57 protein-coding genes and 12 pseudogenes (1 of these 69 running past the window's edge) are annotated in these 54,284 nt (G+C 62.1%); 25 read left to right on the top strand and 44 right to left on the bottom strand.

Translation table 11 applies throughout. The annotated features are described in order from the left end of the window. Positions 1-21, bottom strand: partial view of a type 1 periplasmic-binding domain-containing protein gene (locus tag SO140_RS34950; protein WP_474803740.1) — the beginning only. The gene continues 324 nt to the left of window position 1, outside the view; only the first 21 of its 345 coding nucleotides appear in the window; it begins with the start codon at positions 19-21; its stop codon lies off the left edge, out of view. A gap of 307 nt (positions 22-328) precedes the next feature. Between SO140_RS34950 and SO140_RS34945 the strand changes: the two genes are divergently transcribed. Continuing rightward, a complete protein-coding gene (locus tag SO140_RS34945) occupies positions 329-1,264 on the top strand; it encodes an ankyrin repeat domain-containing protein (RefSeq protein WP_498543743.1) in 936 nt (311 codons plus the stop codon). A gap of 137 nt (positions 1,265-1,401) precedes the next feature. On the opposite strand, the gene SO140_RS34940 is transcribed toward SO140_RS34945, so the two are convergent. From SO140_RS34940 to SO140_RS34930, 3 genes are all read right to left on the bottom strand, one after another. Beyond that, the gene (locus tag SO140_RS34940) at positions 1,402-1,929 is read right to left on the bottom strand and encodes a c-type cytochrome (protein ID WP_498541855.1); all 528 of its coding nucleotides are present in this window, start codon (positions 1,927-1,929) and stop codon (positions 1,402-1,404) included. Between the two features lie 120 nt (positions 1,930-2,049). Next, a complete protein-coding gene (locus SO140_RS34935; RefSeq protein ID WP_474803749.1) occupies positions 2,050-3,762 on the bottom strand; it encodes a pyrroloquinoline quinone-dependent dehydrogenase in 1,713 nt (570 codons plus the stop codon). A gap of 1,248 nt (positions 3,763-5,010) precedes the next feature. Continuing rightward, positions 5,011-5,469 carry a hypothetical protein gene (locus SO140_RS34930; protein WP_498543742.1) on the bottom strand — a complete coding sequence of 153 codons (459 nt, stop codon included), beginning with the start codon at positions 5,467-5,469 and terminating at the stop codon, positions 5,011-5,013. 276 nt (positions 5,470-5,745) lie between these two features. Between SO140_RS34930 and SO140_RS34925 the strand changes: the two genes are divergently transcribed. Beyond that, on the top strand, positions 5,746-6,645 hold the full coding sequence (locus tag SO140_RS34925; protein WP_498543741.1) for a sulfite exporter TauE/SafE family protein: 900 nt from the start codon (positions 5,746-5,748) through the stop codon (positions 6,643-6,645). A gap of 365 nt (positions 6,646-7,010) precedes the next feature. Here the strand turns inward: SO140_RS34925 and SO140_RS34920 are convergent. From SO140_RS34920 to SO140_RS34875, 10 genes and pseudogenes are all read right to left on the bottom strand, one after another. Further along, positions 7,011-7,755 (bottom strand): annotated as a pseudogene (locus SO140_RS34920) (TauD/TfdA dioxygenase family protein). Between the two features lie 113 nt (positions 7,756-7,868). Next, entirely contained in the window at positions 7,869-8,135 is a 267-nt protein-coding gene (locus SO140_RS34915; RefSeq protein ID WP_474803757.1) for a hypothetical protein, read from the bottom strand. A gap of 11 nt (positions 8,136-8,146) precedes the next feature. Beyond that, positions 8,147-8,992: pseudogene (locus SO140_RS34910) on the bottom strand (sigma-54-dependent transcriptional regulator); the annotation flags it as partial. Further along, positions 8,977-9,636, bottom strand: a complete 660-nt coding sequence (locus SO140_RS34905) for a sensor histidine kinase (RefSeq protein ID WP_498541854.1) — start codon at positions 9,634-9,636, stop codon at positions 8,977-8,979. The gene SO140_RS34905 and the pseudogene SO140_RS34910, both read right to left, overlap by 16 nt. An 84-nt stretch (positions 9,637-9,720) precedes the next feature. Next, entirely contained in the window at positions 9,721-9,927 is a 207-nt protein-coding gene (locus SO140_RS34900; RefSeq protein WP_498541853.1) for a hypothetical protein, read from the bottom strand. Positions 9,928-10,746: 819 nt separating this feature from the next. Beyond that, positions 10,747-11,956, bottom strand: a pseudogene (locus SO140_RS34895) (MFS transporter). Between the two features lie 58 nt (positions 11,957-12,014). Next, positions 12,015-12,476, bottom strand: a complete 462-nt coding sequence (locus SO140_RS34890; RefSeq protein ID WP_474803762.1) for a hypothetical protein — start codon at positions 12,474-12,476, stop codon at positions 12,015-12,017. Next, positions 12,473-13,153, bottom strand: coding sequence for a metallophosphoesterase family protein (locus SO140_RS34885; RefSeq protein ID WP_498541852.1), 681 nt, complete (start codon positions 13,151-13,153; stop codon positions 12,473-12,475). The genes SO140_RS34890 and SO140_RS34885 overlap by 4 nt, the downstream gene beginning before the upstream one ends. A gap of 467 nt (positions 13,154-13,620) precedes the next feature. Then, positions 13,621-14,409: a nucleotidyl transferase AbiEii/AbiGii toxin family protein gene (locus SO140_RS34880; RefSeq protein ID WP_498543744.1), complete on the bottom strand. Its 789-nt coding sequence runs from the start codon at positions 14,407-14,409 to the stop codon at positions 13,621-13,623. Positions 14,410-14,443: 34 nt separating this feature from the next. Then, positions 14,444-15,241 carry a type IV toxin-antitoxin system AbiEi family antitoxin domain-containing protein gene (locus tag SO140_RS34875; protein ID WP_474803768.1) on the bottom strand — a complete coding sequence of 266 codons (798 nt, stop codon included), beginning with the start codon at positions 15,239-15,241 and terminating at the stop codon, positions 14,444-14,446. Between the two features lie 310 nt (positions 15,242-15,551). Between SO140_RS34875 and SO140_RS34870 the strand changes: the two are divergent. Next, positions 15,552-16,857 (top strand): annotated as a pseudogene (locus tag SO140_RS34870) (DUF2130 domain-containing protein). A gap of 732 nt (positions 16,858-17,589) precedes the next feature. On the opposite strand, the gene SO140_RS34865 reads toward SO140_RS34870, so the two are convergent. From SO140_RS34865 to ku, 4 genes and pseudogenes are all read right to left on the bottom strand, one after another. Further along, on the bottom strand, positions 17,590-17,817 hold the full coding sequence (locus SO140_RS34865; protein ID WP_474803771.1) for a hypothetical protein: 228 nt from the start codon (positions 17,815-17,817) through the stop codon (positions 17,590-17,592). Between the two features lie 193 nt (positions 17,818-18,010). Continuing rightward, positions 18,011-18,802 (bottom strand): histidine kinase dimerization/phosphoacceptor domain -containing protein, encoded by a 792-nt coding sequence (locus SO140_RS34860; RefSeq protein WP_498541850.1) that lies wholly within the window; start codon positions 18,800-18,802, stop codon positions 18,011-18,013. A 129-nt stretch (positions 18,803-18,931) separates the two neighbouring features. Next, the gene (locus tag SO140_RS34855) at positions 18,932-19,129 is read right to left on the bottom strand and encodes a hypothetical protein (protein WP_498541849.1); all 198 of its coding nucleotides are present in this window, start codon (positions 19,127-19,129) and stop codon (positions 18,932-18,934) included. A gap of 161 nt (positions 19,130-19,290) precedes the next feature. Further along, a pseudogene (gene ku, locus SO140_RS34850) lies at positions 19,291-20,203 on the bottom strand (non-homologous end joining protein Ku). A 378-nt stretch (positions 20,204-20,581) separates the two neighbouring features. Here ku and SO140_RS34845 point away from each other — a divergent pair. Beyond that, positions 20,582-20,830, top strand: coding sequence for a hypothetical protein (locus SO140_RS34845; protein WP_474804784.1), 249 nt, complete (start codon positions 20,582-20,584; stop codon positions 20,828-20,830). 14 nt (positions 20,831-20,844) lie between these two features. Here SO140_RS34845 and SO140_RS34840 read toward each other — a convergent pair whose 3' ends face one another. Continuing rightward, positions 20,845-21,012 carry a hypothetical protein gene (locus SO140_RS34840; protein WP_474804763.1) on the bottom strand — a complete coding sequence of 56 codons (168 nt, stop codon included), beginning with the start codon at positions 21,010-21,012 and terminating at the stop codon, positions 20,845-20,847. Between the two features lie 159 nt (positions 21,013-21,171). Here SO140_RS34840 and SO140_RS34835 point away from each other — a divergent pair, with 159 nt between their 5' ends. The 4 genes and pseudogenes from SO140_RS34835 (at position 21,172) to SO140_RS34820 (ending at position 23,551) form a co-directional block, all read left to right on the top strand. Further along, positions 21,172-21,306 (top strand): hypothetical protein, encoded by a 135-nt coding sequence (locus SO140_RS34835; protein ID WP_474804766.1) that lies wholly within the window; start codon positions 21,172-21,174, stop codon positions 21,304-21,306. A 133-nt stretch (positions 21,307-21,439) separates the two neighbouring features. Continuing rightward, the gene (locus SO140_RS34830) at positions 21,440-21,646 is read left to right on the top strand and encodes a hypothetical protein (RefSeq protein WP_474804769.1); all 207 of its coding nucleotides are present in this window, start codon (positions 21,440-21,442) and stop codon (positions 21,644-21,646) included. Between the two features lie 152 nt (positions 21,647-21,798). After that, positions 21,799-22,931: pseudogene (locus SO140_RS34825) on the top strand (YihY/virulence factor BrkB family protein). Between the two features lie 254 nt (positions 22,932-23,185). After that, positions 23,186-23,551: a response regulator gene (locus tag SO140_RS34820; protein ID WP_474804772.1), complete on the top strand. Its 366-nt coding sequence runs from the start codon at positions 23,186-23,188 to the stop codon at positions 23,549-23,551. 517 nt (positions 23,552-24,068) lie between these two features. On the opposite strand, the gene SO140_RS34815 is transcribed toward SO140_RS34820, so the two are convergent. Continuing rightward, positions 24,069-24,386, bottom strand: coding sequence for a hypothetical protein (locus SO140_RS34815; RefSeq protein WP_474804777.1), 318 nt, complete (start codon positions 24,384-24,386; stop codon positions 24,069-24,071). Between the two features lie 24 nt (positions 24,387-24,410). Next, positions 24,411-25,529, bottom strand: coding sequence for a DUF1236 domain-containing protein (locus SO140_RS34810; protein WP_474804780.1), 1,119 nt, complete (start codon positions 25,527-25,529; stop codon positions 24,411-24,413). Positions 25,530-25,747: 218 nt separating this feature from the next. On the opposite strand from SO140_RS34810, the gene SO140_RS34805 reads away from it, so the two are divergent. Continuing rightward, complete coding sequence (locus SO140_RS34805) at positions 25,748-25,975, top strand: hypothetical protein (RefSeq protein WP_038383553.1); 228 nt, start codon at positions 25,748-25,750, stop codon at positions 25,973-25,975. Between the two features lie 295 nt (positions 25,976-26,270). Here SO140_RS34805 and SO140_RS34800 read toward each other — a convergent pair whose 3' ends face one another. From SO140_RS34800 to SO140_RS34785, 4 genes are all read right to left on the bottom strand, one after another. Continuing rightward, complete coding sequence (locus SO140_RS34800; RefSeq protein ID WP_498541469.1) at positions 26,271-27,311, bottom strand: glycosyltransferase family 4 protein; 1,041 nt, start codon at positions 27,309-27,311, stop codon at positions 26,271-26,273. Between the two features lie 131 nt (positions 27,312-27,442). After that, positions 27,443-27,652 carry a hypothetical protein gene (locus tag SO140_RS34795; RefSeq protein ID WP_474803106.1) on the bottom strand — a complete coding sequence of 70 codons (210 nt, stop codon included), beginning with the start codon at positions 27,650-27,652 and terminating at the stop codon, positions 27,443-27,445. A 111-nt stretch (positions 27,653-27,763) separates the two neighbouring features. After that, a complete protein-coding gene (locus SO140_RS34790) occupies positions 27,764-28,156 on the bottom strand; it encodes a hypothetical protein (RefSeq protein ID WP_474803109.1) in 393 nt (130 codons plus the stop codon). Between the two features lie 16 nt (positions 28,157-28,172). Then, on the bottom strand, positions 28,173-28,373 hold the full coding sequence (locus SO140_RS34785) for a hypothetical protein (RefSeq protein WP_474803112.1): 201 nt from the start codon (positions 28,371-28,373) through the stop codon (positions 28,173-28,175). 307 nt (positions 28,374-28,680) lie between these two features. Between SO140_RS34785 and SO140_RS34780 the strand changes: the two genes are divergently transcribed. Continuing rightward, positions 28,681-29,085, top strand: a complete 405-nt coding sequence (locus tag SO140_RS34780; protein WP_474803115.1) for a hypothetical protein — start codon at positions 28,681-28,683, stop codon at positions 29,083-29,085. 77 nt (positions 29,086-29,162) lie between these two features. On the opposite strand, the gene SO140_RS34775 is transcribed toward SO140_RS34780, so the two are convergent. The 3 genes from SO140_RS34775 to SO140_RS34765 all read right to left on the bottom strand — a co-directional run bounded on the left by SO140_RS34775 (position 29,163) and on the right by SO140_RS34765 (position 30,553). After that, the gene (locus tag SO140_RS34775; protein ID WP_474803118.1) at positions 29,163-29,573 is read right to left on the bottom strand and encodes a hypothetical protein; all 411 of its coding nucleotides are present in this window, start codon (positions 29,571-29,573) and stop codon (positions 29,163-29,165) included. Positions 29,574-29,668: 95 nt separating this feature from the next. After that, positions 29,669-30,010 (bottom strand): DUF1236 domain-containing protein, encoded by a 342-nt coding sequence (locus SO140_RS34770; RefSeq protein ID WP_474803120.1) that lies wholly within the window; start codon positions 30,008-30,010, stop codon positions 29,669-29,671. 180 nt (positions 30,011-30,190) lie between these two features. Next, the gene (locus SO140_RS34765) at positions 30,191-30,553 is read right to left on the bottom strand and encodes a PRC-barrel domain-containing protein (protein ID WP_498541471.1); all 363 of its coding nucleotides are present in this window, start codon (positions 30,551-30,553) and stop codon (positions 30,191-30,193) included. Positions 30,554-30,868: 315 nt separating this feature from the next. Here SO140_RS34765 and SO140_RS34760 point away from each other — a divergent pair, with 315 nt between their 5' ends. After that, positions 30,869-31,564, top strand: a complete 696-nt coding sequence (locus SO140_RS34760; protein ID WP_474803126.1) for a DNA topoisomerase IB — start codon at positions 30,869-30,871, stop codon at positions 31,562-31,564. Positions 31,565-31,731: 167 nt separating this feature from the next. Here the strand turns inward: SO140_RS34760 and SO140_RS34755 are convergent. Continuing rightward, positions 31,732-32,590 (bottom strand): annotated as a pseudogene (locus SO140_RS34755) (SDR family oxidoreductase). Between the two features lie 473 nt (positions 32,591-33,063). Here SO140_RS34755 and SO140_RS34750 point away from each other — a divergent pair. After that, positions 33,064-33,268 (top strand): annotated as a pseudogene (locus SO140_RS34750) (CsbD family protein). Between the two features lie 294 nt (positions 33,269-33,562). On the opposite strand, the gene SO140_RS34745 reads toward SO140_RS34750, so the two are convergent. Continuing rightward, on the bottom strand, positions 33,563-34,099 hold the full coding sequence (locus SO140_RS34745) for an inorganic diphosphatase (RefSeq protein ID WP_235543756.1): 537 nt from the start codon (positions 34,097-34,099) through the stop codon (positions 33,563-33,565). Positions 34,100-34,263: 164 nt separating this feature from the next. After that, entirely contained in the window at positions 34,264-34,761 is a 498-nt protein-coding gene (locus SO140_RS34740) for a YciE/YciF ferroxidase family protein (RefSeq protein WP_498543740.1), read from the bottom strand. Between the two features lie 310 nt (positions 34,762-35,071). Here SO140_RS34740 and SO140_RS34735 point away from each other — a divergent pair, with 310 nt between their 5' ends. After that, the gene (locus SO140_RS34735) at positions 35,072-35,407 is read left to right on the top strand and encodes a hypothetical protein (protein ID WP_474803133.1); all 336 of its coding nucleotides are present in this window, start codon (positions 35,072-35,074) and stop codon (positions 35,405-35,407) included. 262 nt (positions 35,408-35,669) lie between these two features. Here the strand turns inward: SO140_RS34735 and SO140_RS34730 are convergent, their stop codons facing one another. Genes SO140_RS34730 through ligD (SO140_RS34720) form a run of 3 tightly spaced genes read right to left on the bottom strand, consistent with a single transcriptional unit; the run spans position 35,670 to position 36,778 of the window. Beyond that, a complete protein-coding gene (locus SO140_RS34730; RefSeq protein WP_498543739.1) occupies positions 35,670-35,861 on the bottom strand; it encodes a DUF3606 domain-containing protein in 192 nt (63 codons plus the stop codon). A 33-nt stretch (positions 35,862-35,894) separates the two neighbouring features. After that, positions 35,895-36,098, bottom strand: a complete 204-nt coding sequence (locus SO140_RS34725; protein ID WP_474803139.1) for an ATP dependent DNA ligase — start codon at positions 36,096-36,098, stop codon at positions 35,895-35,897. Then, positions 36,035-36,778 (bottom strand): non-homologous end-joining DNA ligase, encoded by a 744-nt coding sequence (gene ligD, locus SO140_RS34720; RefSeq protein ID WP_474803142.1) that lies wholly within the window; start codon positions 36,776-36,778, stop codon positions 36,035-36,037. The genes SO140_RS34725 and ligD (SO140_RS34720) overlap by 64 nt, the downstream gene beginning before the upstream one ends. 550 nt (positions 36,779-37,328) lie before the next feature. Between ligD (SO140_RS34720) and SO140_RS34715 the strand changes: the two genes are divergently transcribed. From SO140_RS34715 to ligD (SO140_RS34705), 3 genes are read left to right on the top strand one after another with little or no spacing between them, the layout of a single operon-like run. Next, on the top strand, positions 37,329-39,008 hold the full coding sequence (locus SO140_RS34715) for a DNA polymerase/3'-5' exonuclease PolX (protein ID WP_498543738.1): 1,680 nt from the start codon (positions 37,329-37,331) through the stop codon (positions 39,006-39,008). Then, positions 39,008-39,571 (top strand): MOSC domain-containing protein, encoded by a 564-nt coding sequence (locus SO140_RS34710; protein WP_474803148.1) that lies wholly within the window; start codon positions 39,008-39,010, stop codon positions 39,569-39,571. Before SO140_RS34715 ends, SO140_RS34710 begins: the two co-directional genes overlap by 1 nt. A 15-nt stretch (positions 39,572-39,586) precedes the next feature. Further along, on the top strand, positions 39,587-40,534 hold the full coding sequence (ligD, locus tag SO140_RS34705; protein ID WP_474803151.1) for a non-homologous end-joining DNA ligase: 948 nt from the start codon (positions 39,587-39,589) through the stop codon (positions 40,532-40,534). 28 nt (positions 40,535-40,562) lie between these two features. On the opposite strand, the gene rnhB is transcribed toward ligD (SO140_RS34705), so the two are convergent. Then, the gene (gene rnhB / locus SO140_RS34700; RefSeq protein WP_498541474.1) at positions 40,563-41,387 is read right to left on the bottom strand and encodes a ribonuclease HII; all 825 of its coding nucleotides are present in this window, start codon (positions 41,385-41,387) and stop codon (positions 40,563-40,565) included. Positions 41,388-41,740: 353 nt separating this feature from the next. On the opposite strand from rnhB, the gene SO140_RS34695 reads away from it, so the two are divergent. Further along, on the top strand, positions 41,741-41,941 hold the full coding sequence (locus SO140_RS34695; protein ID WP_474803154.1) for a hypothetical protein: 201 nt from the start codon (positions 41,741-41,743) through the stop codon (positions 41,939-41,941). 44 nt (positions 41,942-41,985) lie between these two features. Further along, a complete protein-coding gene (locus SO140_RS34690) occupies positions 41,986-42,225 on the top strand; it encodes a hypothetical protein (RefSeq protein WP_474803156.1) in 240 nt (79 codons plus the stop codon). 310 nt (positions 42,226-42,535) lie between these two features. Here the strand turns inward: SO140_RS34690 and SO140_RS34685 are convergent. From SO140_RS34685 to SO140_RS34675, 3 genes and pseudogenes are all read right to left on the bottom strand, one after another. Then, positions 42,536-42,913, bottom strand: a pseudogene (locus SO140_RS34685) (MFS transporter); the annotation flags it as partial. Between the two features lie 64 nt (positions 42,914-42,977). Continuing rightward, positions 42,978-44,348: an NAD(P)-binding domain-containing protein gene (locus SO140_RS34680; RefSeq protein WP_498543737.1), complete on the bottom strand. Its 1,371-nt coding sequence runs from the start codon at positions 44,346-44,348 to the stop codon at positions 42,978-42,980. Positions 44,349-44,397: 49 nt separating this feature from the next. Next, on the bottom strand, positions 44,398-44,718 hold the full coding sequence (locus SO140_RS34675) for an ArsR/SmtB family transcription factor (protein WP_474803161.1): 321 nt from the start codon (positions 44,716-44,718) through the stop codon (positions 44,398-44,400). Between the two features lie 111 nt (positions 44,719-44,829). On the opposite strand from SO140_RS34675, the gene SO140_RS34670 reads away from it, so the two are divergent. The 5 genes and pseudogenes from SO140_RS34670 (at position 44,830) to arsH (ending at position 47,624) form a co-directional block, all read left to right on the top strand. Further along, positions 44,830-45,192: an ArsR/SmtB family transcription factor gene (locus tag SO140_RS34670; protein WP_474803163.1), complete on the top strand. Its 363-nt coding sequence runs from the start codon at positions 44,830-44,832 to the stop codon at positions 45,190-45,192. Next, the gene (locus SO140_RS34665; RefSeq protein WP_474803166.1) at positions 45,185-45,712 is read left to right on the top strand and encodes an arsenate reductase ArsC; all 528 of its coding nucleotides are present in this window, start codon (positions 45,185-45,187) and stop codon (positions 45,710-45,712) included. The genes SO140_RS34670 and SO140_RS34665 overlap by 8 nt, the downstream gene beginning before the upstream one ends. Further along, positions 45,712-46,413, top strand: a complete 702-nt coding sequence (locus SO140_RS34660; protein ID WP_474803169.1) for an aquaporin — start codon at positions 45,712-45,714, stop codon at positions 46,411-46,413. The genes SO140_RS34665 and SO140_RS34660 overlap by 1 nt, the downstream gene beginning before the upstream one ends. Next, on the top strand, positions 46,410-46,811 hold the full coding sequence (gene arsC / locus SO140_RS34655; RefSeq protein ID WP_474803172.1) for an arsenate reductase (glutaredoxin): 402 nt from the start codon (positions 46,410-46,412) through the stop codon (positions 46,809-46,811). Before SO140_RS34660 ends, arsC begins: the two co-directional genes overlap by 4 nt. Next, positions 46,804-47,624 (top strand): annotated as a pseudogene (gene arsH, locus SO140_RS34650) (arsenical resistance protein ArsH). The gene arsC and the pseudogene arsH overlap by 8 nt, the downstream one beginning before the upstream one ends. Here arsH and SO140_RS34645 read toward each other — a convergent pair. Further along, positions 47,564-49,491, bottom strand: a pseudogene (locus tag SO140_RS34645) (arsenate reductase (azurin) large subunit); the annotation flags it as partial. The pseudogenes arsH and SO140_RS34645 sit on opposite strands and share 61 nt — an antisense overlap. Positions 49,492-49,505: 14 nt before the next feature. Further along, positions 49,506-50,027: an arsenate reductase (azurin) small subunit gene (locus SO140_RS34640; RefSeq protein ID WP_474803175.1), complete on the bottom strand. Its 522-nt coding sequence runs from the start codon at positions 50,025-50,027 to the stop codon at positions 49,506-49,508. Between the two features lie 270 nt (positions 50,028-50,297). Between SO140_RS34640 and SO140_RS34635 the strand changes: the two genes are divergently transcribed. Then, on the top strand, positions 50,298-50,699 hold the full coding sequence (locus tag SO140_RS34635; RefSeq protein ID WP_474803193.1) for an ArsR/SmtB family transcription factor: 402 nt from the start codon (positions 50,298-50,300) through the stop codon (positions 50,697-50,699). A gap of 207 nt (positions 50,700-50,906) precedes the next feature. Here SO140_RS34635 and SO140_RS34630 read toward each other — a convergent pair whose 3' ends face one another. The 3 genes and pseudogenes from SO140_RS34630 to SO140_RS34620 all read right to left on the bottom strand — a co-directional run bounded on the left by SO140_RS34630 (position 50,907) and on the right by SO140_RS34620 (position 52,072). Further along, a complete protein-coding gene (locus SO140_RS34630) occupies positions 50,907-51,041 on the bottom strand; it encodes a hypothetical protein (RefSeq protein ID WP_474803178.1) in 135 nt (44 codons plus the stop codon). Positions 51,042-51,224: 183 nt separating this feature from the next. Further along, a pseudogene (locus tag SO140_RS34625) lies at positions 51,225-51,537 on the bottom strand (hypothetical protein). Between the two features lie 82 nt (positions 51,538-51,619). Next, positions 51,620-52,072: an Hsp20 family protein gene (locus SO140_RS34620; protein ID WP_474803184.1), complete on the bottom strand. Its 453-nt coding sequence runs from the start codon at positions 52,070-52,072 to the stop codon at positions 51,620-51,622. 776 nt (positions 52,073-52,848) lie between these two features. Here SO140_RS34620 and SO140_RS34615 point away from each other — a divergent pair. Continuing rightward, positions 52,849-53,478, top strand: coding sequence for a LabA-like NYN domain-containing protein (locus tag SO140_RS34615; protein WP_474803187.1), 630 nt, complete (start codon positions 52,849-52,851; stop codon positions 53,476-53,478). A gap of 251 nt (positions 53,479-53,729) precedes the next feature. On the opposite strand, the gene SO140_RS34610 is transcribed toward SO140_RS34615, so the two are convergent. After that, positions 53,730-54,284: sensor histidine kinase (locus tag SO140_RS34610; protein WP_498543736.1), on the bottom strand; the 555-nt coding region annotated here is incomplete at its 5' end.

The following is a 54,284-nucleotide window of genomic DNA, read 5'->3' as shown; positions in this document are numbered from 1 at the left end:
GATGAACTCGCGTCTTCGCATCGTTTGCCCAAAGCTCTGGACGAAGCATCGTAGCGGCTCAAACGAGTACGCTCATATGGGTGGAATTGGCTCTGAGCCAAGGTCCCTGAGCGCGGCCTGATGTCTCAGTTGGGTCAGGAGCACCGGTTGACGGCTCGGCCGGTTTCTTCCGGTCTACCTCGATGAGCCGACAACAGGGACGTCGCCCGACCTGCGCCTTCGGGCCACAAGCAGAAGTGCTTCGTAGTCTGGTGCACTTTGAGTCGGCGGCTTTAGGGATGTCGGCCAACTTGGCATCCACCGCGCGCTGTGTCATGTTGCATGAAGAATGGCGAGGGAGGGTTGTCTCTTGTCCCGGCACGTTGGAGCTCTATGCTCGGCCGCATTGCTCGTACTTGGCACTTCGTCGGCGACCGTCGCCTCGGAAAGATGTCAGGAAATCGGCCGTCGGTTTCAACCCGCGCAATCTCAGGTCACTGCAATGGAGGTATCCTTACTTCTATTCTCTGCAGCGGACGAGAATTGTACCGAGCTGGCGACCGGGCTACTGGACTATGGCGCATCAGTGGACGCGCGCGACCGGTTTGGAGCCCGCCCGCTCAGCCACGCCGCGCGATCTGGCCATCTGGAAATGGTGGATCTTTTGCTTGCGCGTCACGCTCCAATTGATGCGCGCAATCTCGCGGGCGCAACGGCGCTATACTTCGCGGCTGAACGCGGCCATCTCGCGGTCGCCCGGCGACTTATTGAACGCGGCGCCGATGTCACACTCACCGGACGCAGTGGAGTATCTCCGGTCGCAGCCGCCGCTTATGCAGGCAGCGACGCAATCGTCGAAACGCTGCTGGCACATGGCGCTGACCAAGGTGTGCCCGACAACACCGGAAAACCGCCAATTGTCTACGCGGCGGCCCGCGCCCGGCTTGACATTGTGAAGCGCCTGCTTTCGCGAAACATCGATATCAATGCCCGCTATCCGAATGATTTGACGCTGCTGATGTGGGCTGCGGGTCCGGATGAAACAATTCCGGAGACGGAGGCTGTCAAGGTTGTGAGCTATCTACTGGATTCAGGCGCGCACATCGATGATCGCGATGCCCGCGGCCGGACGGCTCTCATGATCGCCGCCGAAGGCGGGCACGCTGAGATCGCCAGTCTCCTGCTTGCGCGGGGCGCCGATCCTTCGCTCAAGGACAACGCGGGCAAACGCGCCGCGGATCTCACCTCACTATCGTTGTTGCGTAATCGACTGGGCGCACCGTAGCGAGGGGGCGTCCTAGAGCATCATCCGGAAAAGTGTGAAGCGGCTTTCCCTTGCGACAAACGCGGAACGCGTTTGCGAAGCTCAAACAAGAAGCTAAAGCGCGATGATGACCCTTCCCAATTTCATCGAGCTTTAGTTTAAAGACCAGCGAGATATTGCGCGAGCGCCGCAAGATCGTCGACAGGCGTGGCGCGCATCAGGTCAGTCATGCCGGGATTGTTGCCACGCGCGCGGGTGCGGAAATCGGTAATTGTCTTGGCGAGATACTCTTGGCTCTGCCCAGCCAGCCGCGGTACGGTGCCAGCACCCTGAAATTGCTCGAGATGACAGCTGGTGCAGCCCACCGAGTGCTCCGCGCTGAGCGCCCGCTGCGCAACATCCTTTGGCGACCGCGGCTGGCCCAGGTTAGGCCACGGCTTTTGAGCGAAATACTCTGCGATCGCTAGCATTTCGTCCTTCTCGAAGGACGACGCAATCGGCTGCATGATCTCGCTCTTGCGGTCACCCCGTTTGAAGTCGCGCAGCTGGATGTAGGTGTAGCCGGCTTGCTGTCCCCAGATGATGGGAATCGCCTTGTCGCTCGGCTTGCCGTCCTGGCCGTGACAGCCGGCGCACACCTCGACTTTTTCCGCGATGCTTTGTGCAAAGGCGGGGGCTGCGGTCAACAATGCCCCGAGGATCGTCCCGATCGAAATCACCCAGTTCACATTGCAGACCGTCGAATTCCGGGGGGTTTACAGAAGCGGGGCCGACTCTGGCCCCGCATCTGTGATCGCGACGTTCGTTCAATCGAGCGTAAAGGCGATGATGTTGTTGCCACGCCTGAAGTTCACCTGAGTGTTACCGCCCGCGCCGACCACGATATATTGCCTATCGCCCACCGAATAGCTGGACGGCGGTGCATTGACGCCCGCACCGGCGCGGAAGCTCCACAGTTCCTTGCCGGTGGACGAGTCGTAGGCGGCGAACTTGCCGTTGCCTTCACCAGCAAAGACCAGACCGCCCGCGGTGGCGAGAATGCCGCCGATCATCGGCTCTGGCGTGTTCACCTGCCATCTGATCTTGCCGGTGTTGTAGTCGACGGCGGTGATATTTCCCGCCTGCTTTTCACCTGGAATGGCCGTGAAGGCGCCGCCAAGCCAGAGCTTGCCGTTCGGATAGGGCGAGTTCTCGACCCGGTAGTGCATGGGCTGATGCAAATTGATGGCGTAGGCGAGCCCCTGTCCGGGGTCGGTAGCGATCGGCGACCATTCGACGCCGCCGTTTGCCCCTGGAAGCATGCGCGCGCCTTCCTTGGTCGGCAAGGTCCACATATTCTCCTGCGGCACCATCGCCTCAGAGAACCGGATCAGGCTGCAGTCTTTCCGGTCGTGAACATAGACGTGACCGGTTTTGCCAGCATGGATCACGCCCGGAATGGTCTTGCCGTCCTTGTCCTGCACATCCACCAGCACCGGCGGGCTCGCGGCATCGAGATCCCAGACGTCGTGGGCAATATACTGAAGGTGACAGACGAAGTTTCCGGTATCCAAGTCAAGCGATACCAGCGAGTTGGTGTAGAGATTGTCGCCGGGGCGCGGCGCACCGTCGAGGTCGGGAGATGGATTGCCGACCACGAAATAGATCCGGTTGGTGGCGAGATCGACAGCGGGATTTTGCCAGACGCCGCCGCCCAGCCTCTTGTAGGGGTCGCCGATCTTGGCGAGTTGGTCCTTTTCAGCCTGGATATCGCGATGCATGTCGCGCCCAGTAGCGTCCGTGGTTGCCCAGACGCCGACGGAATTTTCTGGGATGGTGTCGAAATTCCAGAGCAGCTTGCCGGTCTTCGCATCATAGGCCCTGACAAAGCCGCGGACACCGTATTCGCCGCCGTTGGTGCCGATCAAGACCTTGTCCTTGACGACCGTCGGAGCCATCGTCTCGCTGTAGCCGAGCTCGGGATCAGCGATATCGCTGCTCCAGACGACTTCGCCGGTCTTCGCATCCAATGCCACCAGCTTGGAGTCCAGCGTAGCCAGGTAAACCTTGTCACCGAGAACCTGGACACCGCGATTGTTGGGACCGCAGCAGTAGGTCGTTATGGGCCCCATCTTGTGGCTATAGTGCCAGAGCTGTTCGCCCGTCTTGGCGTCAATCGCATAGACATGGCTGAACGATGTCGTCACGTACATCACACCATCGATCACAATGGGCGACGTTTCGAGGGATTCCTTGACCTCGGCCTGGAAGATCCAGGCGACGTGCAGGTTTTTCACATTGTCGCGGTTGATCTGCTTTGCGGGATGAAAGCGTGTTTGAGCGTAGTTGCCGTTGGTCAGCAGAAAGTTCGTTGCATTCTTGTCCGCTGCATTGAGCTGGTCTTGAGTGACCGGCGAAACCTTCGCCTCGCGCGGAGGCGACCATTGATCCTGCAGCTTGACTTCTTGCGCATGACTTGATGCTGCGAGCGTGCAGCCCAGACCGAACAACGTGGCGTATGCGACAGAATATCTTTTCATGGCTCAGCCCCGTAATTATTCGAATTATCGGAATAAGCGCTCATGTACGTCTGCTCTTGAATTCTGGTCTTGCGAAGCCTGTTTGACAAGCAGAAAGCCATAGGCGTGTGCGGGCGCGCTCAAGCCTTTGGCGTTCGCGGCCGCGAAATCAGCGCGCGTTGCAGCACCCAAATCCTGCGATTCGCTGCGCGAGTGCGGCAGCGCCGCTTGCATTTCAGAAGGACGCAGCCGCACACAGGCGTGCGCTGCCGATAAGAGATACGTCGGCAACCAGTAAGCACCCTTAGGTCATGGTCCCTGGCCTAAATTCAGCGGACAATCTTGAGGCATTGCCGCCAAACTATCGCGCGTCCGATCCAGCGCGGCTCGGTGATAGCCTAGTCGTCGGGTACCACGATCCATAGCCCGTAAAGACGACCGCGACAAAGCCCATTATCGCTATGGAGGCACGGCTCGGCTGTCGCCGAGGCGGACAATTAAAACGAAGTCGCTTCAGTTGACGGCCTCCTTAATTTCTCATGTCGCCTTTCGGCCCAAGCGGCGGTTGAGGAATGTCTGCTATTCCGCCGCTACTGGGGGGATAAGCAGACGTCCAGCCAACCGGCCGAAAATGATGGGGGCGATTGCAGACCGGGCAGGGCTTACCGGGCGCTCCACAACCGCATGCGCGAGGACCTCCTTCCCAAGGCCGCTCGGGATGGGCCTCGCAGACCCAACCTGTGTCATAGCAACGTGGGCAGCGCATCCGCGGTCCATCCGGCGAGCAGCATCCTGTCAGAGTCCGGCTGCACGTCGCGCATCGCCGCATTTGACCCAAAGAACCCCCGCCGGGTTGCTGCATCCGACGGGGGCCCGTTACGGTGGATGGCGTGAGGCTAGTCTTGGAGGAGGCTAGGTGTCACGCCAAAGACCCGCCACTTCATGGAAGCGTCATCTTTCGGTTTCGGCAAGCTCAAGTGTTAAGCAGAAGTATGACGGAGCGGCTGACGTAGATTGTCGCTCACGTTGGCACTCGCTTCCAAATCGGGAAATGCGTGCCTGGGCGACAGACCTTGGAGAGCCATGCGAGTTCGCTTGGGGATCGGCCGTCGCGATCCGCTTGGCGGCAAATGCGAAGAACTCAACGAGAGCAAATCGGGTCCGCAATACTCCGCTGTCCGGACCTCGACAGCGCGTACGGACACCTCAGAATAGCCAATGAACGACATCATTCGCCTACCTCGTCGGTCGCCAATGACGTGGCATCGGTCAAAATTGAAGCGGACTGACCGAAATGGAAATCTTGCCGTCCGCAGCTTGTTCTACCTTAAAGTCCACCTCCTTTTGCGCTGTTACATCCTCAACGGTCACATGCAACAACCCAGTACAGGTAACTGCTCGCTTTGCTTTGTTTCTCGAATTTGTGCGTATTGTATCATCCAACCTATATGCGGCGCCTTGTCTCGCCTTTTTCCAAATGGCTAATTTTTCGGCTTCTGTGCTCCTATTACTTACCATCGCCGCGACCGCGCTCGAATTCTTGACAGCGTAGTCGACGAGCGCGTTGTCGCTGTCGTCTGAAACGATCTTAACCACCGTACTGCGCGTATCGAAAGAATCACACTCGGGCGTCGTCCCGCCACAACCGCTCAGCAAAAGCAAAGCAGGGAGACACCAGAAAACCGACTGTCCTTCCCGAAAATGCTTCATCGGAATCGTCACGATCATCTTTCCTATTCCGACAAAAGAGGATTTTCATCCGTTAACCGAGCCGCGTTACTGCTGAGAGCCGTCCTTGGGTCAAACGCGCCGTTTTGGAAGTCGGCCCGTCGCCTTCCGGTTGTCGGCCCTATGTTGGAGGAGGCGCGTAGGGGGCATGGTATGAATCTTTCTTAAATCACTGATGGGCCCGGCGCGGTTCCAACCTGCAAACAGACCGCAAGAAGTGATAGGATAAAGGTCGGTCGCCTCGCGGGCGACCATTGCCCGTATGGGGAGCCAACGATGCCTCCTCTTGATACTGCGGTGATCGTTCTCGCTGGCATTGCTTTTGTTGCAGCCTTCGTAAATGGCGCGCTCGGCTATGGGTTTTCCTCGCTCACCGTGCCCGTGGCTCTCATTTTCTATGCAAATCGCATCCTGAATCCCGCCGTCGTCCTGGTCGAGGTGGTCACGAACTTCTACGTTCTATCCATCAATTTGAACGGCGTGGCAGCTGTATGGAAGAGGGTGTTTCCAATCATCGCCGGGCTCCTGCCCGGCATTGGAATCGGCGCCTTGCTTCTCACTACGGTTCAGCCGGGCTGGATCAAACTCGCTACCTACGCACTCATTCTGCCTCTCATCCTGGTTCAGGCAGCCGGTTTTCGCAGACCAATTCGGCAGACATGGTGGGTTGGTCTTCCCTTTGGAACTGCGCTGGGCATCCTGTATTCCGTCACCACCATCTCGGGACCACCGCTGGCGATGCTGTTCAACAACCAGGGTCTGGTCAAAACCGAGTTCCGAGCCGGTCTCGCATTGGTTCGCGTGGCCGAGTCGAGCGTGACCGCCATCGTCTATTACCAGCTTGGCCTGTTTACGGCTGAAAGCCAGAACATCTTATGGGTGCTAGTTCCCTGCGTTGCGGTTGGGGTACCGCTCGGCGCCTATGTCATCCGCCATCTGGATGCGGAGACGTTTCGTCGGATGTGCATGAGCTTTGATGCGTGGGTCGTGGGATTTCGGCTTCTCCCGGGTATTGATCGAGCTGAATGTGATGCAAAGCCCCTGGGCCTATGTCGTTCTGGCCCTCACATTTTTGATCGACGGCTATTTGCTGTACATGTTTTTCACTCGGAGAGCGGCCTCAAGGCGATCGGCAAGAGCTTTGCTTACGCCCGGCGCTCCGAGTGGGCTGGATAATCGCATCGCTCCGGAGATGACCGAACCTCCCTACGACCCGCTTGCTCGGCTTAACACCGACCTCGGTTACGTTGTGGCGATCCTTGCTATCGCCATGCTGGTCTTTGCGGTTTTGCCTCCAAGTCGCTTGCCATAGAGCGCGGACTCGGCTCGCTGTTGGATCAGCAAAGGGTCAGGCGGGTCAGGCGGCATCTGCACCAACGCGACTCGGGCTGGAGGAGGTCTTCTTGGGGAGATGTCCGAGAATGGGATGGTCCGCCGCGCGGCGCGATGCCGCGCACGAACAAATCGAAACATAGCGTTCATTTTGGCAAATCCTGTCAATCATGCGGAGATCGGGCGGCCGTCATCAAGCAGCCTTTTCATCAGGCCGCCTTGGCGGTCTGTGGCTTCGGCACCTTGATGCGCGCTACGCTGTGACGACCATCGACGCTCACCGGCACCTCGCCATCGATGGTGGCGCGGCGGACGACGCGATGCTGATCGCCGTAGTCGTTGACCGCGTAGTGCTGGGTCGCACGGTTGTCCCAGATGGCACCACCGGATGCTCGGTCTCGTACATGGTGCCGGTGAAGACTTCGTCGAAGTGCTTGCGGTCCGCTTCGCTCGCACGCGTCTTCACGGCGTAGTCGTAGGCGTTGCTGTGGACCGCCCAGAGCTCGTCGGCGAGCTTGCGCAGCGGCGCCGGCAAATCGAGATAGGCCGCCGCCGTATTCGACCACACAGTATCGCCGCCATAGGCCGGGATGACCCCGAGATCTTCGGATACGCGTCGACGAAGGTGACGTCCGTGTGCCACTGGTCGGCGCGGCCGCCACCGCGGCCGGAGTCGAGCTCCAGGATCGACGAAGTGCCCTTGGTCGCACCGACCGTCGGATGCGGCACGAGCTTGCCAAGCCGCACGGCAAAGCGTTCCTGCTCGGCATCGTCGAGATGGCCCTGGTCGCGGAAGAAGATGACTTTGTGCTCGAGCAGCACCTGGTTGACGGCGCGAATGACGTCGTCGGACAGATCACCGGACAACTTGACGTTCCGGATCTCGGCCCCGAGCCGCGCTTTGACGATGTCAGCGCGCGGAATGACGTTGTCGATTGTGGTCGTGTTGCTCATGATCTTGATCTCTCGTTGTGATGAACAAAGCTCCGCCATGCACCGGTGGTGCGCGCGGCGGCGAAGAGTGATGGTGACGTCTTGAGTTTGATCCTGGGGAATCACGTCAGCAGCTAAACGGTCAGCGGCACACGGATCCCGGCGGTACAGCTCTCCGCCATCACGCCGGCACAACACCGCACGCACATCAGCCGGGCTGCTTCGCGAACGATTTGTGGATCGGATTGCCGCATGGTGAAACGACCCCGCTTGAACGTTGCCGATGGTAAAAGCGATCGCGATCCAGTCAATGAAACGAAACAAGCTTTGTTTTCCGCGCCGAGCAATGATCGCTTCGTTGGCAACGCGCATGCGGAAATATTTGCGGTGATGACGGTCAATGCGAGCGATTCACGCGAACAGTCGCGGGCAAAATCGAGCCAACGACCGGCGAAGCAGCCTGTTTCGCCCGCTTTCCATGCGAGTGCGAACGCGCTCGTCTCCGTTCGGCCGTTGGTCTTGTGCTTACAGCGCTTCTGATCTCATCGAGAAACAGCGTACCCTTGTCGGCATCGCGGAATGCGCCGCTGCGCTCGGCAAGGGCGCCGGTGAACGCCCCGCGCACGTGACCGAACAGCTCGCTCTCAAGCAGGTCTCTCGGAATCGCGGCGCAGTTCACGGCGATGAACGGCCCACTGCCGCGCCGTCCATGCCGGTGAATGGCGCGCGCCACCAGCTCTTTTCCGGTTCCGGTCTCGCCGGTGATCAGAACAGTTGCATCGCTGTCGGCCACGAGCCCAATTGTCTTCTGTACCGCGCGCATCGCTTCGCTTGAGCCGACCAGATCATCATCTGGCGGTGACGCGCGGGACGCAGGCGTCGCGTCGGAATATGCCCGCGCCCGCAGCATCCGCGACATCAGGAAATCGAGATCGGCGCGAGCGATCGGTTTCGTGAGATGATCGAAGGCGCCCAGCCGCATCGCCTCAATGGTGTTGGCAGCGCTGGCGTAGGCGGTAAGGATCGCGACAGGCGGCGCCTTAGCGGGGTCGGCACGCAGGCGCCGAAGAACTTCGAGGCCATCCATCCCCGGCATCCGAAGATCGAGCAGGACTGCATCGAACCGCTCGCGGCTGGCGAGATCGAGAGCGACCCGTCCGCTCGGCGCCTCGACCGCGCGGTGGCCGAGATCACTCAGCGTCTCGGCCAGCCCTTCTCGCAGCGCTGCGTCATCGTCGACAATCAGGACGGTCGCCATGGCAGCTCCAATACAAATATGGTCCCATCACTTTTGTGAACGGCCCGCACCGTCCCACCATGCGCCTCGGCGATCTCCCGTACAACGGCAAGGCCAAGACCCGTACCCTCGGAACGTCCTGGCTCAAATAGGTGGGCTCGCACCTCTTCGGGGACTCCGCGGCCGGTGTCAGCAACGGACAAAGCCATGCGATCCCCTATCCTTTCCGCAGAGAGCGTCACGCGACCACCAGCCGGCGTGTTCTGGATGGCATTGAGGATGAGATTGTCGATCGCTTGCGCGATTCGTGCGGGGTCGAAGCGCGCCTCGGCGCCACCTCCGCAGACTTCGAGCTCGAGCCCCTGCGCGGCCGCTTGTTCGCGGAACAGCTCGATGCGCTCCGTCAGGAAGGCGGCCACATCTTTGACCGGCACCGCGACCAGCGGTGCGCGCTGGACTGAGCTCAGGAGATTGCGGAGCAGAGTTTCCAGGCGACCAATCTGCTCGACGATGACCCGAAGGGCGTTATCCTTGCGTGCGAGATCGGGGCCGGCAGCGACAGCATTCTCGGCCTTGAGCCGCATCGCTGCAATGGGGTTACGGATCTCATGCGCGACGCCGGCGACGACACGCCCCAGTGTGGCGAGACGGTTGGCCTCGGCCACTTGCCGCACCAATGCCTCGGAGGTCCGGCGGGCCTCAGCCAGGCGGATACCCGCGCGGTTGATAGCTTCGACAATCCGATCGATTCAATCCCGCTGTCCGGTGAGGTCGAGCTTGGGTAGCTCATCGTTGCTGCTGGTGAGCGCCGCTTCCACCCGCTGTAGCCGTCGCGACCAGCCAAGGAGCAAGCGCCCAAGCCAGGCGGCAGACCCCAGCACGACGAGAAGCAGAACGCTCAGTCCCGCCATGGCCTGGATATAGGCCTGCCCGCCCGTGGTCGGCACGCGGGCCATGGTCCACGCAGACAGACCTGGAACAGGTCCGGGCAGAGGGCAGGCATGGAGCAGCAGGGTCTGTGCCCGGCCTTCCCGGCGGCGGTCGAAAGGCGCGCCGTCGAGCGCCGCAGTGTCGGCGGCTTCGCGGATGCTTGGCAGCTCAGCTTCCGGCAGATCGGTCTTCTGTCCGGTCCCCTCATAGGTCGGGAACGCATAGGCGAGCCTTTGCCCTTCTGCCAGATCCCGCCCTCGACGCCATTGAGGTCACGCAGCGCAATCTGCACCACCCCGGTCAAGCCACGAGTCAGGTCAGGGTCGTGGACATCCGCCGGTGCGCGTGTCGCACCGGTGGTGAAGAACTGGTAGCGCGCCGCGATCGCATCGGAGCCATGGGCCACGGCCGCTGATGCCCGTCGCAGCTGTTCCGTGGTCGACTGCTCGTAGAGCGACAGCAGCAGCGCACCGACGACGACGGAAGCGAGAAGGAAACCACTCCAGCAGACGACGAACCAGCCGATAATCGAACGCGGTACGGCTCTGTCTGCCAGGTTCAAGATTTGACGACCAATCCTGATCAGGCGCCCGAGGGACGCCTTTGCGTCATAGGGAGCGGCAGCGCATGACAATCTCCGAGCAATCTGGCCATCCCTTGATTCACGTGTACGATCATCCTCGTCGAACAACGCTACTTCAAGCCGCCTCACGGCCCGTTCTCCGGCAACAACCCACGAACGACAATCCGGGTTACCATTACAGTGCGGATCCCCGGACAACGTGGGTTCACCCCCCAACCGAACATGGTGCCAGGCGCCGCTGCTTGCGCAGGCTCGCCCGTTGTCAGGGGCCCGTGCCGCTGTTTCTCGGCGCCTCTCCCGTTTCGGGCATTGCGATCAGGAAGACCAAGAAGGCCGCGAGCGCGACGCCGGCAAGCGTTAAGAAGGCGGCGCTGTAGCCGGCCTTTACGACGATCACACCCGCGACAGTGTTGCTGAGGGAAGCGCCGATCCCCTGCACCGTCGCCACCGCGCCCTGACTCACGCTGTAGCGACCGGTCCCGCGCATCAGGTCGGCCAGCACCAGCGGCGTCAGTACCCCAAAGATGCCGGCGCCGACCCCATCGAGCAGTTGTACGGAGATGAGCCAAGCGATCATCGGAGACTGTATAGAGCACCCCGCGGAGCGGCAAGATCGCAAAGGCCGCGAGGAAGATCGGCTTGCGTCCCCAAGCGTCGGCCCTGGCCCCCGCAAGCAGCGCCATCGGCAGCATGACCACCTGCGCCGCCACGATGCAGGCCGACATCAACGGCGTCTCCTGGCCCTTGTGCGCGAGTGCCAGCTTCTGCCCGACCAATGGCAACATCGCGGCGTTGGCGAAATGAAACAGCGCCACACAGACCGCAAAGATCAGCAGTGGCCTGCATGTGAGCAGCACGCTCAAGCCAGACGGCTGTTCGCCGCCGACTGGATCGGTTCGGTCGAGACCGCGCGCCCGCGCGTGATCGATGGCGCTGGCCGGGATCGACAGTACCGAAAGAGCTGCCAGCACGGAAAAGATCGGAACCAGAAAGAAGACCGCGCTCTGGGAGAACCACCAGCCCACGACGCCAGCCACAATGGCAATCGACACATTGCCGGCATGATCGAAGGCAGCGTTCCGACCCGTGCGGTAAGCGAGACCGCGTGATCCCAGAATACCGAGGGTGATCGCGGCAATCGCCGGGCCGAAGAAGGCGCCGGCCACGGCCATCATCGTCTGTGCCGTCAGCACAACAGGAACGTTTGGCGCAGTCGCGATGGCGAGCGCGCTTGCAGTCAGGACGCCAAGTCCAGCCACAACCGCCCCACGTTTCCAACGCGTCGCGTCGATGAAAGCGCCAATTGGTGCGTGAACGACCAGCCCCACAATTCCGGCGACCGTGGCGACGATGCCGATCGTCGCCGGGTCCCAATGCCGCTCGGTCAATAGGAAAATTCCGAGGTATGGCCCCAACGAGCCCCTGACGTCGGCAAGAGTGAAGTTGAGCCAGTCAAGGGACGCCCATCGCATGGTTGGTCTCCCGCTACAACAGCGACTTGGCCAGACTCGTGGGGCGATACGAATACCTTCACCACTTGCGACCGTTCTTGTTCGGGCCGAGCTGCGTTCCAAGAATGCCTTTCTCCGGATAAGCCCCGATCGCATTGGCATCGTCGCCTGGCAGGTACGGCGGCAGCTCATAGCGGCCTGACTGGCTCGTCAGCACGGAGATCGTGTCGGAAGCCTCGCGCCCATCCGCGGTCTTGACCTGGACTGCGACGTGATGGACGCCATCCGCCGACTCACGGGAGTCCCAGACGCAGCCCCAGGTCGTGCTGGTCCCGCTCCTTTGCATCGGCTGCCACGAGCCGTCATCGATACGGCACATAGCGGAAACAACCCCCAGAGCGTCCCAGGTCTTGACGCGCACCTCGGTGACGCCGCGCACCACCTGCTCGGGCTGGTCAGGATCAACGATGAAGGCTTGATCGGCGGGCGACGTGATCATGACGAACGGCCAGCCGCCGATTGGCTTGAACTTCCAACTCACCACGCCATCGTCGAGATTGGCAATGGAGAAGCCGACCGGTCCCTCCTCGATCTGGCCAGTCGAGCGCGTGGCGGCATAGATCGTCTGGCCGTCCTTGGCGATTTCGTTGTAGTGCGTGTGCCCATGTCGACCATGATGACGCGATGCTTCCGCATCAGCGCCTGCACTGTGTCCGCGCTGCTTCCTAGTTCGCTCGGATAGGTATGCACGAAGAGAACCGGCCGTTGCTCACCCGCATCGGCCGCCTGCAACTCGCGTGCGAGCCACTCGAGTTGGGCGAGACCGATCCCAAAACCCTTCGGGCGCCCGTTGTCTCGAGCATTGAGGAACAGGCACCGATAAGAGCTGATCGAGCGGCTGCGCCAAAGCGCGGGCTCCAAGCAGCGGCAATAGAGATCGAGGCTGCCGGTCTTCGCATCGTGATCGCCGGGAATGATCTCGGGAGGGATGGTCAGGCGTTCGATCGCCTGCTTGACGAGGAGAAACTGCTCCTCGGTTCCGTCCTCGGCGTTGTCACCAGGAAGGACGGCGAAGTCGATTCCGCCAGAGAGGTTGGTGTTCGCCTGCGCGATGAGCGTCAGGAAATCCTGATAGTTCTGCTCGTCACGATCGGTGATATGCAGATCGCCAAAGTGCACCCAGGAGAGCACGTTGGAATAGCGGACGTTCGTTGGCATTTTTATTTCCTTTGCCTGAAGAGAGTTGTTCTCGTTCCAAGCTAAGGCATCGCCTCCGCAAGGCTCGTGCCAATTGCGAAGTCACGCGTTCTCAGCACTTTTCCGGCGCACTTCATTGCAAACTGTCTGAATTTACGACGGCCGTTGTCCGATCAGCGGACAGCACATTCCCCGCGCGGACAAACCTCATGGCGGAGGTCGGGGCCACCGAGGGCGTGGCATCGCCGCCGTGCGCTCACGTCGATCATGATCGACATCGGAACCCATCTCGGTGATTGGGATCCGTCAGTCACCGAGCTCGCGCAGCGCCAGCGCGTGACACAGCGGCTATGTGAGCTGGCATTTCCACGAACAATTACTTGATCCGATGCGCGATCGCGCGATCAGGCATTGCGCAAGACTTCCTCGAGCTGTGCGACTAGCTTCGCCCGGTGCTCGGCAGGAAGATTGTCCAGATTGATCTGCTTTCAGCGCACCGCCGGCAGCTCCGCCGCGCCGGCGACGCCCAGCAGGCTCCAATCGGGCTCGCCGCGCTTGAACCCTATGAGGAAATCCTTGTGAGCTTGGGGCATTTTTCCCGCGAGTTCAGCGATCAGCATCTCCCGGGCTTCGAGCAACTCGTCCAAGGTTACTCCATCGGCGGTCATGCCCGCGAAGCCGTGCGTGAATTCGTGCTGGATGTCCTTGCGACGAGGAACCTCGACCTCGGAAATCGGCCTGTCATGGCTGATGAGGTAGACGATGAACGCCTTGCGGAGATCGTCTGTGATGCCTTCGTTGGCGAGCAGATCGCGGACATCAAAGAGGTCACGCGGATGCTGCCGGTCGAGCGCCGCGACAAGCTTGCCGGCGTATAGATCGGCGAACGACACGACTTTCATCTGTGCGAAGCCGAATGTTTCTTCGACGCTCGGCGACACGTCGCGCAACTCTGGCTCGAAGACGCAGCCCCTGATCACCGGCGTGGCCTCGATCTTGACCTGCGCATCACCTTTCTGGACAGTCAGCTTGGTGACGATCTTTTCACGAGCGTTGACGACTTCCGTCACCTGTGCACCCGGCAATCCTTTTCTGGTGGCCGCCGCCATGCGCTTCATCGCCGCATCGATCGCGGTAAGAGATTCGGGGCGCGGAGCCACCGGCAGATAGGTCAGGTCGATATCGACCGATAAGCGCGGCATGTCGCGGTGGAAGAGATTGATGGCGGTGCCGCCCTTGAGCGCAAAATCGGGCTCCGCCGCGACGAACGGGATCATCTCGATCAACAAGGCCACTTGATGCCGATATTTTTCAGACGGGGGCATTGAGATCGTCTGGGATGGTTATGAGATATTTGGTATCGAGTTTGCCGCCCTTGACGAGCATGCGCTTTCCCGTGCCGAGATTGACTTTCGATTTGTCGATCTGTTTGAGCCAGGCATGCTGATTCCGCTCCGCGAACCAGAAGAACAGTCGTTTGACCTTGATGCTTTTGCAGCCCTCCAGAAGCATTTGCAGCCGCCGGGGACTCAGGCTCCTCAAGCCTTCCGCCAGTGCATCGACCTGATGGAAGCTTTCGTGGTGAGGCAATTCGTCGAGCAGTTCGAGGAACGCACGTTCGGGTGTCGATGCCGTGAGAGGCCAGTCAAATGATCCCGGTATTTCCCGCGTCGTCCCCGACTTTGGTCCGGGCGAGTTTCCGTGCGTTTTGAACAGGCTTTGCGTGCGGTGAACGCGGAATTTCTGTTTGAGCGGGAGTTTGCCGAGCCACCCGGGAGCAGGCCGCGTTCCGTATAGATGTACGGTCGAAGGACCCGTCTCGCTCAAGTAGTGACCGAAGCCTTGAGTCTCGAGGGCGGTACGTCCGCCGACGACGAGATCGGAGCCGAGCAGTCGCTGGAGCGAAACAACGACACTCTGCCAGGAGAGCTCGCCGAGCGGGCGCTTGAAGGTTCCCCGCGCCGGCTGAACCAGCCACCCGGCCGATACGTATTGGCTGCGCAGGCTGGTCGAATATCCATGCCGCTCCATCCAGGCGGCATCGACCAGCAGGCCCTGCGGGAGGGTCCTTTCGAGCTTGTTTAGCTTTCTGCCGGTTTGCTCAGCCATACTAAGTAAATTACCACATCTTCAAACCTCCTCCAAGGTTTAGGTTCTATCGATTTTCCGGAGCCAGACTAAGTAAAACCATCCTAAATATAAACTCAGGGGGGATCCAAAAATTGACACCATGTTCCTATTTTGTTCTTATTCGGATTACCCTCCTGCGAGGCTGCTCGCGCTGAGGGTAACTCAACGTGTCGGTGGAAAACCCGCCGGCGAAGTCGAAATCAACAACGCGTATGTGGACATTAGGCCGAGCGATATCGCAATCGCGCACAGATCATGTTGAATCCGGTTGCAGAGATGACGGTGAGTAATGAGTTTCAAAGCAACCGGCGCTTCGCACGAGACGACCCTACATTGCCCCAAATGCAATCACGAGATCCGGCTGACGGAATCGTTGGCCGCTCCCCTCCTCGCTGAAACCCGTCAGCGCTTTCAACAGCAGCTGGCCAGCAAAGATGCAGAGATGGAGCGTAAGACCGAGGCACTGCGGCTGGAACGCGAGCAGATCGCTAAGGACCGCGAGCAAATCGAGGACCACGTTGCGAAGCGATTGACCGCCGAACGTGCCCAGCTGGTCGCGGCCGAAAGCAAGAAGGCGCGAGAGGCGGCCGCAGCAGAGCTGCAGGCGAAGGAAGCGGAAGCCGCGGAGCTACGAGCCAACCTGCTCACCAACAACGCAAAGCTTGCCGAGGCCCAAAAGCAGCAAGCCGAACTGATGCGACAGCAGCGCGCACTCGAAGAGGAAAAGCGCGAACTCGACCTGACAATCGAGAAGCGCGTGCAGGCCTCAATCAGCGAAATCCAGATCAAGGCCAGGCAGGAAGCCGACGAGGCTGCGCGCTTACGCGTTGCCGAGAAGGACCAGACCATCGAGTCGATGTCCCGAACGATCGAGGAGCTCAAGCGCAAGGCCGAGCAGGGATCACAGCAATCCCAAGGGGAAGTACTCGAGCTCGAGCTCGAAGAGCTTCTGCGCGGACGTTTTCCGACCGACTCGATTGAGCCGGTTGGAAAAGGTGAGCTCGGGGCGGACGTTATTCAACAGGTGAATGGTGCTGTTGGCCAATCTGCCGGCATCATCCTTTGGGAAACCAAACGCACCAAGGCGTGGAGTGATGGGTGGCTCGCCAAATTACGCGACGACCAGCGCCGTTCCGGCGCCGACGTCGCTCTGATCATCTCCCATGCGCTGCCGAAACAAATCGAGCAATTTGATCTCGTCGACGGCGTATGGGTGGCTCATCCGCGTTGCGCATTGCCGGTCGCCGTGGCGCTCCGTCAGGGTCTGATCGACGTGAGCAGCTCACGCCTCGTTCAGCAGGGCCAGCAGACCAAGATGGAGCAGGTCTATCACTACCTGACGGGCACGAAGTTTCGGCAGCGGGTCGAAGCTGTCGTTGAGAAATTCAACGATATGCGCGAGGATCTCGACAAGGAGCGCAAGTTTTTGGGCCGGCAATGGGCCAAGCGGGAAACCCAAATCCTGGCCGTCATCGATTCGACCGTGCTTGATCGGCGACCTGCAGGCAATTGCCGGTAAGGCCATGCCGGATATTCCCAGCCTAGATACTCCGTTGTTGGAGAACGCTGTTGAGGTCGAACGGAAAGTTGGATGATCCCTCCCCTACCCTCTTTATACTGCATCCGCGCGCGAGCCGCCTAGGATCGCATGCAGACTTCGGCCGGCTGTTCACGTCAAGCGCGTAACCAGAAGCGGGCAGTTCGTTGCACGCCGAAGCTTGCCCTCTCGTCATTCCGAATCCCAGCCCTGCCCTAACGGGGAACGGACGACGGACATAAGGATTCGTCGTATCAGGAGCTGTCAATGCTGACGACGCGTGAGCGAAGACCAACGATACGGACGCTGCGCGGATGGGCGATCCAAGTGCTCCAGGAAGCCGGCGCCATCCGCGAATGCGACGAACACTCTCGCTAATTTGCATTGGATTTCACGCTCTTGGTGCCCAGGAAAGGATTGGAACTCGATCCAGCAGACTATAGCAAAAACAACAACTTACCTTTGCGCCAAGTCTGGAGCTTGTACCACTGGACTGTGCTTGTGTCGACCGTGCTCTGACGCCAACCCACGTATGGCAACGGCGGGGAAACTGCGCCTGCAAGAGCGGCTTTGGACAGTCCGGCATGGCTCGGCTCAATTCGTCCCAACGGCCTTCGCGCCCGCACGCGTCAGAGTCTCGACAATCTCCTGCCGGACTCCTCGCCAAGGAAGTCGACCGACACCCCGACCGAACGCCCTATTCTGTTCCTCCTGCTCAGGCGCGGTTTTCGCCTCGGTGCCCTCAGAGCGCGTCGCGGGCAATGTCTTTCCTGGCAGCAATGACAGCGCTTCAATCCAATCTGCGCTGGGGCTCGCACCTGACGTCAGTTGCATAGCTGATTCCCAGCCGGGACTCTTCCCTCCCCAGGCGTTCGCGACCGACCGGCGCGCGCAGGCGAGTGAGTTCGATCCACGCCAATGCGGCGTTGATCCATCTCTGGCGATCGGCACCATCGGCTTCGGCGGCGAGCTTCATCGCCGCAAATGCTTCGTGCTGCGGGTCGTATTCGACGTCCATGGGAGTGAAGCTATAACCGCAGATCGTAAACGATCACGCATCGCTGCGACCGTACGAATCCGGGGTGCCTACCGCCGAACATCTTCCTGCTGCCGGCGATGGCGGACATCGCGTTTTCCTGCGCTCTGCGACGGATGATCTTCAGAATGGCTTGTTGCGTCGGCCAGACCCGCGCCACGGAGACGGCGATACTTCAGAAGATGCCAAGGAGAGCGAACACCGCGACTTCGCCGAGGAAGGCCAAGGTCATGACCGCGACCGTGAGAAACACATCGCCTATCGGCATGGGCATGGCAGGGCCTCGCGTGTGCTGCGCCCCTCTCGTGAACACGTGAAGCCGCGGAAAGGTTTCGGTTCCGCCGACCGGGTTCCGGGTATAGGTTCGCCGCGGGGCAGGCCCTTCCGACGGGGCAGACAAATGCGAGTCCTTGAATCGCATGTTCACCGAGCGCGAGAGATGGTCGTAAACTTCGGCCATCACCTGCAACCGGTGGGCGGTCGCCTCAAGCGCTGCGGCGACCTCCGGTGCGCCATGTCTTGCCTCCAGCCGGATCATCCCGCTGAGGATCGCCAGGTTGTTCTTGGTCCGGTGCGCCATCTCCTGCAGCAGCACGGCCTTGGTCTTGTCCGCCTGCATGACCCGCCGGAGCTCGGCGCGCTGAAATTCGGCGACGGTCGCCGTCCCGGCCGCCGTGATCGCGAAGAGCGAATTCGTCGCGAGGAAATCGAGGCCGAAGCCGCCGGCGTAGCTCATGTAGCCGCCGACGCCGACCGCAATGATCGCCGCAAAGATTCCGGAGCCACGATCGAAGATCAGACCCGAGAGAAACACGCCGGGCAGCAGCAGGAAATATCCGGGCACCCCGGTCTGCATCTGGAGCGCCATCTGCAGCACGGCACACACCACCATGATGGCCGCGGAGATGCCGTACCGGACCGGGCTCGGAAGCCTGTGCTCCAGAACCAGGGGGTAGAGCCTATTCATGAGGTCCCAAGCCATAGGCAGATGCCGTTGGTTGCGAAGCATAGTGTGCCCACCCCCTCTGATTGCGCGCCTGCTCCGAGACTGACGATCCGGAACGTCGACGACAAACCACAGCGCGCGCTCGACGCCTCAGATCTTTGGCTTCTGTTTTGCCGCAGCTTCTCGAGCGATCCGCTCTGCCTTCAGGCGCTCCCGGTTTGCATGGAATGCCTGTTGGTCGCGTTCATACTCGGCGACCGGCGCCTTCGCGCGCGTATCGCGAAACACCTTTCGAGCTTCCCGTTCGGCGGCGGTCGGCGTCCTCCGTTCCGATGTGCGATTGCTCATTGCTCCCTCCTGCGGGCGCAAACGGTCCTTGCGCTATGTTGCGCATTCGGACCGCCAACCTAGGGGGTAGGTTTTCCCCCCGCGGGGCTTTTGGGGGGCCGGGGGCATGGATTCGACGCTTCGCGAACCCTTTCGTTCCAATCCCCTTGTGGTCTCGAAGATTATGCCGACTTCCGATGCGGCCTGGTCGCCGGCTTCTTTGTCGCAGCTTCCTTCGCCGGCTTCTTGCCGGCGATCGGCATCAGCATCTCCTTCTGTTGGGCGGCCGCCTTGCGCGGCTTCTTCGCGGGCTTGGCCGCCTTCTCGGGCGCAGCTTCCCTGCCGACGCTTGCCGCAGCGCCTCCATCAGGTTGACGACGTTGCCTGCGGCGGGCCGCTCCTTCAGTGTGATGGGCTTGCCGGCGCGCTTCTGATTGATGAGCTCGATCAGCGCGGTTTCGTAGTGGTCCTCGAACTTCTCCGGGTCGAAGCGGCCGGCCTTCTGATTCACGATGTGCTTGGCGAGGTCGAGCATGTCCTTGGTGACCTGCACGTCCTGGATGTCATCGAAGTATTCCTGCTCGCTGCGCACCTCATACGGATAGCGCAGCAGGGTGCCGACCAGGCCCTTGTCCATCGGCTCCAAGCCGATGATGTGCTCGCGGCTGGTCAGCACGACGCGCCCGATCCATCTCGCGGATCGTCTCGCGGATCACTGCGAAGGCGTCGTGCCCGACCTTGCCGTCCGGCCTGATGTAGTAGGGGCGGATCAGGTAGCGCGAATCGATGTCGGACTTGTCGACGAACTCGTCGATCTCGATAGTGCGGCGTCGACTCCAGCGCGATCTCCTCGAGCTCTTTCGAGACCTCGATGAACTGGTCCTTCTCGAGCTGGTAGCCCTTGACGATGTCTTCGTTGGCTACCTCGTCCCCGGTGTCGGCGTCGACCTTCAGGTACTTGATGCGGTGGCCGGTCTGCCGATTGAGCTGGTTGAAGGAGACCTTCTCGCTCTCGGACGTGGCTGGATAGAGCGCCACCGGGCAGGTGACGAGCGACAGACGCAGGAAGCCTTTCCAGTTGGCACGGGGGGCCATGTACGCAGAACTCGACGGCTCGGACTCAAGACGAACGAGGACTGCTGGTTCCGACACGCCGGCCGCCCATCCGAAAGTTCATCCAGAGGCGGTCGCTGCGTCATGGAATGCGGGAGAGGGTCGCTTGACTCTTTCAGAACGAAACGGGAACATAATCGCATGAACGCCACCTCCGAGCAGGCTGGGCTGGCCCCCGACGATCTCGACGCCGCCGCCGACCAGGCGATCGCGGCCTGCGGCGGCGACGCGCGGGAAGCGGTGAAGGCGCTCATCGTGGCCAACGACTTTCTCGAGGCCTCGACGGGCTCCGGAGGAAGGTCTCGACCGGCTACGCCCGCGGGCGGCTTCCAGGAGGGCGCGAACAGAGGGGTGACCCAGATGACTGACGTGACCTATTACGTCGCTCTACCGTTCGTTTTCTCCGACGACGGCGTGGCTGCCGGCGAGGCGGTCGAGTGCCTGAGCGCCAACGCCGCGGTGATGAGGGCCGAGGCGCTATCTCGCAAGCCAAGGCACGCCGGCGCCATCGCATTCTCGCGGACGGGCGACCCGGCGAGCGGCGACTTCAGCGACGCCAGGCTGATCCGGAAGTTCGGCGACGTGCCGGACGATCTCAGCGCGCTGTGAGGGCGGAGCTGAAATCATTCCTCGGTCGAGGCGGCGGCGTCCCCCGGAACGAGCAGGCTGAGCGCGGTCTCGATCTGCGCCAGCAGCCGTTCAATTTCCTCGCGTTCGTTCGGGCCCGGATCGCTCTCGAGCTGCTCCAGCAGCCGCTCCCTCCGCGCAAGCAGCTTTGCGACCGTCGACATCGCGTCACTCCCAACTGTCTCGGCACCTACAGGCGAGTTGGTGCGCCCGCGACGAACTTGCCAGTCCTGCTGCTGTCCGAATCGGACTACCAGCATCCAAATTTGTACACCGTTGATCTAGCTCAACGGCCGGTCCTGGTCCCGCCCAACCGTTGGCCCATGACTGAGCCGGACAAACCAAAGCCGGTCGAGGAAGCCAAACCCTCCCGGGTCGAGGAAGCTCGGCGCATCCTCGAGGAGTACGCGGACAGCCTTCGCGAGATCATCAGGAAGCTGCGCCAGAAGCTGCACTAAGGCCGCCTCACATGGTGGCCTCTACGTCCTGATTTGAGCCCCGTCTAAGTTCGTCCGGCTGGATCTGCGCCCGAACCAACGATTGCTCTTTCCGTTGTGCTGCATCGTGACGTCATGTGCGCCAGCGGAATCCATGAGAAGCGACTCGCGCCAGCATCTCGATCCCAGCAACGAAAGGGACCCGGCCTACCTCGAGTCGCTGATCCGCGAGGATTACGCGCGATGCCATCCCAGCGAGACCTTGGACGATCTCAAGCGACGCGCGTCCTTCTCGAGAGAGGACAGAGGCCTGCTGCGGGACTGGATGGCGGTAGCGGCGGCGCGCGCTGCGAAGGCCTAGCCGGCCAGTCGACGCCCCATCCGGAGCTTCCGCTGATCCGCCGTCCGCTGTCGAACGCCCGACGAAGGCTCAGTTATTCCGCTAGAGACCTTTCAAGGAACGTTCCCGCGCATCGCCGGTTGCCCGGCCGAGGCATTGCGGGACGTCGTGGCATGAGCAGCCGCTCTGGCGATCGTAGGGAACGTGGTGGTCTCGGCTCGACGGTCGTCGGCGCGCTGATTCTGCTCGCCGTCGCGTTCGTGGCCCAGCAGGTCGCTTCGGAGGAGGAAGGACACGGCGAGCTGGACAACCCGAAGAACCGGCGCGATGCCTCTCCTGCTGCGGTGGCGCTGGAACAGGAGGATCGCGGTCGGTTCGCCAAGACCCCTTCCGAAATCCCGGCGCGCGGATGGAAGGACATCCTGCTGCGGGTCTACGCGAACATTTCCGAGCACCGCATCCTCGCGCTCGCCGCCGGCATGACCTACTACAGCCTGCTCGCTATCTTTCCCGCCCTAGCGGCTCTCGTCGCGATCTACGGTCTCTTCTCCGATCCCGGGAGCATCGCCAAACACCTCGACCAGGTCTCCGGATTCGTTCCGGGCGGAGCCATCGACGTCGCCAGGGATCAGCTTACGCGCGTCGCTTCGAAGGGGCATCAGACGCTCGGTCTGACCTTCGCCGTCGGGCTTGCGGTCTCGCTCTGGAGCGCGAACGCCGCGATGAAGTCGCTGTTCGATACGCTCAACATCGTCTACGGCGAGAGAGAGAAGCGCGGCATCGTGAAGCTGAACGTGGTTTCCCTGTCCTTCACCGTCGCCGGCATCGCGTTCGTGCTGATCGCTCTGGGCGGCGTGGTCGTCGTGCCGGTGGTCCTGAACTTCATCGGCCTGTCAGACGCCGCCGACCTGTTGATCCGCATCGCCCGCTGGCCCGCGATGTTCATCGCCGTCGGACTGGCGCTCGCGCTGATCTATCGCTTCGGACCGAGCCGCGAAGCGCCGCGCTGGCGCTGGATCACGTGGGGCAGCGCGGCCGCGACCGTCCTTTGGCTCGGCGCCTCCGCGCTGTTCTCCTGGTATGCGCCAGCTTCGGCAAGTTCAACGAGACCTACGGCTCGCTGGGCGCGGTGATCGGCTTCATGACCTGGCTCTGGATCTCCGCGATCGTGATCCTGCTCGGAGCGGAGCTTGACGCCGAGATGGAGCACCAGACGGCACGCGACACGACGACCGGCAGCGAGAAGCCCATGGGCGCGCGGTGGGCCAGGATGGCCGACACGGTCGGGGTCGCTCGCGGCGGATGATCCGCAGCGAGAAGGAGCGTCAAAAGGCAATCCAAGCACCGGCATCCGCGGACTGCGGCGGGAGGGCGACCTGCCGGCGCGCCTCGGCGGCGACGGTGCTCGGCCTGGACCGCACGGCGGAAGAAAGCGTCTGCGTTCGGGCGGCGTCTAAGAACGGCTTCCGGAAATACTCCTTGGGCATGGATCCATCAGGAACGGCGGCGCAATTGAGCCGTTCGACATGCGTTACAACCGCTATCCCAAGTGAGCCGCCAGTGAGCGTACTTCTCGTCGAGGACGACCCCCTTATCCGTGAATTCGTTGTCGAAGCGCTGCGCGATGCGGGCTACCACGTCATCCACGCGAGCAACGGGGAAGAGGCGCTGGACTGGTGCAAGCGCCACGTCGCGGACGTGCTGGTCACCGACGTCCGGCTGCCCGGGAACATCGACGGCTGGCAGATCGCGGAGCGCTGCCGCGAAAGCGATCCGGAACTGCCGGTCATCTATGCGACGGGCTTTTCGCCCGCTACACCACGCCCCGTCCCGGGCAGCCGGATCGTGCAGAAGCCCTTCCATCCGGAGGAGATCGTTCGCATGATCAAGGAGCTCGGCGAGGAAAAGGGAGCGCCGCCGGGTTAGCTGTTCTACTTGTGGCCGAGCCTTAGCGCCATCGCCGTAGCCTAGACCGACGTCGGATCCATCGCTTGGGTGCATCCGCCGCGCGGAATCAACCTTTCGGCAGGCCTAATTCCTCGACGGCCCGACCGCAGATCGCGGCGGGGTCCTTGAGGCCGGTCTGACCGATTTCGATGATCCTCTTGGCAATCAGTTCGGTGAGGGGATCGTTGCGATCCTGTACGCCAATCGCACGGAGGGCCTGTTCGTAAGCTGTCGAAAGCCGCGCGATCTCTTCCGGCCCAAGAGGGAGGCGAGTTTTGAAGTATTCGGTAGATGGCCAATTAGTATCCCCCCCGACACAGCGTAGCACCAGTCCACTGAGGGAGCATTGCGAATTAGGAGCCAATTTTACAGAGTTGCTATGGAGCGTCACTTCGAGGGCTTGAAGGACTGAGGGCCGTTGAAGATGCAATCAGCAGGCCGATGCCATCTGAGCGGAAATGGGCCGCCCCGGAGGACGGCCCATTGGTCGTACGGTTTACCAACGGCCGGTGCCGAAGCTGAAGCCGATGCTCGGGCCTCCGCCGTAATAGCCGTAACCGCGATCGTAGTAGCCGGGCCCACCATAATAGCCGTAGCTCCGGCGGACCACGTAGCCGTCGTCTCCGCCATAGTAGCGTTGGACGTAGCGGGGACCACGGGTCCGGTAGCATCGGCCATACTCGTCGCAAACGAGACGGACCCGCTCGATGCCCGCAGCCTCCGCTGACGCGACGGCCGCAGGCGCAAGGGGAGCAGCAGTCGCAGAGGCCGCCATCACGGTCGCCGCAATCGCTCCTAGCACGATGGTCTTCATGGATGTTCTCCTTCCGCTGCGAGATCAGTCGATCTCTTCTATGACGCGACGTTCGTGGGGTTCGACGATATAGGTACGGCTGTCCCGGTTGATGTACCGGTACTCGCGAAGCGTCGGAGCATCCCGATAGACCTCTTCGGGGAATGCCTCGATCTCCACGCCCTCCGGCACCCGCTCGCCGGTCCGGATCTCCGTGCGGACCGTGCTGCCGGTCGTGCGGCGCTCGCGCTCGACGGGGCGGGCCTTGGCATGCTTGCGGATCACCTCGCGATCACGATCGCTGAACGTCATCTTGCGCTGTTCGGTGCTCGCGGGCGCCGACGCGGTCGAGCGGCCGGAGTACGGCAGAACGGCGACGATCTTGTAGCTTGAAGGTTCCACGATCACGATCTCGTCCTTCACCAGCACGAAGTTGTAGCCGCGATACTGCGGCACGATCTCCACGACATCGGCCGGCAGCGGCTGCAGGCGGACGTCGCGCGGCACGACCGTGCCCACCGACAAGGAGAAGTTCACGTTGGTGAGCGGCTGCACGTTCAGGTGCGAAATGGACGTGCTGATGCGAGTCCGCTGCTGATCGTTGATGTTCACCGACGCATTCACGTTGGTGTTCGACGAACGATCGGCCGTGTTCTGCTGATTGTTCGGCTGCTGGGCCGTGTTGGTCGAACCGCTCCCTGTCGGCGACTGGGCCTGGTTGGTGCTTGAAGCAGGCGGGTTGGCGCTTTGCGTCTGGGTATTCATGTTCGAAGGAGAAGTTGTCTGCGCCTGGCCTGAAGGCGTGGTGGTCTGGTTGGATGGTTGAGTGGTCTGCGCCTGGTTGGTCGAATTGTTCGAGGATGGCGCCTGCGTGGTGTTGGTGCCCGTACCGGAATTGGACGGCTGGCCTGCGGCGGTCTGACCGGTCGACGGCGGAGTTTGCGTCTGGGCCGAGTTCGTCGACGGATTGGCGTTTTGCGCGGATCCCGACGACGAGCTGGACGGTGTCGAAGTCGAAGAAGGCGCCGTCGTCGTCTGATTGGAATCCTGCTGTCGCTGCGTAGCAGGCGGATTGGTGTTGGACGTGCTCGGAGAAGACTGCGCGAAAGCTGAAGTCGCGATCGCGACTGCTGCAGTCGTGGCCAAGAATAAACGCTTGTTCATCTGAACCTCCTAAATGCGGACGTCGATCAAACCCCCGATGCACCGCGCAGTTCCTTTCCGGGAAATGTCGGCAACGCAGACGGCAACATTTCTTACGGCAGGCGTAGAATTACTGTGTCGCGAAATGGGACGTGCCGGCCTGAGGCGGGAACAACCGGAACTTCGGTCCCGTCTGCTCGTTGGCCGTGACTACTTTCGAATTGTATGAGGAGGACAACATGAAGAAGCTGATCGTGTGCGGCGCTCTCGCCGCTTTCGCCCTCGGCACCCAGGCTGCCAGCGCCGCTGAGTTCTACATCGTCCGCGACGCGACCACCAAGAAGTGCACCGTCGTCGACACCAAGCCGACGACGACCACCACGACGGTCGTCGGCGACGGCGTCTACAAGACCAAGACGGAAGCCGAGTCCGCCGTGAAGACCACCAAGGTCTGCACCGAACAGTAACGGCCATCGCAGGGCCAAACCGGCCTCGCGAAGACGTTCTGACAGCAATTGGAGGAGAAAATGCCTGTACTGATTTTATGGGCCGTTCCCGCCGTCCTCGTTGTTGGCGGCGTCGGCTATTGGATAGTTCACATGCACTGAGCGATTAGACGCTCGCACGAACGGCTCGTCCGGCATTCGGACGGGCCGTTTTGTTTTCGGCCTTCACGGACGTCCAAACATACAGAATCCGCAAATGTTCCGGGGAGCGAACGGAGACTCCGTTCTCGAATCCTTCGCACCCGCTAACTTTGTCTCACGCCTGGAGCGTTCTGTGAGCGACCAGCTCGCGGTATCGGCGTTCGTACTCCTTCGCCATCCGGCTCGCGGCGAAGCGCTCCTCGAACCGGGCACGGACCACTCTTCTGTCCAGCCGCCTCAGTTCGTTCACCGCCCTGATAGCCTGCTCCTCGTTATCCACGATAAAGCCGGTAACGCCGTCTTCCACCACTTCGGGCACCGAACCCGCTCGGTAAGCAATCACAGGTGTCCCGCACGCCATCGCTTCGATCATGACGAGCCCGAACGGTTCGGGCCACCCGATCGGAAACAGCAACGCGTCGGCCCCGGCGAGGAATGACTGTTTCCTGATTTCGTCCACCTCGCCGACAAGTTGGATCTCCCCGCCATCGATGTTCGGTTCGAGTTTCTTCTTGAAGTAGGCCGTCTCCGCGCGAGGTATCTTGGCCGCTATCCGTAGCGGCATCCGCGAGGCGCGGGCGATGCGTATGGCGGCTTCCGGTCCCTTGTCCGCCGTCAGCCGCCCGAGAAAGGCCAGGTACGAACCACGCTGGTAGGACGGCTTAAACAGACCATTGGGCAGCCCGTGCTGGATCGTCGCGATCCAGTCCGCGTCCGGGAGCGGTCCACGCTGGTTGTCGGAAATCGAGACGAAGGCCGCGTTCGGAAAAGCCCCGATCACGTCGGACAGACCGGGAAGGTCGAGCCGGCCGTGCATCGTCGTCAGAAACGGCACGTCGGTCCGGCTCAGCACCGGAAGGGGCAGCCAGTCGACGTGGGAATGGATCACATCGAAGTCGCCCGACCGCTTGGCGATGGCCTCGATCAGCAGCGCGCATGCGGCGTTCGGATCCGCAGCCCTCCGGCCCAGGCGCAGCGCGCGCGGCCAGACAGGGTGGAGCTTTCCCTTCGTCTTCGAATCCCCGCTCGCGAACAGAGTGACGTCGTGTCCGAGCTCGACAAGTTCGTCGACAAGCCAGGCGATCACGCGCTCCGTGCCGCCATAAAGCTTCGGCGGAACGCTCTCGGCCAACGGAGCAAGCTGGGCGATCCGCATCGGCTAGGCCCCGATCACGAACCGCAGGGCGATCACGATAACCGCGGAAATGAGGTATGAAATCGCGAGCAGCGTCCAACTTGGCCTTGTGCTCTCGCGAACCACGCTTGCGACGAGCATCTTCATGCCCGTCAACATTCGTCTTCGGGAAGCCGGTGCAGGTAGGCTATCCCGAAGCTGGCGAGTTCTTCGGCATCGCTCTCTCGCTCTTCCCGTCTCCTGTGCAGATAGCGCTCGAGCAGGCAGCGACGGCTGTCCTGAACGTCCACGTCAGGATGCGCCGCCAGGTACACGGTCCAGGCCGTCTCGGCCGCCTTTCTCACCGTGACTTCATCGACCATCCTCATGCTCCAAGCGACCGCATCCAGTCGCTGCCAACTCGGCGCGATGGCGAAAGTTTCCAGTTTTCCCCGAGGCTTCGACCTTTGGCGGAGAAGCGCTCGGCAGATCTATCAGGAAGCTTTCGCCCGCACGCGGTCGCGGGCGACTCGGCGGCGTTGCCGGCGTTCGGCTCGACCAAGCCGTGCCGAGTCGTGTAGACGAGGCGCCGGCAGTTCGGCTGCGGGTAGTTCTCTTGCCGGCTCCGGCTCGCCAGGCCGGGCTTCCATGAACTCCAACAGTCCGCGGCCCTTCTCGGTAATGCGCCAACCCCCGTTCAGGCGCTCGACCAGTCCTTGCGAGAAGATGTCCAAATCCGGCACGCGCGCGGCTAGGCGCTTGGTCCGTTCGGCCCAGTCTCGTCCACTCGTCGCAAGAATCGCCATGTCACGCTTGAGGTCCGACATGACGGCGAATCCGTCGGGATAGCTCACCAGGATCTTGAGCACGGTGACCTGGAAGTTCACGCCCCGCTCCCTACCCCTACCGCCACATCGTCGGCGCGTCGTGAAGAGCTTCGCGGCCGACCTCCTTCAGCCTCTCGGGCGAGGTGTCGCCATTCGTCGCTGCTTCCAAAATCCTTGAAGCCACGTGGGCGCGTGCGCCGGTCCCATAGCGCGAAACGTCTTCGCAGACCTCGTCGAGGACGGCGCGCAAAAGCGCGGTCGTTGCCGGATCGAACATGGGAAACCCCAAAGGAAGAATGATCGTAGCGCAATCGTACGGGCGCCGAATTCAACAGTGTTAAGCACCCCAATATCCCGCCAAGTCTACACTTGAAGTCGGGTTCGGCAAGCTCGGAAAAGTCGCCGCACCGCACGCGGATTGAGTCCGTCTTCGATCGAAATGTTTGTGCTCCAGCTCGGACTTTCGAGTGACCGCCGCCCCGCGCCGAGCACCCCATCGCCTCTTGGCACCGGGGCAACTAGCAACCATTGCCTGTTTTTCCCGTTGTCCGGCCGTGCAAGAAAACGTGGAAAGGGGTGACCCGATGAAGAAGATTGCAATGATTACGGCGACGATCGGCGCTCTTGGTCTCGGCTCGATCGCAGCGCCGTCGCCAGCCGAAGCTCATTGGCGAGGCGGCTGGGGACCCGGCATCGCCGGCGGCCTGATCGCGGGCGCGGTGATCGGCGGGCTTGCCTCCTCGGCATATGCCTGGGGGCCGGGCTACGGCTACTACGACTACGGTCCGGGCTATTACGGCGCCGGGTATTATGGCGGACCCTACGCCTACGATGCTCCCTACCGATGGGGCGGCGGCTACGCCACGACCTACTACACGGCACCGCTGTCCTATGGTTATCGGTACCGTCGCGTTGTCCGGCCCGCCTACGCCTATTACGGCGGCGCCTATCCGGTCGTGCGGCACCGCTGGCACCATCACCACTGGTGAGACGTGCTTCCCTCGAGGCCCCGTGAGGCCGCGCTCCGAACGGGCGCGGCCTTCTCGTTGCGGGAAGCAGGATATGGTCACCACCATCCGGCCGTGAAGAAGTCGTGCCGGTCGAGCGCCAGCCTGGCTTGGGCTGGCTTTCTCGCGGATTTCGCCCACCGCTTCGCCTGCAGACGAGATCCCGCGCGCTTGCGCTCAGGCAGCTCTTTCTTGGCGTCGGCAGGTGCTGCAGGCATCGAGGCCATCGCCTCTCGCGCCGATTGCTGCCCTTCCTCGGGCATCGGATGAGCCTGTGCCATCTTCGGAACATCGGCGCGCGGCCGCGTGTCGAAGACGATCTTCTCCGGAAGGCTCCTCGCCGACCGGATCCTGATAGTCGTCCTGTCCGGATCAGTCGTGTCGGTACGCTCGATCGGCGCCGGCAGATAGCGGAAGAGCAGCGCCAGCAGCAACCCGCCCACGAACACGATGTATCTGACGATCGGCATGACCACACTCGCAGCTCAAGGATTTGCTTCTCGGCGGGTGCCTAACGTCGGCTTGCGGTGGGTCGCCCCACCCCCCTCGACCCGCCGCGGTGGATTTAGTCCACCTCTTGGACCACGGTGCGCGTCGATGGATCGACCAGCATCACGCGTTCGCCGGAGTAGACGTAGCGGTATTTGGTGAGCGACGGACCCCAGTCGGCGGGCACCGCCTCGAGCTCGACGTCGCGCGGCGCGGGCTGACCCACGACGATTCTCTCGCGAGTGTCGACCGGGCGGATCTTGTGCTCGGTGACGTAGGTGCGGATCTTCGTGCGGTATTCCGGCTCGATCTGCACGGCGGCATGGCCGGTGCCTGTGGTGGTGACCACCGTCGACTGAGCCATCGCGCCCGTCGAGATGAACGAGGCGGCCGCGGACATCAGCAGCAGCTTCTTCATAAGTCTCTCCTGTCCGCTGAATGCGGCGCTGCGTGAACCGCCGAGTGATGGCAATCGTTCCGGGAGCGCAGCAGGAGAGCTTCCTCTTGTCCCATTCGTTCGATGCGTTCCGACTGCTTGAGACGAGCCGGAGCGAAAGCACTTCCGTGGGGTGCGAAGCGACCGGAATGCCTCGGCTCGTCAGGCGACGGGCACGCCATAATATGCATTCACGGAGCGCGTGGTCGCGGGGTCACTCCAATTCCAAGTGCTCTCGTCGGCGTATTTGGGGGCGCCGCGGAGCTGGTCCTGGGTGATGCCGGTGACGTAGCCGCCGAGGTTGGTATCGTATTTCAGGGCCTGCCAAGGTAGCGGATAGTGATCGTCGCCGATGCCGAGCAGACCGCCGAAGCTGAGCACTGCGTACGACACCTTGCCGCTGACCTTGTCGATCATCACGCGCTCGATGTAGCCGACCTTTTCTCCGTCGGATCCGTACACGTTCGTGCCCTCGACCTTATCGCTTCCAATGAGACTGAAAGTCTCCCGATCTTCCATGGCCATATCGACCTCCTGGAGTTTGCTGTTTCGCGGTCAACGGCTGCAACATCGCATCCGTTCCTAAAGCAGCCACCGGGTGTGCCCGGGGCGGTCCATGCGGCTTTCGAGCTTCCGACGAGCGGGCGCCGGCGCTCGCGCTACTGCTCGAGACCGCCCACAAGCCGATGTTGCGGGTCTGGGCGGAGCAGACCGCATTTGAGCTCAAAGACTCCTTGAAGCGCCGGGGGTTACCGCTGGAGGCCGTGGTTTCGAAGGTCCGGGACAGCGCCTACGCCAGCGGACGCGGCACCAACTGGGTGAGACCGGGTCGCCGCCGACATGAAGCTTGACGGACTCCCTCGCGAGAAGGTGTTGGCCACGATCGTCAGCCTGCTGGAGAAGACGCTCATCCGGGTCGGCAACGCCGAGTACGCCGAGAAGAACAAGTCCTACGGGCTCACCACCATCCGCCGCAAGCACGTTGCGATCGAGCGGGGCGTCCTGCGGTTCGAGTTCACGGGCAAGTCGGGAAAGCAGTGGAAACTGCGGGTTGAGGACAAGCGCATCGCCTCGATCGTCAAGCGCTGCGCCGACATCCCGGGGCACGAGCTCTTCAAATACCTCGACGACGTGGGAGGGCCGCGCACCGTGGATTCGGGCGACGTCAACGCCTACATCAAGAACATCACCGGCGAGGACTTCAGCGCCAAAGATTTCCGGACCTGGGCAGGAACAGTGCTGGCGGCACTGGCGCTCTCGGAATTCAAGAAGTACGACAGCCAGGCGGAGGCCAAGCGGAACGTCGTCGCCGCAATCGAGAGAGTTGCCAAGCAACTGGGCAACACGCCGGCCATCTGCCGCAAGTGCTATGTGCACCCCGAGGTCCTGAACGCCTACATGTCGGGTGACCTCGTCAAGATGGCCGAAGCAAGGATCGCGCAGAAGTTCAAGCGCCAGTACGCCAAGCTTACGCCCGACGAGGTCATGGTGCTGGCGTTTCTCCGCAAGCGTCTCGACTCCCTGAAGGCCGCCTGAGCCCCGCGTACCAATCGGCATAGGGCGCTTGACCGCGTGCGCATTCATCAGTTGCTTGCCCAGCCGCGACTGTTCGTGGGGAGCAGGTCCCGGATTGCTCATCGGAAGTTTTCAGCGGACGACAAAGTAACGCCCGTTCGGCGTCATGGGACGCTTCAGGCCCGCCATCAGATGAAGGGTTTTCCCCCGGTCACAGCGATCGTCGTTCCGGAGGTGTGTAGCTCGAGAGCGGATCGGCGAGCATCACGTAGGCGGTCGCGAGCTCCGCCGGCTGCCCGGCGCGCTTCATCGGAACCTGCTTGCCGAAGTTCTTCACCGCCGCCTCCGGCATCGTCGAGGGAATGAGCGGCGTCCAGATTGGGCCGGGCGCGACCGCATTCACGCGGACGCCCTTCTCCGCCAGCATCTGCGCCAGGCCGCCGGTAAAGTTCTGGATGGCGCCCTTGGTCGTGGCGTAGGCCAGCAGCGTGGGATTCGGCATGTCCGAGTTTACGGAGGCCGTGTTGATGATGGTGCCACCGGCCCGCATGTGCGGCACGGTGGCTTTCGCAAGGAAGAACATGGCATGGATGTTCACGTCGAACGTCATACGCCATTCCTCGTCGCTGATGTCGGCGAGATCCTTGAAGCTCGCCTGATGCGCAGCATTGTTGACGAGGATGTCGACGCCGCCCAGCTCCCGGACCGCCCGATCGACGACCTTCCTGCAGTGGTCCGCGGACCGCAGGTCGCCCGCGACCAGAACGATCCTGCGCCCCTCCGCTTCGACGAGGGCCGCCACTTCCTTGGCGTCTTCATGCTCTTCGAGGTAGGCGATCAGGATGTCAGCGCCCTCGCGAGCGAAGGCGATGGCGACGGCTCTTCCAATTCCGCTGTCACCGCCCGTGATGATGGCCCGCTTGCCCCGCAGACGGCCCGAGCCCCTGTAGCTGTTCTCGCCGTGATCCGGGCGCGGATCCATCTTCGCGGTCGAACCGGGCATCGGTTGGCTCTGCTGGGGTACGGCGGCTTAGGATAGTCAGGCATTGTCAGGACGGTCTCCACTAGTCGAGAACCGACAACCTGCTGGCAATGCCCAAGGTTCCTGAGCAGTTGCCCGACCGTCCCCGCCGATCGCCGCCCGCGAAGCGCTTGCGCACAGTAGAGACAGCGCGCGTTCGGCCTTGTATTTCGCTCCCGCGCTGTTTCCGTCGCAACAATCGAGGGTCGCCCGATCTGCATACGTCGCTCGCGACGTTGACCCAGTGGCGCTTGCGCTTTGCTCACATTGGCGCTCGCCCGATCTTTATAGACGATCCTGATCCAGATCAGTATCGGATGCCAAGGCGCCTCCGGATAGATTTTACCTGCTTCGCGTCCGCAAGGTGGAGCACGTCACGAGCGCGGGCTTTGACGAAGGGCGCCGTTTCGGCCCGCGCACGTGCTCCCTTAGCGGCGCAACCGGTCGAACAAGCTTGGAGATGGCGCGTTGAATGTCCTCTGAAGAGGAGGAGGACGACATGGATTGGAACCGCGTCGAAGGAAACTGGAAGCAGGTAAAGGGCAAAGTGAAAGAGCAGTGGGGCAAGCTCACCGACGATGACTTAGATGCCATCGATGGAAAAACAAGAGCAGTTGGAAGGAAGACTCCAGCAGCGTTACGGCTACCAGAAGGACCAAGCCAGAAAAGAACTCAACGATTGGTTTGGTCGCCAGAAATGGTAGACCCCTGGAAGCCCGCGGCAACCGTGGGCTTCCTTTTTGCGTGGTGCACTAAGTCTACCCGCCGACCTCCGGGCGCGCGTCACTGCCATCAAGGGAGCGACGAACTCCTTCCCGAATTGGCGCGGCCGAAACAAGCTCGATCAGGCAACTTGAGTAAAGCCGAGAGTGAATTGCGCGCCGAGGTCCAGAGCCACAAGCCCGAGGAGGCTGCCGCTCTTGCGCACTTGCGCGGGCGACTTGCAAAAGAAGCTCAGGGCCAGGCATCCAAAGGCAGCGCGCCAACGCCGCCTGAACTTATTTGCCGTCCTTCGCGAAAGATTTCGCGGCATCCTTGATGGCCTGTACCGCGATCTTCGGCCCCTTCCAACCGATGATCTTGAGCTTCTTGTCCTCCAGCTCGTCAGTCGCCATGAAGAACTTCTCGAGTTCGTCCCGGATTGGCTTTGTCAGATCATCAACCTCATGCAAAGCCTGCTCCGAGTGTGAGTTTCGCGGCACAGCAAACAGACGATCGTTGCGCTCGGATTTTTTTTTGCTCTTCTGTTCGATCTGAAGGACGCCAATAATGCGGCAGGTAACGACAAGTCCTGGAAAGGTCGCGGCGTCATGGATCACCATGATGTCGAGTGGGTCACCGTCGTCTGCTTTGGTAGACGGCACGAAGCCCCAGTCATGGGGATAGCTTAGCCCCGTCAGCAATGACTTGCTGAGGCCGAAGCTTTCAAGCTTAGGGTCATAGGCAAATTTGGCACGGCTTCCGCGGGGCGTTTCCACAACGACATGGACATCCCCGTCTTCCGTAAAGGGCGGAAGGTTGAAGAAATTTGGCATGGCGCACGGTCTCTTTTAAGCAAAGTACCAAGAAAGAGATGACTGGTTAAGCAAAGTACCAAGAAAGAGATGACTGGCCAGTTCCAAGCATTTTCACGCGGACAACCCGTGCGCGCCGTCTTGCGGCGCGCACGGGCGAAACCAGCGGTCTCGGGCGTTGGATTTTAGGCCGCTTGTGCGTGCTGGTTGACCTCGCTCTCGGCGAGCTTAGTCAGAGCCTCGTCGGTCTTCTTTTCCTCGGAGAGTGTTGCCTCCAGCAGCTTCACGGACTGTTTGAGGCCAAGCTCTGCTGCCCATGTCTTCAACGTGCCGTAACGGGCGATCTCGTAATGCTCGACGGCCTGCGCTGCGGCAAGGAGGCCGGCGTCTAGCGCGGGCGCTCCCTTGAGCTCCTTCATGACCTCCTGACCTTCGTCGATAATGCCCAGGATGGCGTCACAGGTCTTGCCCCGCGGCGTCTCGTCGATCTCCTCGAAAACTTTCTCGAGCCGGGCCACGTGCTCTTCAGTCTCGGTCTCGTGCTTCTGGAAGGCGGCTTTGAGATCCTCGGACTGGGCCGCTTTCGCCAGTTTTGGCAAGGCGGACAGGATCTTCTTTTCTGCGAAGTAGATGTCTTTCAGCGTGTCGTGAAATAGCTCTTGCAGACTGTTCTCGCTTGGCATTCGAATCCCTCCCTCTTGAGTAGTTACTCGGGAAACTGCAAGACAAAATGTTGGTTCCTATCATGGGCGCTCTGCCAAACATGTGGCGATTTGCGGAGCCGGAGGCTGGCCTGCGGTGGCGAGGCGGCGCCTCGGTCGGGCCATGAAATCTACCGGCGCCCCCACTGCCCAAAGGGGAATAGAACCTCGTCAGCGACTTTAAGGTGTCGCTTGAGGTCTCACCTTCGCCAAAGGCATTCATCACTGGAAAAGCAGTTTGATGTTCAATTGACGCTCCCACTCCGCGGGCGACCTAGAGATCTAAGCGCCGATGCGCCATTTGGAACTTGGCCGCGTTGCTTGGGTTGGCTTCGGTGTGGTGTTCGGCGAGGTAAAGGTGGCAAAAGCTTTAATTTCGAAGGCCGACCTCGAACGGATCGCGCTTCAGGAAATCCGCAGCTTCCCAGGCTCCGAACATGTCCTCTCCGTGGAAATCGAATGCGAGACCGGCGCCCCGTGCGACATCGATTGGAGCCTATACGTCATCGCGAATGATGAAGGCGACCTCGACCGCATTCAATACGCTGTGAAAGTCGCAACCGATCGCCTGAAGCGCCGATATGATCTTCGGCCAGCTGATGTCGGCAGCTCTTCGGCTCCTCGATGATCCCCTCGACGGCCGGCAGATCGACGCCGTCGGTCCTATTTGCACTTGCACGGCATGCCAGCGCCGCACTGGCAACCGTTCGCCCTTTCGATCCACGGTCGATCGGGATGGTCCTCCCAGACCTAGCCGAGCCCTTGGCAGATGGGACAGTTGGGATCAGTCAAAGAACAGCCCCGCGACCATGTGTGCGAAAGTTATCATAAGTCCGGACAGGCAAACCGCTATCGCCACGTCGATGTAGAACAGCAGCCACTCGCGGTCCTCATTGCGCATCTCCCTCCTTGCCCAACTGCTTACGGACCGTGGCTGCGGAGTTGCCTACCTTTTCGACCGCCTTCTGAAGCTCTTCGCGGGTTACGCCAAGCGCATGGGTCCAGTACTTGACCTCGTGAGCCTCATGCATGTTGATCTTGCTGCGGTCAGGCTGACCACGCTTGTTGAGATTATCGGTCACGTTCATTCTCCCTGTTTTGGAGGGCAAACGCAGCTATGAACGGCGCGTTCCTTTGCTCAGGCCCTTGAACGAACTGGCCCGCAAAAGGCCTTCGGAGGTAATGTCGCGGTATTCGATGTCGGCGTAGAACTTCGGCTCGACCCAGGTGGCCTTCGGCTTCTTGATGGTCTTCGTCAGTTTCTGCTTCCTACGGTGTCGAGCGCCTTGCGAATCTGCGCGGACGTCGTCCGGCTCCATCCCGTGCCGACCTTGCCCATGTAGACCAGGTCCTTGCCTTCGTGCTTGCCCAGATAGAGAGCGGCGACGCCAGACGGGTCCTTGATGAAGCCGGCCACGGGGAATTTGCCCTTCTGAACGACCTTGATCTTCTGCCAGGCCTGTACCCGCTCCGACCGGTAGGGCGCGTCCACGCGCTTGGAGACGATGCCCTCGTAGTTCAGCCTGCTGGCGGCGGCGAACAGCGCCTGGCCGTCTCCTTCGTGGTGCTCGCTATAGAGGACAGGCTCCTTGAGGTCATGCTCCTCCATCAGCTCCTTCAGCAGCCTCTTCCGCTCGAGCTGCGGCTCCTTGCGCAGATCCCTGCCGTCCAGCCAGAGCAGATCGAAGGCGAAGTAGATCAGCCGATCCTGATCACCTCTGCCGAGGTCCGCCTGCAGCTCGGAGAAGTTCGTGCGCCCCTCATGAATGACGACGACCTCACCGTCGACGATGGCTCGGCCTTTGATATCGAAGGCGCCTGCAATCCTCGAGAACCTGCCGACCCAGTTGTAGCCGTTGCGCGTATAGGCGCGGCGATCGTCCCCGTCGATCCGGAGCTGGATGCGGTAGCCATCGTATTTGATTTCGTGAATCCATTGCGATCCCGACGGCGCCTTCATCTTCAGGGCCGCAAGCTGGGGAACGATGAACCCCGGCATCTGAGGGGCTTCCGGCTTCGCCGGCCGGTGCCTTGGTGCACTTCGCCACGCTACGCAACCCACAAAAAGCCCACCGCCGGTCGGACCGACGGCGGGCAGTCTACCTGCCTTACTCAACGAGTCTTCAAACTTCGGTGGCGGTGAGCTGTTCCGAATCGCCGCCCATACCGTCGCGTTTGCCCTTAGAACCGCACAGCCGGCACGCCCGAGGTTCCTATTCGACGCTGACTGAACTATGGGCGAGAGCCCGCGTTTAACCGACATCATGTCAGACGCCTTCGACTACTTCAGGGCTTACGCTGTTCGAGCTCTTTGCAGGGCCCGATCGATGCCGCAGGGCAGGATGAAGCATCTGCAGCTTGTGGCTGGTCGTATCTATAATCTCCTCAAGAAGGAGGCCGCTTACGGTCCGAACACGCAACACCTTGAGGACTTCCGGGCAGCCCAGAAGCTCGAGAGGTCTCTCGATGGCCCGCCTGCCGGCGGCCCGAATATCCGAAGTGACTTTGCGCAGCCGAACCAGCGGAGCGCCGGACGGGGGGCTCGTTGAGTGGCGTCCCCCGACACCCGCACCGTGGCAAGCCTCCTGCGGGAATACGCGCCGCGCACCGCTTTGCGCGGAGGCAATCCCTACCGGGCGAAAGCTTATTCGCGCGCGGCGGACACCCTGGCGGCCCTTGCCGTCCCGCTCGACGTCCTCGTCGCTGAAGATCGGCTGACGGAGATCCCCGGAGTCGGCGATGCTATCGCCGACATCATCACCAAGCTTCACAAGACGGGCAGTCATCCCAGCCTCGAAAAGCTGCGGAAGGAGATTCCCGAGGGCGTGCTCGAGATGCTCGCTGTGCCCGGCCTTCGTCCGGAGAAGGTGTTGCGCCTGTACAAGGATCTCGGCATCGCCTCGCTGGCGGAATTGGAGGCCGCCGCCAAGGACGACCGCATCAAGAAGGCCAAGGGTCTGGGCGCCGCGTTGCAGACCAAGATCCTGCAGAACCTAGCGATCGCCAAAAGCGGAGAAGGTCGCCTTCACCTGCACCGTGCCGCCGCCCTGCTGACACACGCCAAGGACTCAATCCGCAAGTCCCGCCCCGAACTCAGGCGCGTGACGCTCGCTGGCGATTTCCGTCGAGGCTGCGAGCTCGTGGGCAACCTCGCAATCGTTGCGGAGGCCGCCAAGGCGGAAAAGACGTCGATGCAATCGGCCGAAGGGTTGCAAGTCCGGGTGTCCGACCGCAAACATTTCGGCGTCGCCCTTCTCTTCGCCACCGGCTCCGCCGCTCACATCGAGCAGCTCCAAACCTTGGCCGCCGAGAAGGGGATGCGGTTGGACGCTGACGGCTTGCACAAGGACCGCACGCTGGTCGCCGGCGAGGAGGCCGAAATCTACCGAGCTCTAGGCCTGCCCTTCATCGATCCCGAGCTCCGGGAGGGGTGCGGCGAGGTCGAGCTGGCTCTGAAGGGTAAGTTGCCGAAGCTCGTCACCGACAAGGACTTGCGCGGTATCCTGCACTGCCACACCGATGCCTCCGACGGGACAGAGACTCTGGAGACTATGGCGAAGGCGACGCGCCAGCGCGGGTTCGAGTATTTCGGGGTCGCCGACCATTCCAAGTCCGCGCGTTATGCCGGAGGTCTGTCGGTGGAGGAGATTACGCAGCAGCACCGGGAAGCCGACCGCCTGAACAAGCGCTTCGGCAAGGATTTCCGGATCCTTAAAGGCATCGAGTCCGACATTCTGGCCGACGGCTCGCTCGACTACGACGACGAGGTGCTTGAACGTTTCGACTTCGTCGTCGCCAGCATTCACGGCCGGTTCAAACTGGACCGCAAGGCCCAGACGCAGCGCTTGCTTCGCGCCATTTCCGATCCTCACATGACCATTATCGGCCACATGACCGGGCGGCAGCTTCAGCGGCGGCCGGGCTATGAGATCGACGTCGAAAAGGTACTTCGGGCCTGCGCCAAACACGACGTCGTCGTCGAGATCAACGCACATCCGTGGCGTCTCGACCTGGATTGGCGCTGGCACCAGGCGGCCCTCGAATTCGGCTGCATGCTGAGCATCAATCCGGACGCGCACTCCATTCCCGAGCTCGACCACATGCACTGGGGCGTCGAAATGGCCCGCAAGGGCGGCGTCCCTGCCGACCGGGTCCTAAACGCGATGCCGCTCACGGATATCACGCGCTACCTGCGCCAGAAGCGGCGCTCGCTCGCCCGCGCCGCCTGATGCCGTCAGCGGAGGATCTCTCACTGGTGGGAAAAGTCGTGGCCGTCGCGTCCGATCGCGGTCACCACTTCAGCAAGCCGTCACGGGATCAGATCGTACTAGTGGAAGGCCATGGCGTCGAAGGGGACGCCCACGCCGGCGCGTTCGTCCGGCACCGTTATCTCGCCCGTCGTCAGCCGCACCTTCCCAATCTGCGGCAGGTTCACCTGATCCCATCCGAGCTCTTCGCGACCCTCTCGGATGCCGGCTTCTCAGTTGCAGCGGGAGAGCTCGGCGAGAACATCACCACCGCCGGCTTGGACCTCGAACGGATGCCGCTCGGGACGCTGATCGAGCTCGGGCCGGCCGCGGTCGTTGAGCTGACCGGCCTCCGGACGCCCTGCGCCCTCATCGACCGCTTCCGAGCCGGCCTTAAGCGGCAGGTGCTCTCGTCGGCGGAAAGGGGCCCTCTATTCAAATCCGGCGTGCTGGGCGTGGTACGGACCGGCGGGACGGTCGCGGCTGGTGATGCCGTGCGGGTTCGCCTTCCGCTCTCCTCGCTTAGGGCCTTGCCGGCTCTGTAGAAAAGAGACCCGGCCATGCCCCGAAAGTCGATCCTGCCTCATCGCCTGCAGCCCATGCTGGCCACGCTGACCGATTCACCGTTCGACGATCCCAATTGGGTCTTCGAGGACAAATTCGATGGTTTCCGCATGGTCGCGGAAATCCGGCGTGGTCGGGTCGCACTCTATAGCCGCAACGGGAAAATCATCAGCCATTCCTATGTTGAGGTCGCGAAAGCCCTCGAGGACGTGAAGGCGGATGCCGTGATCGATGGCGAGCTCGTCGCGATCGGGAAGGACGGCGTATCCCATTTCCAGTTGCTTCAAAACGCACTGCGCCACGAAGCCAAGCTTCTCTATTGCGCATTCGACCTCATGTTCGCAGATGGCGAGGATCTGCGTGCGCTGCCGCTCCTCGAGCGCAAGAAACGGCTAAAGACCATCTTGCCGCGCCACAAGCTGATCGCATTCAGCAAGCACCGCAAGGGCAGCGGCACGAAGTTCTTCGCAGAAGCCGAGCGGAGACATCTCGAAGGCATCATGGCCAAGCGCGCCGACAGCCCGTACGCGTCCGGACGCCGGACCGCCGACTGGCTGAAGGTGAAGACCGCGCAGCGTCAGGAGGTTGTGATCGCCGGCTTCACGGCGCCGAAGCGAACCCGACCCTTCTTCGGGGCGCTCGTCCTCGCGGTGAGGGAAGATGGCGCATGGCGGTACATCGGGCACGTCGGCACCGGTTTCAGCCACCAAGTTCTGGAACAGCTTCACGGCAAGCTCATGAGGCTCAAGACTACCAAGTCGCCCTTTCCTGCCAAGGTGAAAGACGAGCGGGTCACGACCTGGGTGCGCCCCTCGTTGGTCGCGGAGGTGAAGTTCGCAGAGTGGACCAGCAAGGGCGAGCTGCGCCAGCCGGTCTATCTCGGGCTGCGGTCCGACAAAAACCCCAAGGACGTCGTTCGCGAAAGGAAGTGGTCGCGAAAATAGCGCCGCCAAGACGAAGCATACGACCTGTTCAGCCGGGCTCGCGCTCGGATGCCGAAGGCCACGGCGGCATGGGCGGCAACCCGAGAGCCTTGCGTACGGGTCCGAACGATCGACGGTGAGCTGCGCATGCCCCGAGCCTGGCGAGCGCCTCATAATGAGCCGGCACCGGGTAGCCCTTGTGATCCGCGAATCCGTAGCCGGGGTGACGCGCGTCGAGCGTCCGCATGACCCTGTCTCGCTCGACTTTCGCGAGGATGGAGGCGGCGGCGATGCTGGCGGACTTGGCATCGCCTTTGATGATGGCCTGCTGAGGGATGTCGATTTCCTTCAAACGCTTCGCATCGATCAGCAAGTGCTGCGGCGTCAGCCCTAGTCCCCGGACAGCACGCTGCATCGCCTGGATGCCTGCCCAATAGATGTTGATCGCGTCGATCTCCTCGACCTCGACGAACGCTACACACCAACTCTCTGCCTTTTCCTTGATCTCCTTCGCTAGTTCTTCGCGAGCCGCCGCGTCAAGCTTTTTCGAGTCGTCGATCCCGACGATCCGCGTGCCGGGTTTCAGGATCACGGCGCCAGCGGAGACCGGCCCGGCGAGAGGGCTCATTCCGGCCTCGTCCACTCCTGCCACGGCATGATGGCCGCTTTCCCAGAGAGAGGTCTCGAAGCGGAGCATCTTGCGGAGGCGCTGCCCTTCGGACCGATTTGCGAAGCGGCGTTTGTCGATTGAAGCCAGTATGGCACGGGCTCCCGCGCGGGTGTCGGCCCGCAAGATCTGCTCGACGCTGGCCTCGAGCGGTCTTTTCTCGACGACATAGCACTGACGCAATAGATCGAGTGAATACTGGGACATCGCTGTCTTGGCGAAGACTGACTGTGCGGAGCGTGTCGTTGAACTTTGTGGCGATTGTCTGAAGCTATTTCGCGACGCACTCAAGCAAGTGTAGCCCGTCGTCCACGCGATCTCGTCCGGCGCGCCGACGCTTTCAGGTCAACGACCAAAGCAAATGACGCTGAATCCTTGGTTTGAGCCGCTTACGGCCTTTGAGCCATTCCTGAAAAGTTCCGCCCCCGGCGCGAAAGATAGCCCTTGCCCCGCGGCTGCGGAGAGGCGCAGGCTGTAGTCATCACAGCCCGGACCTCGGCTGCTATCTGTGATGAGAACGCCAGTAGCGCTCCCGCCTACTCGAACAAGGGAGCAGCGCCATGACGAAGCGGCGTCGTTTCAAACAGACTAGATCTTTGGAAGAGCGCCTTGCCGAAGAGGCTCAGCGTTTGCGCGAAGAAGCGAGCCTGCTTCCGCACGGGCCTCTACGCGAGCAGGTCATCCGGAAGGCGCGGCAATGTGAGACCGGCTCGCACATGAGCGACTGGCTGTGCTCGCCCGGACTGAAGCCGCCCGAGTGAGCCGCTCCAGTTGAAATTGCTGCATCGGGGCTGGTTGACCCTCCATGGCAGAGTCGTTCGGCAAAGAATTCACCATCGTCGAGGCGACCTCGGACTCGGGATCAACGACGGAAATATGGCTCGCTCTCGCTAAGCCGAGCCAAGCTGTAACCCTGGTCCTTGCGGCCGTACCGGAAGGCTGGACAGCACACGTTTTGCCGAGCGTCCTGTCTGATAAGCAGCAAGAAATATTCGAGGAAGTACACCTTCAACCCGGCGAGGTTTACAAGCTTTCGACTGAGTAAGCGGCTCGATTGACGCGACCTGGGCCTCTGACGAGACCGCGGCGCATGATCGATCACGCGAAGGCCCTGGTCGCCTTTATTCGCTTTTCGGCTGGAGTATACGCAAAGCCTGATCGCGTCATTCCGGCGTAACGCGCTTCTTGAGAAACTCGCCCACTGCCTGCAGCAGGAGAGGGTGCATCTTGGTCCTCTCTCGATGCGCGATTTCGCGCAGAGCATCGTAGGTCGCCGGCTCCAAGTAAAGCGACATCTGGCGTGCTCGCTCCTTCAGCGTGCCACGCGGCGGCGAGGCCGGCGCCCTGGCCCCGCCAAGATCGGTCGACGGCGACGTGTCGCCGGCCGGCAAGCGGTCGGTAAGAGCCTTGAGGCCAGGCATGTAAGCCCCGGCGAAACCGAGACCTGCCAAGGCCCAAATGGCTGTCCCGGTCCAGAAACCCTCCGCGAATAGTCCGAACGCGATCGTCGCCAGTCCGCTCACGATGGATCCGCAGAGCAGCACCAGGCGCGCGTCGATCCTGTCGGTGAGCGTCGTCAGCACCGGAACGGCGAGCATGTAGCCAAATGCATAACCGCTCGCCATGAGGCCGCCCTCCGCGGCGCTCAGGCCCCAGGCCGGCATGAGATGCTGGGCGAGATTGGCGGACAGAGCGACGTGCGGCAGCAAATTCCCGATCTGTCCGAGACACATCGCGACAATCAACGACCGGCCGTTCAGGCCCACGATTCGACCGCTCATCTTCCCGCCTAGCCGATTACGAACATCCGCAGCCGGCGGCGCCAGCCCTCTTTGCACCCTCATCGGCGGCGCAGCAGGCTGCGGCGTCCTGCTTGGCAGGACCGCCGCAGCATCCGGATGCGCCATCGCCGCCCTCGACCCCGCCGCGCGTGCAGACGCCAGTCTCTGGCAGTTCGAGCTCGACGCGCTCGGCGGCCTCTCTGTCGCCGGCGATGTCGGCCGCAATCGAACGGACTTGTTCGTACCCCGTCATCATCAGAAAGGTCGGGGCGCGACCGTAGGCCTTCATGCCGGCGAGATAGAAGCCGCGATCGTCCTGCTCGAGTTCGCGCGCCCCGTGCGGACGTACGGTGCCGCAGGAGTGCTCGTTTGGATCGATCAGCGGCGCGAGCGCGACCGGCGCTTCGATCGCCGGATCGAGCCGGAGCCTGATCTCGCTCAAGAAACTGAAGTCCGGGCGGAAGCCAGTCGCGACCACCAGTTCGTCCGCGAGGATGCTGCGTCCGCAGCAGGCGGATGAGGTCGTGATCCGGAGCCGGCCATCCGCTTGCGTGATGCCGGCGACGGGAAAGCCGGCCTCGACCTGGACCTGGCCCGACGCGACAAGCGACGCAAAGTGGGCGCCGAGCTCGCCGCGGGCGGAGAGCTTGTCGTTCGCCCCGCCTCCAAAGCTTTTCTCGGGGTTGCCGCTCCGGAGCAGCCAGATGGGCCGCCTGCCCGGCGCCTGCTGAGCGAGAGTTGTCAGATCGCTTAGGGTGCCGATGGCCGAATGCCCCGCCCCCAGAACGGCGACGGTCTTGCCCGCAAACCGGGCTCGCTCCTTACCGAGGACGTCCGGCATCCCGTACGAAATCCGCGCGGCAGCCTCGCGCTCGCCGATCGCCGGCAGTCCGCCGGCGCCGGCGGAGTTCGGCGAGCCCCAAGTCCCGGACGCGTCGATCACGGCGTCGGCGCGCAGCGTCTCGGGACCCTTGCCGTTCTGGTAGCGGATCTCGAACGGCGCCGCCTCCCGGCCCTTGGTCTTGGCCTTGTCGAAGCCGACGCGACCGATGGCGGTGACGCGACTGTTCGTCCGGATCATGTCGCGCAGCACTGTCCTGGTCGCCAGCGGCTCGATGTAGTGTTCGAGCAGCTCGGCCCCGGTGGGATAGACCTGCGGGTCTGGCAAATTCCAGCCCGTCGGCGCCAGCAGGCGCGCGGCCGCCTTGTCGATGCTGTACTCCCACGGGGAGAACAACTGCACGTGCCGCCATTGCCGTATGGAGTGTCCTACTTCGGGCCCGGCCTCCAGCACGATCGGTGTCATGTCGCGTTCGAGAATATGCGCTGCTGCCGCCAGGCCGACCGGCCCGGCACCGATGATCGCCACCGTCTTTCCCGCGCTCATCTCGCTTCTCCTATGTTTCTAGAATCATCGAAAGACTGTTCAAAAAAACTCATGCCGCCGGGCGCGCTGCCGCGCCACACTCGGCTTCGTCGGCGCAGCACTCGGCGACCAGAAAATCCACCAAGCCCCGCATTGTGTCGAACTCGGCATGACAGATCAGCGTCGTACCTTCGCGAAGCTGAGTCACCAGGCCGACGGCGACGAGACCCTTGATGTGATGGGACAAGGTCGAGGCCGGGATCTTCAGCCGCTCCTGCAGTCGCCCGACCGGCAGGCCTGCGTGACCGGCGCGGACGAGCGTCCGATAGATCTTCAGCCGGGTCGGGTTGCCCAGCGCTTCCAAGCGTGCCGCTGCATCGTCAATTTTCATGGCCGGCACTATGCGCCCGCTCGATCCCGCCGTCAACGATACTTCTAGAATATTCGAAATAAAACCGGTTTCGGGTTGACGCCGGCCCAATAATTCCATAAGTCTGGATATATGGAAACCGAAGAAGCCGTCCTGGCGCTCGACGCCCTGTCCCAACCGACCCGTCTGGAGGCCTTCCGGACGCTGGTGAGGCACGAACCTGACGGCCTTGCGGCCGGCGACCTCGCCCGCCTGTTGGAAGTCCCGCCGAACACGCTCTCGGCCCATCTGTCGATCCTGACCCGCGCGCGCCTGGTGACATCCGAACGACGCAGTCGCTCGATCGTCTACCGCGCCCACCTCACCGAATTCCGAAACGTCGCGGTTTTCCTGCTGCGGGACTGCTGCGGCGGGCGACCGGAAGTTTGCCAGCCGGTGGTCGAGAGCCTGCAATCCTGCTGCACTCCGAAGCGAAAGGAGCGAAGCCGTGCCTGACCAGATGTACAATGTTCTGTTCCTATGTACTGGCAACTCGGCGCGCTCGATCCTCGCCGAGTCGATCCTTCGCAAGGACGGCGCCGGCCGCTTCCAGGCCTTCTCCGCCGGCAGCACGCCGAAAGGCGCGGTACACCCGATGGCGCTGCGCACGCTCGAGAGCATAGACTATCCCGTCGACGGCATGCGCTCCAAAAGTTGGTTGGAGTTCGCCGCTCCCGATGCGCCGGTGATGGATTTCGTCTTCACCGTCTGCGACAACGCCGCCGGCGAGACCTGCCCGGTCTGGCCGGGTCAACCAATGACTGCGCACTGGGGCATCGAAGATCCCGCCGCGGCCGAAGGCACGGACCTGGAAAAAAAGGCCGCGTTCATCACCGCGTTCCGCTACCTCAGAAATCGGATTGATACCTTCGTGAGCCTCCCGCTGAGGAGCATCGACAAGCTCTCGCTCGGCACCAAGCTGCGCGAAATCGGCCGCTCCGAAGGCGCGACACGCCCAACGCCGAAGGCCGGCTGATGGACACGTTCGACCTTTCGCGGCGCCTGGCGGCCGAAGCGCTCGGCACAGGAATTCTGGTCGCCACCGTGGTCGGCTCCGGCATCATGGCCGAAACGCTGACCAAGGACGTCGCTCTTGCGCTTCTCTGCAATACCTTGCCGACCGGGGCCATCCTGGTTGTCCTGATCACCGTGCTCGGTCCGATCTCCGGCGCACACTTCAACCCGGCCGTCACCCTTGTCTTCACCGGCAAGCGCGAGCTCCCGGTGGACGAGGCCGCGCTCTATGTGGTCGCGCAGATCGCGGGAGGCATCGCGGGAACCGTGGCCGCGCATCTGATGTTCGGACTGCCGCTGCTCGACTTCTCGACCAAGGTTCGGACCGGAGGGCCGCAATGGTTTGCCGAGGCCGTCGCTGCCTTCGGCCTGGTCGCAACGATCCTGGCGGGCATCCGCTTCCAGCGGACAGCCGTACCCTGGCTGGTCGGCTTGTACATCACGGCCGCCTACTGGTTCACCGCTTCGACTTCGTTCGCAAATCCGGCGGTGGCGATCGCGCGCTCGTTGACGAACACCTTTTCGGGCATTCGCCCGGTGGACGTGCCGGGCTTCATTCTCGCTGAGCTGGCCGGTGCGTTCGCCGGGATGCTTTTGATGAACTGGATGCTGGGGCGGCCGAAGGCGCGCGGCCCGGTGCCGATCGCGGAGACCCAAAGATGACCGTCACGATCTATCACAACCCGGATTGCGGCACATCCCGCAACACTTTGGCCATGATCCGCCAAAGCGGCGAGGAGCCGACCGTCATCGAATATCTGAAGACGCCGCCGAGCCGCGCGAAGCTGGTGGAATTGATCGCGGCCATGGGAATCCCCGTCCGTGACTTGCTTCGGAAGAAGGGCACGCCCTACGCGGAACTAGGGCTCGCCGATCCGAAGTGGACCGACGACGATCTGCTCGACTTCATGGTGAAGTATCCGATCCTGATCAACCGCCCTGTCGTCGTGGCCCCGAAAGGCGTGAAGCTCTGCCGGCCGTCCGAAGCCGTGCTGGAGATCTTGCCCAACGGCAAAATCGGTCGGTTCGTGAAAGAAGACGGTGAAGTCGTTGATGCCTGAACTACCCGACCTGCCGTATCTCACTTCGTCCGCCGTATCGCTTCCCGATCTGCATCGTCTGCGACCAGCACCGTCCACGCATAAGCCGCGGATCTTGCTGTTGTACGGATCTCTGCGTCAGCGCTCGTTCAGCCGCTTCGCCGCCGAAGAAGCGGCCCGCCTGCTGGAGGCGTTCGGCGCAGAATGTCGGATGTTCAACCCTTCCGGCTTGCCGCTGCCGGACGATGCGCCGGCCGATCACCCGAAGGTCCCGAATTGCGCGAACTGTCGGCCTGGTCCGAAGGACAGGTCTGGAGCAGTCCGGAACGCCATGGCAGCATCTCGGGCATCATGAAGACTCAGATCGACTGGATCCCCTTATCGATCGGGGCGGTGCGCCCGACCCAAGGTAAGACGCTCGCCCTCATGCAGGTGAGCGGCGGCTCGCAGTCCTTCAATGCGGTCAACCAGCTTCGCGTGCTCGGGCGATGGATGCGCATGATCACGATCCCGAACCAGTCTTCCGTGGCGAAGGCCTACGAACAATTCGACGATGCGGGCCGCATGAAACCGTCGGCTTACTACGACCGCGTCGTCGACGTGATGGAAGAACTGATGAAGTTCACGCTGCTGACGCGCGATTGCTCCGCCTACCTCACGGACCGGTACAGCGAACGCAAGGAAGAAGCGGCTAAACTGCAGGAACGGCTCGCCTTGAATAGAGCACCCGTCGTTGTGCCGGTCGAGGTGCCGGCGGCGACAGGCCCCGTGGTCTCGAGCCCGGTCGCGGGCTCCTGGAAGCCGTTCGTACCCATGGTGCGCAGCCGGGCATAAGTGACAAACTCGCCGCCCTTCTCATGCTGATGATAGCCGTCCATGAAGGCATCTTCTTCGGTCTGCCAGTCGAAGCCCTTGAAGTGGTCGGCAATGTCGGCCTTGCCCTGTTCGCGCAGCACCCGTTCCATGTGGTTGGCGATGCGCGCGGCGATCAGGCAATCGGGCAGCGCCTGCCCCGGCGGGTCCATGTACTTCTCGGTCAGCCGCATCCGGCGTTCGCCGTTCATCGAAGTGAGATTGGCCTCCCCCGACGTCGCCGCCGGCAGCCAGACATGGCTCGCCTCGCCGATCTTCGTCGGCACGATGTCGACGTCGACCGCAAACAGCCCGCCCTTCTTGATCGCGTCGACGATCGCGTTGATCATCACCGGTCGGTCACCATAGAGCGCCGTCATCATGGCGTCCTTCACCATGTCGGTGCGCTTCTTGTAGGCTTGCTTGAACTTGAATGCGTTTAGCGTGTCTTGTAGTGGTCGCATCCCCAGATGTGATGGACACCGCCCTTGCCGTCGATCAGGAGCTGGTCGACGTACGCGGCGGGCCGTCCCACATGTGCGTCGGACGGGCGGGAGTAGCCCTCCTGGTGCCCACCCATGCGCACGCAACCACCGCCCGGCCGACCGATATTGCCGGTAGCGAGCGCGACATTCACCAGGGCGCCGTTGGTGCGGTAATTGTCGTTGCCCCAGATCAGGCCCTTCTCATACGCAAACATGGTTCGCCGACGTGCATTGGCCGCCTTGGGCTGCGCGATCCACTGCGCGGATTTACGGATTTCGTCAGCGGTAAGACCGGTAATCGTCGCGGCCTCTTCCAGGCTGATTTTGTTTGAGGCCTTCATCTGGTCGAAGTTGGTCGTCGACGCGTCAATGAATGCCTTGTCGAGCCAACCCTTGTCCGCGATGTAAATCGTCCACGCATTGAACAAGGCGAGGTCCGTTCCGGAATTGATCGCCAGGTGCATGACGTTGTCTTTGCCGGCTTCGACCTCGCAGGCGTTGACCGTCACCGTTCGACGCGGATCGACGATGATGACCTTGGCGCGCTCCACCGGCTCTGAGCCAAACTCGGCCTTCTTCTTGTCCAGCGAGGTTCCGCGCAGGTTGGGGACCCAGTGATTCAGGAAGTAGTTGGTCTGGGTCTCGAGCGCGTTGGTGCCGACCGCGACGATCGTGTCGGCGAGCTCGGCATCTTCGTAGCAGTTGTTGAGCTCGCCCACGCCCATGTCGCGGGTGGCGTGGACTTCCGAGTTGTACGCCGGCCGATTGTGAATCCGGATGTTCTTCACCTTCATGGCGCCGAAGTAGAGCTTGCCGGTGCCCCAGGTGTTCTCATATCCGCCGCCGGCGCCGCCGTGGTCGAACGCCGAGACGAACACGCCGTCTTCGCCCATGTCGTTCATGACCGCGACCGTCACGCGCGCGACGAGGTCGAGCGCATCGTCCCAGCTTGTTGGCTGCATCTGTCCATAACGCCAGACCATGGGATCCGTGAGGCGCTGCAACTGCGTATTGCGCTGCTGAGAGTAGCTCATCTCCGCCATGCGCGCGCCGCGGATCGAGCCCAAGCCCGAATTCACGACGCAGTCCTTATCGGGCTTGATGACGATGTGCACATCCTGCCCGTTCTGGCGCACGATGTTGTACATCGAAGGCGAATACCAGGCGACGGTCTCCGCGCCCTGTTGCTTGCTCAGATCGGCGCCGAACTTGTTCTGATCGGGTGCCGTCCCGCCCTGTTTACTGGTGGACCAGGTGTATGCCTTGTAGCCGCATCCGACGATGCAGTAGTGGCACGTTACGTTGGACTCCTTGGCGTCCGCGGGGATGATCGGGAGCCGGTCGATTTGACGCTTGTAGGCCATGATCGTTCCTCCCCTTAGAGCACGTTGGAAAGGCGGCCGTAGAGTAGTTCGTCCACGCCTTCGGCGTAGATGTCGCCCTTGTCGTCGACGCGCAGCACGTATTGCGGGAGATTCTGCGTGGCCTGGCCCCAGATCTGCTGGCCGCCCGCCTCGCAGTCGAACCGGGAATAATGGCCGGGGCAGTTCATGGTGCGATCGGCCGCGCTGTAGTTGAGGGTGAAGCCCTTGTGCGGACAGGTCGTCGTGAAGCCGACGATATCGCCTTCGGCACCGACCCCGCCCTGCACTTGCTTGCCGAGCTTCAGGAGCACGCCCGGGGCCCTGTCGTCCGGATAGGCGACGTTCAGAGGCTCGTTGAGCTTGAGATCCTTGATGTTGGCCAGGCGATTGACGGGATAGTCCACCCTCGCGGCGGCTGTCGCAGCCTGGGTGGGGGATGGCGAGATTGAGCTGACGGCAACGCCGGCAGCGGCGAGACCCGCCCCGCTCATGAAGCGACGGCGGCCGACATCGACCATACGATCGCAGCGCGACATGGTGAATGCTCCTCGACCTTCGCCAGTACGCCTACTGGCGGCTGTTTCCTCGAGATCGGCCCGATACGCCTACCGGCCCGGAGCGCCCGCTTCTGTCGCACGCCCTTCACATCGAGGGGGTACGATGTGTCGAGACGTCTCGACATATTTAATAGTCGAAACGTGCTGGCTTGTCACCTTCCCTGTGGGGTAAACATGACGCACCTAGACGAATCGCGCGGAGATTACGGAATGCGGAAATCCATGCTGGCGGTTGCCAGCCACGCCAGCATGAGGTCGGCCGAAGGAAGTCTGACGGAGCCTCACGCGATCTCCGCTCTTGCTGCACTCGCCCAGCCGACGCGGCTGGCGATCTTCCGGCTGCTGATGAAGCACGAACCGGTCGGCATCACCGCCGGTGTAATCGCTGACACCATCGGCGCACCGCACAATACCCTCTCGAGCCACCTCGCGATTCTGGTGCGGGCCGGCCTTCTGCGCTCGTCCCGCGAGGGCCGCACCATCATCTACCGGTCGGACGTCGACGGCATGCGCTCCCTGATCGCATTCCTGGTCAACGACTGCTGCGACGGCCATCCCGAGCTCTGCAACCTGGTCGCTGCGGACGCCGTGGCCTGTTGCGCGCCGGCGAAAGCAAAACCGGCGAAGAAGGCGGTCAAGCGGAAGAGCTGATCGATGATCTGAACGCTCTGGGGACTGGCGGTCCAGACGCTGGCAGGGCTTTTCGGCGGTCATGCGGCCGCCGGCGCGGCGCACGAACATCGCTTCGTGCTGGTCGGCCACAGACCGGCTGGGCGCCCCTGAGCGTCGTCTCAGCAAAACCGTCCGCACCATGTGCACCGACGGCCGATCTGACGGATGCCACCGGCACGAACCAGGTCATGTCTTGGCCGGCGGCTTCAGCGGACTGTCGATCCACCTGCGGGCGGCGGGGTCGTGCAGCGGATCGTCGTCGCAATTGATGCAGACGTAGCGCTCTCCGCCCTTGCCCGTCTTGTCACGGACTAGCTTCATCGAATGCCGTCCCGCCTGATCCGAACCACCGGCACGCGGGCGTCGGTCGCGCTGCGCCTGTCGTGTCTGGCCTCGATCCACGCCTGTACCTGGGGCCGGAGCGCTCGGGCGACAGCCTGCTGGGAAGGCTCGCCGATTCCGTGCTGTACGTGCGAATTGTCCATGACGTCCTCCCTCGCCCGTTCAAGCCGCCGCACAGCGCTCGGTCAAGCGAAGGCGCATCGGCTTGCCGCCGGGCGGCTGGTGCGGGCCGCCGTCGAGTTCGCGCAGCGCCTCGAAAATGTCGTCGATGGTGACGGGGGCCTTCAGCCCTTCCGGAGCCCGTATGGAGGGGCAGGATGCGATCGCCGATGCATGAAGCTAAAATTGCGCGCTTCTCGCCGAGGCTGAGGCCCGGATGAGAGACCACATCCCGCGGGTGTTCAAACCTTGTCCCGGGATGAAGCAGGTAATCGAAATCGAATACGTTGTCGTCGATCGCGGTCGTCGGCCGCATGGTCGCCTCCTGATTTGGACGAGTTACCGGTGCCGCCGCGTGACATCGCGCGGCGGCGTCGATCGTGTACGTCGCAGGCCGATCAGGCCGCCTTGGATTCGATCTGCTTGACGTTGCCCGAGGTCGCGCCGTTGATGTCAATGCGACGCGGCTTCATCGCCTCGGGGATCTCCCGCACCAGATCGATGACGAGCAGGCCGTTCTCGAACTTGGCGCCCTTGACCTCGACGTGGTCTGCAAGCGTGAACTGCCGCTTGAAGTTGCGCGCCGAGATGCCGCGATGCAGGAAGGTCTTCTCCTCCTTCTCGGCTTTGTGGCCTTCCAAGGTCAGCACGTTCTGCTCGACCGTGAGCGCGACCTCATCCGGCGAGAAGCCGGCGAGCGCCACCGAGATCTGGAAGCGGTTCTCGTCGAAGCGTTCGATGTTGTAGGGGGGATAGGTCTCTTCGGCGGTCCTCTGGACCTCGTCGAGAACGTCGAAAAGGCGGTCGAAACCGATGGTCGACCTCCACAGGGGAGTCCAATCATACCTCATAGCCAAATCCTCCTCAGAGCAAGATGGGTACGAGCCGGCACCGGACACCTGACCGGCGCCCGCCTTGCAGGGCCCTAAGGCACCCTGACCGCGTCTGCGGCGACAAAAAAATTTGGAAGCCGCGTGAAAGTTTCAAGGGGTAATGTGAAATTTTCGCAAGGAGATGGGTAAACAATTTTAGTCCGGCAACTGGACGCCTCCGGCAGGTCGTCCTTGTCGATCTTGATCTTCAGCCGAATGCCATGAAGGGCCATCCCTATGGCTGATCGTTTTCCCGGTCGCCACGGCTGGGCCGGCGCTAGTCGGCCCCTGTGCGGCTTCGACGTACAGGACTCTTGGCGCGGCGGCCCGGCGCGGTCGATCCATGGGCCGAGGCGACCAACATCAGAAACAGCGCTCGATAGGCGTGGTACTTGGCGGCGGCCCTGCTGCCTTCCAATCCGTGCATGAGCGGCCGCCCATCGGTCGTGCAGAGATACCACCTGCACGTTCGACGGCGTGGTCTCAGATGAATCTCGAAGAGCGGCAGGTCGTCGGGCATCGCCTTCCTCGGCTCCGGACTTCGATCGTCCTTGCTGCGCATTCAAAGTTCATGAAAAAGCTTTTGAAAGCTCAAAAAATCGAAGATAGCCTCTCCCCTGTCGGGGCTCGGACGCAACGTCGCTCAGGGGCCGAGCGGGCGGCGTCAAGACCGCACCGACTTCGAATTCGGATCGATCGGTAAATGGGGCGCGTGCGGAAATGTTCCGCATTTGAGACAAGTCGGGTTATGCAGGATGTCGCCCGCGCCAAGCAGGATCGCCCTTTTCATCGACGGCGCCAACCTATACGCCACGGCCAAGGTGCTCGGCTTCGACATCGACTACAAGCGCCTCCTGACGGAGTTTCAGGGCCGGGGCACGCTGCTCCGCGCCTTCTACTACACGGCAATTATCGAGGACCAGGAGTTCTCCTCGATCCGACCGCTGGTCGATTGGCTCGAATACAACGGCTATAGCGTCGTGACAAAGGCGACTAAGGAATTCATCGACTCGTCCGGGCGCCGCAAGATCAAGGCCAACATGAACATCGAGCTCGCGGTCGACGCCATGGAGCTTGCCGGAAAAGTCGATGAGCTGGTGCTGTTCTCGGGCGACGGCGATTTCCGCGCTCTGATAGCAGCGGTGCAGCGCCGCGGCGTCCGTGTCACGGTGGTCTCGACGATTGGCACGCAGCCACCGATGATCGCCGATGAGCTCCGCCGTCAGGCCGACGTGTTCACCGATTTGTTGGAGCTGCAATCCAAGGCCGGCCGCGACCCGTCCGAACGCCAGGCCGTGCGTGAACGCAGTGATCCGCGTCGAGAGTACGCGCAGCGGCCCACCCCGCCTCGGCCGAGCGGCCAGACCAACGAAGTCGAGCCTTGAGCTGCTCGCCCCAGGCTCAGTTCCGTAGATTCCCCGACTCGGAATCCGGACGGCCAGTCGCGGTATGTCGTCCGAGGAATTTCAGCACGATTTCCGGAGCGCCGTGCGGATGGAGATCGAATGAGCAAGTGAGCTCAGAACTCCGCTATGTTGCCCTCGGTGTTAATTTCTGATCGCCGTCTTCCCCGAAACGCTCCGACCTGGTCCCGATGGGAAGCGTGAGATGCATGTTGCAGACTACGCCACTAGGCTCAAAGAGGATCTCGGCGCCGCCGCCGAACTGACGACAGAAGGCGCAGTCCGAACCCGCGTTTCGGCGGAGCGTGTACCGGCGGCCCATCCCTCTCCTGCCACGTGAGATGGAGAACATCGTCCGCCATGCTGGACCGGAGCGACACGCGGCCGTCAGACACTGACAGCGAACCATACTTTGCGGAGTTGGTCGCGAGCTCGTGCAGAAGGAGCGCGACGGTCAAGGCAAACTTCGGCGGCAGCAGGACGTTCACTCCTTGGACCGTCACCCGCGAGGCGACGTATGGGCCGAGCTCTGTTTCGGCGATGTCGCGCACGAAGGCGCCCTCTCCGTTGGCTTGTTCAATGAGGTGGTCGGTGGCGGTCAGTGCCGCGAGGCGGTCCAGGATGTCGCTCCGGACTTGCGGCTGATCGCGCAATTGAACGCTGATGATTGCTTGGATCGTAGCGATCTTGTTCTTGAGCCGGTGGGCCAACTCCTGCACGGCAAGCTGGCGCAGATGCTCCTCGTCTTCGAGACGCTTCGCCAAACGGCGAAAATAGTCGGCCGCACC

This window comes from Bradyrhizobium sp. UFLA05-108 (assembly GCF_059803455.1).
This window is presented reverse-complemented; position numbering and strand designations above follow the sequence as displayed.

What these genes read in the sequence shown, in the direction of transcription:
- SO140_RS34945 (WP_498543743.1), top strand. Translation starts at nt 329, where the DNA reads ATGGCGAGGGAGGGTTGTCTCTTGTCCCGGCACGTTGGAGCTCTATGC.
- SO140_RS34935 (WP_474803749.1), bottom strand. Translation starts at nt 3,762, where the DNA reads ATGAAAAGATATTCTGTCGCATACGCCACGTTGTTCGGTCTGGGCTGC.
- SO140_RS34930 (WP_498543742.1), bottom strand. Translation starts at nt 5,469, where the DNA reads ATGATCGTGACGATTCCGATGAAGCATTTTCGGGAAGGACAGTCGGTT.
- SO140_RS34925 (WP_498543741.1), top strand. Translation starts at nt 5,746, where the DNA reads ATGCCTCCTCTTGATACTGCGGTGATCGTTCTCGCTGGCATTGCTTTT.
- SO140_RS34900 (WP_498541853.1), bottom strand. Translation starts at nt 9,927, where the DNA reads ATGGCCCGCGTGCCGACCACGGGCGGGCAGGCCTATATCCAGGCCATG.
- SO140_RS34885 (WP_498541852.1), bottom strand. Translation starts at nt 13,153, where the DNA reads ATGCCAACGAACGTCCGCTATTCCAACGTGCTCTCCTGGGTGCACTTT.
- SO140_RS34880 (WP_498543744.1), bottom strand. Translation starts at nt 14,409, where the DNA reads ATGATCCCGTTCGTCGCGGCGGAGCCCGATTTTGCGCTCAAGGGCGGC.
- SO140_RS34875 (WP_474803768.1), bottom strand. Translation starts at nt 15,241, where the DNA reads ATGGCTGAGCAAACCGGCAGAAAGCTAAACAAGCTCGAAAGGACCCTC.
- SO140_RS34865 (WP_474803771.1), bottom strand. Translation starts at nt 17,817, where the DNA reads ATGGACGTCGAATACGACCCGCAGCACGAAGCATTTGCGGCGATGAAG.
- SO140_RS34860 (WP_498541850.1), bottom strand. Translation starts at nt 18,802, where the DNA reads ATGAATAGGCTCTACCCCCTGGTTCTGGAGCACAGGCTTCCGAGCCCG.
- SO140_RS34855 (WP_498541849.1), bottom strand. Translation starts at nt 19,129, where the DNA reads ATGAGCAATCGCACATCGGAACGGAGGACGCCGACCGCCGCCGAACGG.
- SO140_RS34845 (WP_474804784.1), top strand. Translation starts at nt 20,582, where the DNA reads ATGACTGACGTGACCTATTACGTCGCTCTACCGTTCGTTTTCTCCGAC.
- SO140_RS34840 (WP_474804763.1), bottom strand. Translation starts at nt 21,012, where the DNA reads ATGTCGACGGTCGCAAAGCTGCTTGCGCGGAGGGAGCGGCTGCTGGAG.
- SO140_RS34835 (WP_474804766.1), top strand. Translation starts at nt 21,172, where the DNA reads ATGACTGAGCCGGACAAACCAAAGCCGGTCGAGGAAGCCAAACCCTCC.
- SO140_RS34830 (WP_474804769.1), top strand. Translation starts at nt 21,440, where the DNA reads ATGAGAAGCGACTCGCGCCAGCATCTCGATCCCAGCAACGAAAGGGAC.
- SO140_RS34815 (WP_474804777.1), bottom strand. Translation starts at nt 24,386, where the DNA reads ATGAAGACCATCGTGCTAGGAGCGATTGCGGCGACCGTGATGGCGGCC.
- SO140_RS34810 (WP_474804780.1), bottom strand. Translation starts at nt 25,529, where the DNA reads ATGAACAAGCGTTTATTCTTGGCCACGACTGCAGCAGTCGCGATCGCG.
- SO140_RS34805 (WP_038383553.1), top strand. Translation starts at nt 25,748, where the DNA reads ATGAAGAAGCTGATCGTGTGCGGCGCTCTCGCCGCTTTCGCCCTCGGC.
- SO140_RS34800 (WP_498541469.1), bottom strand. Translation starts at nt 27,311, where the DNA reads ATGCGGATCGCCCAGCTTGCTCCGTTGGCCGAGAGCGTTCCGCCGAAG.
- SO140_RS34795 (WP_474803106.1), bottom strand. Translation starts at nt 27,652, where the DNA reads ATGGTCGATGAAGTCACGGTGAGAAAGGCGGCCGAGACGGCCTGGACC.
- SO140_RS34785 (WP_474803112.1), bottom strand. Translation starts at nt 28,373, where the DNA reads ATGTTCGATCCGGCAACGACCGCGCTTTTGCGCGCCGTCCTCGACGAG.
- SO140_RS34780 (WP_474803115.1), top strand. Translation starts at nt 28,681, where the DNA reads ATGAAGAAGATTGCAATGATTACGGCGACGATCGGCGCTCTTGGTCTC.
- SO140_RS34775 (WP_474803118.1), bottom strand. Translation starts at nt 29,573, where the DNA reads ATGCCGATCGTCAGATACATCGTGTTCGTGGGCGGGTTGCTGCTGGCG.
- SO140_RS34770 (WP_474803120.1), bottom strand. Translation starts at nt 30,010, where the DNA reads ATGAAGAAGCTGCTGCTGATGTCCGCGGCCGCCTCGTTCATCTCGACG.
- SO140_RS34765 (WP_498541471.1), bottom strand. Translation starts at nt 30,553, where the DNA reads ATGGCCATGGAAGATCGGGAGACTTTCAGTCTCATTGGAAGCGATAAG.
- SO140_RS34760 (WP_474803126.1), top strand. Translation starts at nt 30,869, where the DNA reads ATGAAGCTTGACGGACTCCCTCGCGAGAAGGTGTTGGCCACGATCGTC.
- SO140_RS34745 (WP_235543756.1), bottom strand. Translation starts at nt 34,099, where the DNA reads ATGCCAAATTTCTTCAACCTTCCGCCCTTTACGGAAGACGGGGATGTC.
- SO140_RS34740 (WP_498543740.1), bottom strand. Translation starts at nt 34,761, where the DNA reads ATGCCAAGCGAGAACAGTCTGCAAGAGCTATTTCACGACACGCTGAAA.
- SO140_RS34735 (WP_474803133.1), top strand. Translation starts at nt 35,072, where the DNA reads ATGCGCCATTTGGAACTTGGCCGCGTTGCTTGGGTTGGCTTCGGTGTG.
- SO140_RS34725 (WP_474803139.1), bottom strand. Translation starts at nt 36,098, where the DNA reads ATGGAGCCGGACGACGTCCGCGCAGATTCGCAAGGCGCTCGACACCGT.
- ligD (WP_474803142.1), bottom strand. Translation starts at nt 36,778, where the DNA reads ATGCCGGGGTTCATCGTTCCCCAGCTTGCGGCCCTGAAGATGAAGGCG.
- SO140_RS34710 (WP_474803148.1), top strand. Translation starts at nt 39,008, where the DNA reads ATGCCGTCAGCGGAGGATCTCTCACTGGTGGGAAAAGTCGTGGCCGTC.
- ligD (WP_474803151.1), top strand. Translation starts at nt 39,587, where the DNA reads ATGCCCCGAAAGTCGATCCTGCCTCATCGCCTGCAGCCCATGCTGGCC.
- rnhB (WP_498541474.1), bottom strand. Translation starts at nt 41,387, where the DNA reads ATGTCCCAGTATTCACTCGATCTATTGCGTCAGTGCTATGTCGTCGAG.
- SO140_RS34695 (WP_474803154.1), top strand. Translation starts at nt 41,741, where the DNA reads ATGACGAAGCGGCGTCGTTTCAAACAGACTAGATCTTTGGAAGAGCGC.
- SO140_RS34690 (WP_474803156.1), top strand. Translation starts at nt 41,986, where the DNA reads ATGGCAGAGTCGTTCGGCAAAGAATTCACCATCGTCGAGGCGACCTCG.
- SO140_RS34680 (WP_498543737.1), bottom strand. Translation starts at nt 44,348, where the DNA reads ATGAGCGCGGGAAAGACGGTGGCGATCATCGGTGCCGGGCCGGTCGGC.
- SO140_RS34675 (WP_474803161.1), bottom strand. Translation starts at nt 44,718, where the DNA reads ATGAAAATTGACGATGCAGCGGCACGCTTGGAAGCGCTGGGCAACCCG.
- SO140_RS34670 (WP_474803163.1), top strand. Translation starts at nt 44,830, where the DNA reads ATGGAAACCGAAGAAGCCGTCCTGGCGCTCGACGCCCTGTCCCAACCG.
- SO140_RS34660 (WP_474803169.1), top strand. Translation starts at nt 45,712, where the DNA reads ATGGACACGTTCGACCTTTCGCGGCGCCTGGCGGCCGAAGCGCTCGGC.
- arsC (WP_474803172.1), top strand. Translation starts at nt 46,410, where the DNA reads ATGACCGTCACGATCTATCACAACCCGGATTGCGGCACATCCCGCAAC.
- SO140_RS34640 (WP_474803175.1), bottom strand. Translation starts at nt 50,027, where the DNA reads ATGTCGCGCTGCGATCGTATGGTCGATGTCGGCCGCCGTCGCTTCATG.
- SO140_RS34635 (WP_474803193.1), top strand. Translation starts at nt 50,298, where the DNA reads ATGAGGTCGGCCGAAGGAAGTCTGACGGAGCCTCACGCGATCTCCGCT.
- SO140_RS34630 (WP_474803178.1), bottom strand. Translation starts at nt 51,041, where the DNA reads ATGAAGCTAGTCCGTGACAAGACGGGCAAGGGCGGAGAGCGCTACGTC.
- SO140_RS34620 (WP_474803184.1), bottom strand. Translation starts at nt 52,072, where the DNA reads ATGAGGTATGATTGGACTCCCCTGTGGAGGTCGACCATCGGTTTCGAC.
- SO140_RS34615 (WP_474803187.1), top strand. Translation starts at nt 52,849, where the DNA reads ATGTCGCCCGCGCCAAGCAGGATCGCCCTTTTCATCGACGGCGCCAAC.